Here is a 54,133-nt window from a genome sequence, read left to right on the forward strand (position 1 = left end):
TTCCTGAACCGAGCTCCCTTGCCCTTGCAGCACTTCAACCTGTCGCAGCTTCAGCACGATGTCCTCGGGCTTCTCTCGTTTGCCTGCCATCTCGTCGTCATCCTGAAAACGGGATATTCCTATCCCAAAAGGTGGACCACTTCAGTGGGGGCACCCCAGTGCGGATCTGGCGCGGGCGGATCAATCCTCCAAGTTGCCCACCGCCCGCGCATCATCCACCGAGATCAACACGCTCGCGCTCTATGCCGCGGCGGAGTCGCTCAAGGCGACACCGATGCATCAGAGGTCCGAACAATTCTCAGACCTCGGCGGGCGCATCACAGCGCCCATGTCAGATGCATGGGTCCACGACGAGGCCCTCTGGCAGGTCGATCTGATGGGCATTCAATGCGCCGGCACATCCCGCCAAAGCGCCCTGAGCGACTGGATCAAGACCGCCTCTGCGCGCGTGCCCCGCCGGACCAGCGATGGCCGCCCAGATTGCCCCCACAACGGCCAATCGCCCGCACCGACTTTGGTGCAAGGTGGCCTCAATGGCTAAAGCACTGCGCCGCGCGGTTGCCGCATAGAGCGGCGCTTAGATCGCCGCCCAATGCAAGACACTGAAGCGAGAGAGATTTTATGCCCTTTCAGCAGCTATTCGTAAAGGAAGCGGATATAGCCAAAATGCTGGGCCATGACGTCAAATGGCTGCGCTCGAACAGTGAAACACTCGAACGCCAGTACGGCTTTCCCAAGATTGATCCCGCGATAGGCATGCGCCACCGCGAGGCCGTTGAGGAATGGGCGCGAGAACGCAACGCTAGATCTGCGGCAGCGCGCTCCGGGCGGTTGATGGAAACCAACCATACGGAGAACCACGATGCGTTTTAGAGACTCGCTCTGGGACGACAGCGAACCGGACTATGCCCCGTTCCTGAAGTACCTGAAAGACCGGGACAGCTACCTATGGCGTCCCAGCAAGAAGTATCTCGAAGCAGGATACAATATCAAAACATATAAGCTCGGCGGATCAAAAGGCGACGGGCTTGACCTGGAGCGCGCCGCTCACTGCCGCGCCCTCACTCGCGAGATGCTTGAATGGTTTGACGGCGAAGCTAAAGGCCGCAAGGCAGGCACATGGGGGTGGCTGATTGGCCGTTACCTGTCAGACGAGTTCAGCTCCTTCCATGACGTCTTGCCCCAAACACAGGACAAGTATCGGCAGATGCTGGGATATATCGAGCAGGCAATTGGCAATGTGCTGATCGAGGAGACTGACTATGAGCGGATCATGCGGTGGAAGAAAGCCATGCATGACAAGGGGCGCTCCACCCACTACGTCAAGAAATGGTTCACTCACTGGCGCTTGATCGTCTCCCACGGGATCAAGATCGGTGTAGATCACTGCACCAAGGTGAAAGCGATCCGCGAGGAGGTGCGCATCCAGAACCCCGCCCGCCGATCACGTTACGCCACCCGCGAGCAGATCGAGGCCATCGTGGCCGAGGCCGACCGCATGGGCCGCCCCCACCTCGCACTTGCCATATTGATGCGGTTCGAGTTCATCCTGCGCGGTGTCGACGTGCATGGGCAATGGGTCAAGGCCGACAACCGGCAGGGCGGCATTCGCGACGGCGGGCAGATTTGGGTCGACGGCGTGACGTGGGATATGTTCGATCAGGACGTCACGTCGTTCACCAAGGTTATCAGCAAGACCCGCAAGAGCTTGACCGAACCTTACACCTTCAGCCTGAAGCACACCCCCGAGATCCGGGAGCGCCTGCTTTTGATCCCGCAGGATCAGCGTACCGGCCCGGTAATCACCATGCCAAACGGAAAGCCACCCAAGAATGGCGTCCTGTCCCGCGGATTCAAGGAGGCCCTGCGCGCGGTGAACAAGGCACGTGTCGAAGCTGACCTAGATCCCTTCCCTGATGATCTGCAGATCCGTGACACCCGGTCTGGCGGCATCACCGAAGCAAAGTCTCTGGTGGACCCCACGACCCTGCAGCACGCGGCCCAGCACACTCAAGGCACCACCACCGCGATCTACACCCGTGACCGGTCTGGAGCCGCAAACAACGTGATTCAGGTACGCTCCAAAAGGGGGTGAGAACAGAACGAGTAACAACACGAGTAACAGACGAGTAACGACCGTTTTTCAAGGCAGATCGTTAAGTGGAAAAAATCTTTTATCTTCAGATTGGTACGGGCGGCGGGACTCGAACCCGCACGGCTAAAGCCTGGGGATTTTAAGTTATAGTTGAACGGTTTTAAATCAAACCTCTAGCCGATTTCACTCACACGGACATACCGAAAACAAAGCAAGAATGTGTGAGTCGCGATTTCTATACCGACGCCCACCATGTGGCGCTAACCGCTCTGCTTGGTATGAAAATCATATGCCCCTAAGTTCACTTGCTCTGGGCTTGTGACCCAGACAAAGTTATGGCCTTCGAGCGGGACGAAATCCCGTGCGCCTATTGCCGCGAGAGCGGTGCCCGAACAATGCAGGATGTTTCCCGCGCGTGGCGGAATGCGACTATCACCCTCAACGGCGCGAGAGACGGCAACGGCCTCCCGCTCGACGATTAGTTGCAGTAACCTGCCCGCTTAATCCTTGATCGCGCTGCCGGCGTTTCGAGGTCACGATATCGGCCACCCGAGTACCGCCTGCAGTCCAGAGCGTGACCAGCTCCAATCAACGCGGCGCCGATATCCTCACCATCCGCCAAGCACACCCCTACCCACCGATCATGGGTTCGCTCTCCGTTGAGGTCGCAGGTGATCGATTTCCCGCGCAGGTAGTTGACCATCCAACGTTTGGCGCCCTTCCCCGCAGCTGTCCGCAGCTCAGGAGCATCGACCCCATTGAGGCGCACTGGAGTGCCGTCGACGATAATGGTGTCAGCATCTCGTACATGCAGCGAGGCCGAGAGCGCGGAGGTGGTGCAAAAAATGATCGCAAGAGTGGCGATGGTGCGCAAGATGGCCTCCTATTTGGATTTCCGTAGCCAACGGATCAACGCTGCGGCATCTGGCCCTGCACTCACGCCATACACAACACCAATAGTCGTGAAGATACCTGCCCCGGCAACGCCGCCAAATATACCTCCTACGATGCCTGTTCCTGCCCCGACGAGGAATCCAACGAGGCCAAAACCTAACGCGCCAAGAATTCTATTCTTCATGTCCGCTCCCATGATGAGAAAAGCTCATTGAAGTAAGCTTTCAACCCGCCAAACGATTGCTAATGTCCTGCATCAGTTCTCGAACACCTCGCGCCTCTTGCTGCGCAACATATATCGTGTTCTGATGAAAATAAGCCTTCTCGTGAACTAGTTCTCTGCGGATATCTCTGAAGTGAGCGAGACGCACTTTCAAGCCTTCATCTAAGGCATCAAGAAGCTCAAGTTTGTCCTCATAAGAGCACTTGTCGTATTTGCCAGCCTTTGTCTTGCTAAAGCGCTCAACGATTTCAAGATGCAGCCTCGCGTCCAACCATATTCCCGCGAACACGATATGAACCAAAGCGGCCTTAAAAGATTTCCTCTGAGGATCATATAACTTTATGTAACCATCCCCATCAGGGCGCGGTATGCACCCCGCCTCTTCCAATTCCTTCATCTCGCGAAACGCATTTTCCGCGATTTCGGAATATACAGAGATATTCGATGCTAAGAACGTCACCCCGCCTCCTTCATTAAGCAATGGTGCCAGGTTTTTATCTATGAAATCCAATTAACGCTTCCGGCACTCGGCGCAACGAACTTCACAGTATTGCGCTCAGCCTCGAATAAATTGAGCGCTGCAGTGGCGAACCAAGCCGCTTCCGCCGCATGTTGAGCGGGGAATTTCTCTCCAATACCGCAAAACATGACGGCTTGAACCTTGGTTGCAAAATGCTCGGCGTTCAAACTTGCGTCTTGTTGGACGAGAAGGTCGTCACCATCATACACAGCGTGATGACAGCTTTTGGCAAAGACCAGGGCAAATCGGCGGAACATGTACCATTCATAGAATTCCGCGCCCTCCTCAAGTGACGTAGAATTTAACACCCCATCTAAAAAACCCGGTCCGCTGCAAATGTCGTCGAAGGACAGAGCAATGGTCGCGCCCATTTCAAGCGATAGATCAGGCCGCTTCCCCGCATGAGAAAATGGAACTTTGTTAAGTAGGTACTTGGATGGATCATCCCAATCGACGTTTTTGCTGTTACCAAACCCATCATCCAAAGCCTCTAACACAAGCGCCTTTCCACCTGCATAGAACGTCCCTTGGGCATCGCAATACGCCGAGAATCCAACGATACCACCCAGCCGTGTAGAATCTACTTCAGGCAAATAGGAGAGTTGGCCTCCAATATTCGGTATGTAAACCTGTACTACTCTGTCCACGCTAATAAGAGGCGCAATCGGCAGGGTGATTTCAAACGGTGTAGCATTTCTCATCGAACCACTCATCAATCAGACCGTGCTGCCAGCATACAGCGTAATAAAACACTGCTTCGAAAGCCGTCTTCTCCAAAGTCTTCATAAATCTCAAAGTATTCATCTTGCCGAATATAGAAGTCGCGAACATACGTTTTCGCGGCAGCCAAGTGAAAGTCGGTCTGGTTGAGGGGGGAAGTTTTTGCAAACTGAATCGCAACCGGGAGCGAAGCTCCGGTTTCGAACCGCATGAGTGCGGCGATGGAAGTAACCCGCGCAAAGTGATCACACGCAGCTTCTTGGGACCGGTAACCCTCCCCTTGCGCGTGAGCGCCCCCGAATGAGCACACCAGCCCCACTAGAAACAGTAGCTTTACACCGTTCTTCAAAATACCTGCTCCTTCTCGTGAGGTGCACATGGTTTATTAGACACCCGCCTCTTGCAGTTTCGGCTGTCTTGCTTCGAAGTCAACGGGTGAAAACATGCCGGTGTTGGCCTGCTTGCGCTTTGGGGTGTGGAACAGCTCCATGTAATCGAACACTTCTTGCCTAGCGGCATCGCGCGTCAGATACGGGCGTTACCAGAATGCGTGTTTCGTGGAGATGGTGGGTGGCAGCGAGCGATTGCAAGCCTTATGACTGCTCCGCGCTTAAGGTCGTACGATAGCCGTCACGATCTAAGGAATGAACTGCTCGGCTGATCAACCACTCCCCATCGATATAGGATCGAAACCCACTCGCTTGCAGCCTGGCCTCTGCGACCGCATCGGGGTTGCCCGGCATGGTGAGCGACAGCGTTCGCCCAGCGCGGCCCAAACGTTTCAGCTCTGCGTCTGCGGATCGCTGGGCACTGGCCTTGTCTGGAAAACGCCGCTTCAATCGCGAGATCGGTTCGCCGGCACCCGCCTCGACCTCGACCGGCTTGCCTTCCTTGAGATCCTGCGTCGTGGCAATCACGCGCCCGACCCTTTCGCGCAGGCTGTTTCGGTAACGCCAATCGGTGACCGCTTTCTTGTGGATCTCGACAACCGGCATGGGCTGCCCGGATGCCGTGACGCTCTCGCCACGTCGGGTAAAGATCAGCCGCCCATTGCCGGGCTTTGCTATCGCGTCGAAGTCGCGCGCGATCCTCGAAAGGAGATTGATATCGCTCTCGTCGATTTGATCGACGTGCGGCAAGGCCTCAGGACGCAGACTGTCCGACACCATGGCGTCAAGCCCGTGCTCGCCCGCGATCTTGTCCACCATTGCGCCGATGGTGGTGCCCTCTGGCCAGCTGCGCTTTTTCTGGTCGGTCAGTGCGGTTTTGCCGCTGGTCGTTTCTCCGTTCACGGAGGCGGTGCCCGTGATTGTCACGGCGTCAGGTGGGCCGGAGACTTCGACCGTGTCAGCGATGAACAGGCCCATGTAAGAAAGGCTGAATGGGAAGCCCAACCAGATCTTGATTTCAGCCCCCGCGCGGGGCTCCTGGATCTTTGCAAGATAGCCGGTGTCGCTCAACGTAATCTGCACACTATCAGACTGCACCCCTGCCCCATCTGTGACGCGCAGGCTGACCAGGCGCGGTGCCAGCACGTTGCTAATGTCCTGCCCATCGACGGTAATCCGAAACAATGGCCGGAAATCGATCAATCCCATAGGCGCAGACTCTCCGCTGTTTTTGGTTCTTCGATCACCGGAAGGAGAACCCGCGTACCAACCGGCAAGATCGGCCCAAGCGCCGCGATACCCCGGTTCGCCTCGATCACGATCTCAACCGCGCCGCGGATTCCGGCGTCGTAGTGCCGCCAAACGATCTCGTCGAGGGTTTCCCCCTCTTTAGAAAGGTAGAAGACTGCGGAGCCCACCGTCATACCTCCGAATGCTGATCCCAAATTCCTGCCGCAGGGGCGCGCCTTGCGGCCCAAAGGTACGTTGCCCCTCGCGCACGCTCTCCACCACCCATACGCCCAAGGTGCGGCCTGTGCCTGCCACCAGAGGCAGGGGGATACCGATTGAGGCTTGGCGGCGCATCTTGTCGAGCTGGTCGAGCCCGCCCTTGTGGTGGGGATAGATCACGCCGCGCAGCGAAATCGTGTCCGCGCCAAAGCCGGTGAACTGCAAAGCGTCATGCGCGCCGACGCGTTCTTGCGCGGCCCAGCGATATTCGGTCGACCGCTCGAGGTTCTGATATGCGGCATTGTCGACGCTGAACTGATAAGCGCCCAGCTGCATCATTGTCTCAGCCATCATGTGCCCCCATATTGGCCGTAGTCATGCGGCTGGTCGTAGAGCGCTCCGGCCTGCGCATAGCGCCCGCGCCGTTCCAGTTCATCGATCAGGTTCTGCGGGTTCATCTGGCCCGCATGAATTTGCGCGTGAATGATGACCGGCGCGGGCTGTGCAGGTTGTGCGGCTTGTTGCATGGCAAGTGCCTGCCCGCTCTCCGCTTGCACCTGGACGCGTTGCACCACTGGCGCGACGGTTTGCTGCGCACCCGCAATCGCCTTCTGCAATCCAGCCCCCAATGCATCAAGGACAGGCCCCGCACGGTCCGAAAGCCGCGCCAAACGCTCCGTGGCATTGGCATGGGCCACATAACCGCCCTTTGACGTCCAGATCGTTTCTGGCCCCTGCTCTCCGACCTCCCGAAACCCGCGCCCGATGGTGCCGCCCAGGTAAGAGCCCGAGATTTTCTGCGGCGCTGCTTTCCCGCTACGGGGATTCTGTCGCGGCGAGGTGGTTTCACCGACCTGCGCTGTAGGGCGCTGATCGCCCTGCGGCGATTGCTCTGGACCTCCGACTCCGAATAGGTCGCGCACACCAGTGCTGATGCTGTCTCCGATGCCTTTGACGCCCTCGACAGCACCAGCGCCTTTGTCGCGCAGCCAGGTCAGGCCATCGAGAACCGGCTGCAACTTCCCCATCAGCAGATCAAACTTTTCGACCAGCCAATCGACAACGGCACCGACGGCTTTCTTGACCTCCTGCCATGCGCTCGAGATCCCGCCGGTTGCCCCCAACGCCTCGATAACCGGGCCGATTGTCCCATCATAGCCAGATTGCAGCGCCTTGCCGATCTTGCCAATGGCACCGCCCACGGACTCGCGTGCGGCGTCCCAAGCTTTCGTGATCCCACTGGTAATACCAAGCTTGTCGGTCACAGGCTTAATCACGTTTTCCCATGTGCCGCGGAACACGCTGCCGATGCCGTCGAAAATGTTGGACAAGATCGCTTTGCTACCGGCCCAAACCTCACCGACACCAGCGGCGACGGCATCCATATCACCACGCCAGACACCGGAAACATACTGACCAAAGCCGCCAAAGATCGTTTTGACGGCATCCCAATGCCGCGAGAAAAAGCCGCTCAGCCTATCCCAAGCTGCGGTGATGTGACTGGTGATACCGAGCTTATCGGTGATCGGCTTGATGCCCCGCTCCCAAGCAAACTTGAACACGCTCCCGATTCCGTCGAGCGTGGTGGATAGCAGCGCCTTGCCGCCTTCCCAGGCATCGACAAGCCCTGCGGCGGCGGCATCCATATCGCCGCGCCAGATGCCGGAGACGAACTGGCCAAAGCCGCCAAAGGTGGTTTTCACCCCATCCCAGAGACGCCCGAACCACGGCCCGACGGACTCCCAATTTTCATGGATCAGATAGGCTGCGCCGGCGATCCCGGCGACAGCAAGGCCGATGGGGTTCATGAGCAAGGCTCGCCCGACAGCACGAATACCCGTCTTGACCAGTGCAAGCCCGCCCGCGAACAGTTTCATTGCGCCCGCGCCAGCCGTGCCCCATGGTAGCAAAGCCGCCATGGACACCCCAAGACGTCCAACGGCCCAACCGAAGTTAAGCACGCTCGCGATGGTACGCCCTGCGAGGACCGCGCCAACCACGATGCCGAAGTTCTTCCAGCCCCCGACCATTTCCGCCGTTTTGGAGAGAACGCCCCCGACCGTTCTGGACACCTCGCCCATGCCCTCGGCGACCTGGCCGATCACTGGCAAAGCCGCCTCGAGCCTGGTCGCCGCGGTATCGGCGAACGCCGCCACGTCCTCACGATTGGCCACCGCCCAATCGCTGAACCGCTGCATCGACCGGGTGACGACCGGCATCAGTTCCGCGCCGAAGGTGTTTTTCAGACCCTTGACGGTCAGCTGTGCGTTGAGCTGCGCGTCGGCGAACTTCTCGGCATCGCGTGCGGCTTCCTCGCTTAGCACATAGCCGGTTCGCCGCGCATCCTCGCGCAGCTGCGTCAGAGCGTCGGACCCGTTGCCCAGCATGTTCACCATGCCGATGCCAGAACGGCTGAACAGGGCGGCGGCAATGGCCGCGCGTTCTGCTGGTGCCTCGATCCCTTGCAGTTTGTCTGCGATTGCACTCATGGCGCGCTCTGGCCCCATGGCGATCAGATCGTTTGCGCTCAGCCCGATCTGATCCAGCGCCTTTTTCGCGGCACCGGTGCCCTGCGCGGCCTCGCCCAGGCGCTTCTGCATCGCGGTCAGTGAACTATCGAATGTCGCAGTCGAGATCCCCGACCGTTCCGCCGCATATCGGAACTCTTGCAGCGCCTCGATCCCGATGCCCAGCTTGCCGGCCGTTTTGGCCACCTGGTCACCATAGGCCGCGGTCGAGCTGGTGAGCGTAAACACACCAGCCCCGGCTACCGCGAGGCCCACGCCCACCTGACGGCCCAGGCGCCCGATGCGATGTGTCATTGTGCTGAATGTGTCGCCGACGCGGGCGCTGTCACGCATGGCGCGTTCCCAGCGCCGTTGCTTGCGCACCAGATCCTCGAGCGTCCGCTCGAGCGCCTCATATTCGCGATCAAGATGCGCGACCGACTGCCCCTGTTTGATCAGGGATGACCGCTCACGCGACAGTTCTTTTTGCCGCGCCTTCACATCGCGGATGCTTTGCCCGACCTTGTCAAAGCCGGATCGGACAAAGCCGATGCCTTTGCGGAAGGAGTTTTCGACAACTCCGCCGATGGTGACCGTAGCATTAAGGCGCTGATTTGCCATGGATGTTCCTCAGACCTTCAAGCCACCAGTTCATGCGGCTGACGCTCATCGCGGAGATCTCGGCACAGGACCAGCCCGTTTCCCGCGCGATCAGCAGCGCGCCAAGGCGCGCTGCCTCAGGCGTCACCCATTGAAAAAATCCAGCGCCTCTTGCAGGCGGGTATAATCCCGCATCTTGGCAGAGCGGATTTCGTCCGGCGAAAGACCGGCGAGGTTCGCCAGCAGATTCACCTCATGCCCGGCATTGTCGCCTTTCGCGCTTTGGCGGGCGGCCATATTGTCGCCGACAGTCGGCTCGCGCAGGGTGATTTCCGTGCGCTTTTCACCGCCTACCATGATGCCCTTTGCAAGGGTGACCGTGATCGACTCCTCGTCGCCGTCGACGTTGTGTTTGCAATAGTCTGGGAGTGCAGGGTTTTGCATGGTTTCTCCTTAGATACCCAACGCGGCGCGCTGTTCTGCCAGCTGGTCGACGCCGTCGATGATCCGTTTCATATTGATGACGTCGATATCGCAGACCACGCGGCCCCCGATGGTCTCCTTGAAGGCCTCAAGCGTCATGTTGAACGTCAGGGTGGCCGACTGGCCCGGTGACCAGGTGCCCCGATCCCCCACGATGATCTTGCCGCGCATGTTGTGGATCGCCGGTGTGACCGTGCCATCCTCGCTTTCCAGCGCGCCGCGCGCGGTCACCTGGATCAAACGCCCCGGCGCCACGCCCCAGAGCGCAAGCACGTCGGCGCTGTAATTGCGCAGGACGAACGACGTGGTCATTTTCTCCTGGCCCATGTCGATATCGATGGGGCCATTCATGCCGCCTGCGCGATATTCCTCGGCAGCGATGGACGGGTTCGCGGGGGTATAGTCGCCCAGCTCGCCCGCGAACCCCCGACCGTCAACGAACAGATTGAAGTTTTTCAGGATGTTGCGGATCATGCCAGCGCCTCCGAAATGTAGTCATTCACAAGATGCGAGCGGAACGTCACCCGCTCAGCCGGATAAACGGGCGTGAAGTCGAAGTTGAACCAGACCTGCCCGTTCTGGATGCTCGCGGCGTTGTTGAGATCCGGGTCAGCCCAGCACTCGCCACCCAGCAACGCACCCTGCGCAACCAGGTTTGCGATGAAACCATTCACGCCCTCGACGACGTCCTCGAGGTAGGTCTTTGTAATGCCGCGATCCACCGCCCACAGATGCGCGCGCTGGATGCTCTCGTTCAGAACGTCGGCGGTGCGGCGCACGCACAGGAATTGCCATTTCGGGTCAGACGTCGGAACGCGGTTCCCCCAGAGGCGGTAGCCGTCTTGGCGGATGATAGTTGCAACGTCGTTTTCGTTGAGCAGGTTGGCCCGGCTCGAAATATCGCCCAGCTTGAAATCGACCGGGCGCGAGGTGCCGATGATGCCGAAAATCCCTTTGTTCGACGGGGACACCCAGAACCCTTCGTCGTTGTCGGTGCGCGCAATCACGCCCGCGACGCGTGCAGATGCGGGCTGGTCGACAATATCGCCGGCAGCGTTCAGCACCTTCACCCAGGGGTCGACAACGTAGATGCGGGACGACGTGCCCCAATCGCCGGCATAAAGCTGCGCGGCGGCATCGGTTGTGTTGGGGCCATCGGCGATGACAACGGCAGCCATGCGGTCAGCGAGCCCCTCAAGCTCTGCGACCACGGGGTTCGCGAAATAGGTGCCGGGGTTGCCCTCGTCTTCGGGCCGCTGATGCGTCCAGCCCGGCGCGCAGAGGATGCGCGGCGCATGTCCGACGACACTTTCGGCGCCGACCAGCGCGTGAACGCCCTCGAGCTGCCCGGTGTTCGCATTCACGCCGCCGATGATATTTGCGAGCGTTTCGCCCTCGTCCGCACCCTCTTCGACGCGGACACAGATCACGACAGCGCCCGCCTGATCCATGATCCCATCGAGCGCGCCGGGCAACGTGCCGCCCCCGGTGCCGTCCCCGGTCGTGTCCAGACGTGCCGCCTCGCGACGACTCCCGGCGATCAGAACCGGAGTGTCGAAGGGAAAGGCATCAGCGTCCGCGTCCGGCGCGGTACCTACAATGCCAATGACGCCGGTGCTGATGGTGCGGATCGGGCGCGGACCCGAGTCGATCTCAAGCACTTCGACGCCGTGGAGAAAACCAGCCATTTTGCCCTCGCTGCTAATTGGGTGTTGCAGCGATCATCAACCAAAACAAAGCCCGCGCCCTCTGGCGGATTTCCTGAGGACGCGGGCCGATCTGAAATTGCGGTGTCAGAACCGTTCGATAAGCGGCGGGATTTCAGGCGGCAGCGCAGGCCACGCCGCGTCGCTCATGAAATCCGCGTCGGGATCAGCAGCCAAAGCCTCAAATGCCGCGCGCATGTCAGCCACCCAAGCAAGCGCCAGATGCACGCCATCCAGCACCGTTTTGTCATCATCGGTGCGGTCAGATTCTGCCTTTGCAGAAGTGAGTGCAGCAGCGGTTGCCATGTTCATTTGCGCTTCGGCAGATGCCGCATCATAGATACGGCGGCGGCATTCCGCGCTGACCGCGCCACGGTGCGCATTCAGATTTGCGCCAGCAATGACATTTGCAGGCACGCCAGAACGAACGGCATCCGCCTCGGTCCACCCCTCGTAGCGGCGACCGTCATATTCAAAATCTAGTTTCATCCTCGTCCTCCTTAATTTGCCAGAACGGTGCCGGACACAATTGTGCCGGTGTCATTCAAGGTGGCACCGTTTGCGAAGGTCATGTTGGTGCGCGACACGATTGCAACGCCGCTCGTAGCGTCTGCGATCATTGTCATGTTGCCGTCGACAGCCGTGTCAGACACGAGCATCTGCACCTGCACTCCGTTCGCACAAGTCGCAACACACGCCCCATCCAAACCAGTGACCATGCAATCATCAAGTCGTGCTTTGAGCTTGTGACCATAACCGCAACAAAAGGCAGATTTTTCACTGGTTTGCCAGTTTGTTGCCGTGGGAGGCAACCCATCCAGCATCAGGTCCACATCCCGGATCTGCACTTCGGCATCATAGAGGGCGAACAGTCGATTGCGCGCGGCGTTGCCGTTCGATTTGATGAATGTCGGAAAATGCAATGTCGCACGATTTGCCGCATCACTCTGAAAAATCACATATTTATGGTGCAGGAATACGCGCTCGTCTGTCAGGGAGCAGACCTGACCTGCTGGCAGCGTTACAAAAACGGTTGATCCGCGTGGCGCGTCACTCATCAGGGTTGCAAGGGACGAATAGACGCCGTCGCGCTCATTTGTGGGGTTTGCCTCGGTGGGGTCCCAAGTCGCTTGGAACTGAAACTGCTCGGCGATGAAGCTGCTCATATCCAACAGAACATCATCAACCTTTCCATCAATGGCGTCTCGCACCCCCTCAAAGTAAGATTTCAGATCGGTCGCTGCTGCAATCAGAGCGCTAATTTGTTCGGCACTTGTGGACATTATCTATCTCCTTCACGCCCAGAATGAATTTCGAATGACATCCGCTTGGCGGAGCTGTTCAAGTTGCAGGTGTGCGATTGCAGTCCCGGTGGTGACAGCGAGGTCAAACACCACGTCATCCGGTGCGTTGACGATGACCAGGCCATCCTGCACCCGGGTGAAGCTCAGCACATGGTCGACCAGATAGGTGATCGCTCCGGTCTGGCGTGCCTCCACATCGTTGCCAGCCCAGATTGCGATCAGGTCGCCGTCGGCATCAAAGAACCCCATTTCACGAACGAAAAAGGAAGGGGTCTCCGGCCCGAACTCTGCTTTCACGCGCCAAGCATTGTTCCCGACCATGTGGCGTGTCTCGATGGGTTGCCGCGCCAGCTCGCGCTGCAAGCTGGTCTGGCCAAAGCCTGGGCCATAGTTGCCACCGTTGCCGTCACCCAACGCAATGTGGGTGATTGCGACCTGTGTGCCAGAACCCGCGGCGGCAGTGAGCTTTGCCTCGGCGATATCGGTAAGAAGCGTGGTGGGCATTACGCTACGGCCCTCCTTTGAACGTCGTGAAGCTGTTGACTGATAAGGAAAACGCGTGCGCCTGTTCGAGCGGCGACCGCCAAAGACACCCGCTGCGAACGCGGTCGAGGATCTAACTCCAGAGCTGTAACAGTTCGCACCCTTGGCGCTGTCCGCATGACCAGCTCGGCGCTCGCCGTTGCTGGGCGCGGCTCTGGGTCAGTGTCCAGTCGGTGCGAGTATGCAGGGCGAGAACCGCTGCGGATCTCGCATTCGGACCTGAACCCCTCTCCGATCCTCAAGTCGAAGTGCGACCGCGCAGGCTTTACATGCTCGATCAGGTTCGTGATCCGCGCAAACAGATCGCTGTCGATCTGATATCCGGCATCAAAGATATCTTCGCCAAATGCATCAATGCGGAAGGTATGCGGATCGCCCCCGTATTCAAACCATTCGCTAAGGTCGACATTGAAGCCCAAGGCCCCCAAGGCGCGCTCGACGGCCTGCCTTGTGCCCTTGTGCTGATGAACCTCAAAGCTGCGGCGAATGACCTCGCGTTGCGTTTCCTGGGGCCATTCCGCATCCCAGACGTCGACCGAAAATGCAAAGGCCAACCAGGGCAACAGCTCGACCGGGCAACTCTCCGGGTCCCAGATCGCGCGGAGAAGCACCGGCGGCACCTGCGCCGGTCCCGTCACCGCCTCGAGGGCGCGCTCTGGTGGCGTTGCGTTGTGAGGGAGAAGGCTGTCAGACATTCTGCCCCCCGACGGTTATGTCTATCCCGGTGCAGTGGCTTGCCTGGGTGTCATCAGCGACAAGGTCCGCCACCGGCGAAATCAGCGAGACGTTTTGAACGCCTGGTTGATGCAATGCGGCATACAGCCCCGACAGGGTAACGTCCCGCCCCAGCCTGTGCTGTTCGATGACAAAGGCCTCTGTCGCGGCCTGTGCTGCGGCCAGCACGATCGCGCTGTCTGGCCCCGGGTAGACCGTGAGAACGGCCTCGACCGCATAGGGAAGGATCTGCCCAGATTGAACCGTTACAAGATCCGTCAAAGGACGAACATCATCGGCGTTTACAGCCGCCTCGACGGCGGCGATCAAATCGGCGGAGGGTGTCCCATCACCCTGGCGCGACAGGACAGTGACCAGAACCTCGCCGGGAACGGGACTCAACACACTCGCGTCGGCGACGTCCGGGTCAGCCCCCAGCGCGTGAAACACGTAGGCACCAACAGGCCCTGCGGTGCTCAACCCCTCAAAGGCCAACAGCATGCGACGACGAAAGTCCTCGTCGCTTTCCATGGTCGGCAACACCGGCGGCAGCGCATTCGGATCGCCGGCGTCCAGCACCAGGCGCGCCACGTTGTACCGCGCCGCGATGTGATCGAGATCGGCGCCCTGCGCGTAAGCTGGCATGACAGCCCGCGCAGCGTCGTTGTGTTGCTGCACCGCAAGCATCCGATAATAGGCGGCGATTTCGAGGATCTTGTAAGCCGGGTCGCTCTCGACCAAGGCGTCAAAAGCGGAATCCTTCGCGCGAAGCTCGGCGAGCATAGCCGAAAGCGTGGCCTCATAGTCCACCAGCTCCAACACATCAGGCGGCGGCAACAGAGACAGGTTGATCGCGGTGAAACCTGCCCCCATCACGTCACCTCGAGCCCATCAAGGTTGATTGCCTCGCCGGTTGGCAAATACCGCCCCACCAGATCAATCACCACGTTGCCGGGCTCAGAAACCCCGACGTTGACGCTCTCAAGAGAGAGGCGCGGCTCCCAAGTATCAAGGGCCTCGTACGTCGCTGCCACCATGTCGAGGCGTGTCGCCGCATTCATCGGCGCATCGACGAGACGATATAGTCGGCTGCCGTAGTCGCGCCGCATGACCCGCGTCCCGATGGGGGTGGTAAGGATATCGCGCACAGACTGGCGCAAATGCGTCAGTCCAGAAATGTACTTACCCGTGGTTGCGTCGATGCCAATCATGAGGCGATCTTTACCGAGATCCGCCTCACCCGCCTCTGGCGGTTTTCCGTTATTGCTGTCGATGCCGTAAACCGACACATGTTGGCATCGAACGGCATCACAGTTAGGCAGGCAATATCAGCATGTTCAGTAAATACACAGCGTGCTGAAAGCAGGCCTTTGGTTTGGGTAAGCCCGAAGTCGGTTAAACCGGAAAGTTCTGCCGCGCGACCGTCTTATAGTTATGACCGCCACTAGCCCCAAACTCGGCACTGGTGCTTGGCGCAGCATCCGCCGGATGCGCAGGGATTGCGGAATACGCTAAATCTCTTTGTTGGAGTTTTTTGGAGTCTGGTGGATGTTATCACGAATAAGCATCTGCTCAGAGCCCACTGAGTTCCACGTCAACTATTCGTAGTAAATTTCTTGGGACTGAAAAATTGGCAGAAAAGGGGCCAAGTTTGGTAGCAGGCTTACTCTTGTACTTAAATTCAAGTCGCCCCTCTTGTTGCGGTTTGAATTTCGGGTCTTTCAAGAAGGTCAAATTCCTAACTGGTTCTTCAAAATCCAAATTTGCGGATCTTGATATATATTTTACAGGCGAGAAACTAACCTCATCCGCAAATACATCAGTAAACTTGAGTGCGCCAATAACCCCAGTGTTCAGTAAACACCTGATATACTCTTCAAGGTCGAGAATTTCTACGCAAGCGTCATATCTATATTCTTCCGGCGCATCATAGCACATAGCGCATGCTGCACTATGAAATGGTGGGAGGGAAACACATAAAATATGGGATTCAACGGGTTTGTATTCAATGTGGAACCCGTCCATCTTCAGCCCTTTCGCAGCACCTTCATCTATACGCATGGCCCCTGTTTGATTTATCCGTCGGACAAAGTTAGATCTCTCAAAATCCGCCATTGAACTAAAATCTTTCGGCCCCATACGATTCGTTCCGGTGCCCTCCCCTTTATCAGCAATCCATTCAGCTTCTTCCATTTCCCGAAACTGCTTCATCGTGCCAATACGAACTTTTCCACTCAAAAAACCTGATACATACTTTTTCTTCATAAATTTATAGCAACGAACCCTCTGGTTGTTCATTTTAAAACCTCATTATTTAAAGCCAAAATATACTGTGATTTTTTACTATACTCCAACCTACCGAACACTATGGGTACAGAAAACCCTAAAATTCAAATACCAGAGGTAGCCCGTTAGGCATCCGAAGTCGGTTTCGCTCCGCACACTTTGAATGCGCCTATCATCAAATTTTGCACACGCAGCGAAAGTTCGATCCAACGGGCACCAGTGCGGCATGAATGACGACGGACGAATATGTAACGTATCACCCCCCTGCGAAAACGTCACCTGAACCGCTCGCCACAGATGAACCGCAGCCAATAGGATCGCCGACCCGACCGATTTCCTTGCCTTCAACGTACACCGCCCCCGATCCTGCTGCCAGACTGCCTCCATGGCAAACATTCAGCGGGTTGCAATGCACGGCCCAAGCGTCGCCCTGGCGGTGAACGGGCTTGCCGTTGACGAACACTGTGCCGCTACCTCCGGTGCTGGGACGGGGCGGGAAATCCCCGTGTCCGGTACAGCTATCTCCTTTTCGGGTCACTGCTGGCATTAGTTTAAATCAATCTTGGGGGCTTTGATACGGATTCCGCTCGCGTCGATCTCGATAGATGACGGGCCGACCTGGATCTTAAACAGGCCAGCGCTTGCGGCTGGACCCGCATTGCCATTGCTGAAAGCAGATCCGATTATGATACCCTGCGCAGTATCGCCCGACTCTGACAGAACGATTACCTGTTCACCTGCGCTTGGGGGCGCCCAGACGCTGATCGCAGCCGCTCGAGGGGCAAGCCAGGGCAACCAGCCGCTTTCACTTTCGCCGCCGAAACTGACCTTCGCTCGCGCCGCGCCCGGGTCCAATGCGGTCACGACACCGAAACGCACAATCCCCTCGCGCGCCTGTTCGCTCCTGGCAGCTCCATAGCTCATGGCGCGGCCTCTAAGCTGTCGGAATAGTCGGCCTCATTTCCCGGGCCAATATCCGGCGACCAGCCGACTTTGACCACCTGCGGAACAACGCCCTCGCCCGTCCAGACACTCTCGCCCAAGTCGATCTGTTGATCCCACTCGACCGCCCAGACCTCGAACTTGTCAAATTCAGGGTCGAAGGCATCCGGGCCGATATAGGTCACCTGCGCGGGGCTCACAGCCTGGCCCCACCGCTGCTGATGCACTTTCGCTCCCAATGCAGCGGCAAGTTTGCGCACCTCTCGTTTCACGTCTTCCGCTTTGGAGCCAAGGATTACCCTCGCGACCCATTTGGAAACGAAAGGCGCTTGACCGGTGCCGGGGTCTGCATCCGGATCGCCTTCCATATCGATCAATTCGATCAGAACCGCCGGAACGGATAGCGTTCTGCGATCTTCTTGATAGTCGCCGACGGTCGCGAGAGTCGGAAACCATGCTCCAATTTGCGCGATAATCGCGTCGTGCATCACATCAAGGTCAACAGTTCGGGTCATTTTTTGCCCACTCCGTAAATCGTCCGGGCGCGCACCTCGGCCCGGAAATAGTGGAAAAATACCTCTTCGATGCCATCGAAAACCTCGTCCTCGATGTAGGTCTCTGCTACGTCGTCGATTGGCATTCTGGCCTCTTTGACAGGATAGGCGCGCGATCCGGCACGATGCTTGACCGTTGGTCGGCCCTTGGCGTTCCGACCGATGAAACCGCCCTCAAAATCCTGACCTGCGAAGCTCGCGCCGGTCGCAGTCTTTACAGCCCGACCTTTGAAAGCCGAAACGCGCATATCGTTCAGCCCAAACCACATGCGCACGCTTCCCATGCCGGAATTTCGAGCGAACCGAAAACCAGCCAGGCGGCGGCGCAGCTCTGCGGCAGTGCGCAAGTGAAGTTTGGAGCGCAAACCCTTGCGAGACCGCGCTTTCATGGACTGCGCGGTGCGCCGCAACGCGCGGGAATAAGCTGCGCGCATATCCTTTTCGCTGGCGTCAAACTCGGCAGCGATCCGGTGCAATGCGCTCTGATCGAAGTCAAAGGCAAGCATAAGTCTAATCCGGCACCAGACGCAGCACCGCCAGGCCTGTGCCGTCGGGTTGCGGATAGGTCGCGAGGTAGTAGGCACGACCGGCCACCTCGACGGCATCATGCGGGGCTAAATCCGTGACGTCCAACTCGTTGCAAGTCAGGCGCGGCTCGGAACTGTCAGCCTCATATTCGCCCAGCTGGGCATTGAAATAGGGCTCGTCAAAGATGCCTCGCACCAGACGCGAAACGCCCCCCTGTGGCGTGACGCTCGCCTCGAGGGCAAAATCATCAACTGACAGGAAGGCGTCGGGATTATCCCAGCTCGGCGTTGGCATTAGGCGGGCGCTTTGGCCGCTGCTGCCGTGCCGGCATTGGCTGCGCCGGTCTCTGCGGCCTTCTTGCTGGCTGGTTTCGCCTTCGGCTCGTCGATCTTGCCGCGCTTTTTCAAGCCATACGCTTCACTGTCGGTCAGCTCAACGGTGTCGTCGGGCTTCTTGATCCCCTTATCCCAGACAAACGCGCTGGTGACGGTATAGGTTTTCTTCTGGGGCTTCTTCTGTTCAGCCATGTGTTCAGATCCTTGTTTCGGGTTTGGAGCTGCGGCCCGACCGGACCGCAGCTAAACTAGGTTGAGGGTTAGGTGGCGTCGGTGCCGTAGCAGAGGCCCGCCGGGTGGCGATGCACAAAGTCGACGTCCTGCATGGCAACAATGCGCAGGCGGCCTCGGCGGCTGTGCGTCTTGTCGTCGATGTTGAGATCCAGACCGCCCCACATACCGACGATGACGTTGCTGAAATCACCGTGAAAGACATCGCCGTCGGCAATCTGGTTTGTCACTTCGCCACGATATCCGTTGACGGTGTTGTCGCTCTCCCAGATCGGCGCACCATTGGTACCGCTGAATTTCTGGGTGGATTTGAAGTGACCGCGCATCTTGGCGTTCTGCACATAGGCCATGCTGTTCACATCGGCATTGGCAGCAGAGATATCGCTTTCCATCTGGATCACCTCGGCCCAGGTCGGCATTGCCGATCCACCGCCCGACGCTGCGCCGCCAAAGTCAACGACATTGACGCCATTAGCATTTGCGATCCCCAACGGCTCATCGTTGGTCCCAGACCCATAGAAGCCTGCCAGATCAATAGTGGTAGCAAGAGCCTGCGCCAGATCGCTCCGAACAAGCGCCTCCATATCAATGCTGGCCTGCTGCCGCATCCGGCGCGTCAGCTCTGAATACGCCGCGACCGTCTTCGGCGACAGTTGACGCTGACCAAGCGAAAGCAGATCCTCCGTGGCCTCGGCATCCTCGGTAAGCCAATACCCGGTCGCGCCGCTTTCCTGCGTCGGAATATCGGGGTTGCCCACAAGCCCCATCATAGGGGTTGCGAGCCGCAGCATCGTTGTGCGGTTGCGAAGCATCTGAATAAAGCTCTGCGCAAGCAACGGGTTTGCAATGGCGTTTCCGCCGGTATCTGCTGCGGTTGCGCCACCGGAACCGGTGTTGAGCGGGGCGCGCATCAGCACGTCCATCGGAACCATGATGCCATGAGCATCACGCCCTTGCGCTTCGGCAGCGGCGTCGGAAACCTCGAACTCGAACGCTGCGGCCTCCTGCGCGCTGCGGTCAGACGGGTTCGCCAAGGCGCGAATGGCGCGCATAAACGAAAACTGCTCTGTTTCGCTGTCGGTCAGGCCGATGCCGGAACGTTCGGACAGCTGGCGGTCCTGTGTGCTGCGCTGGTGCAGGTGGTCCAGCAACCGTTCGCGCATGTCGGACACGCCATTGCGCCCGGCGATCATTTCGTTTGCGAGCTCTGGCGCACCGTATTCGCGCCCCAACTCGGTCAGCTCGCGCACGCGGGCCGCTTCCTGTTCCTGGGCGCGCTGCACAATCGCAGTTTCCGCCGCGCCTGCGCGCTCGAGCACCTCGATCACTTCGATGATCTGATCGTTTTCGTCGACCTTTGCCCGGACAAGATTGCCCTCGGCGTCGCGGGTGATGATGGTATTCATCTGTGTTTCCCTTTGTCCTGTATCGTTGGGCTCGGCCACCGCGCCCGCATTCTCTCCGCCAGTTTGCCGGGCTTCTGCACCGCCTGCCTCTGGCGGATTTTCCATTCCCCGACCGATGCCGACGGTCGGATCAGCTGGCACCGGTACGACCGAAATCTCGAACGGCTCCCAGCGCGTGACCGTGACAAGGTTCGGCTGACCTTCCCGAATTTCCTCGCTGATCGTGATCACCCGATAGCCAACCGAGACGTGCTGCCGGATGCCGTCGACGATGTCTTGAAAGATCTCGCTGGCGCGTGTGCTCTTGCCGAACCGCACAACAGCGCGCCCGACGCCGTCGGAATCGACGCGCGCACTTTGCACAACGCCGACCTGATCGTCCCAATTGTGCCCGACCAATACCGCCCCGCCATCGAGCAGACGGTCGAGAACCACCGCCTCGGCGTCATGGGAAAGCACCTCATCACCAAACCAGCGCCGCACCGGCGTCGTGCTTGAGAACGCAAGTTCGACCGTGCGCGCCTCGACGTTGATCTCGCGCACCTCACCCATGCGGCGCATGGCACCGCCTTCGCCCCGCGCGTTGATTTGCTCGGCAGTGACTTCCCGGGTCAAAGACCGCCCGACAACGTCACTCGCCTTTGTCGGGGTCTGGGTCGGCGTCTGGATCGGTTTCTCCGGTGCCGGTTTTGGCTGGCTGTCCACTGCCCTGCCCTCCTTTTGATTTTGCTGTGATCAAGGCCTCGATCACGATTTCGGGGATCTTCGCCTCACGCATCGCCGCGATATCTGCGGCAATCTCGGCATAGACTTCGCGCGGGTCGCGCCCGCGCTCGCGGATCACCTGGCCGCGCGACTTGAACAGATTGTCGACGGCGTCGGTGTCGGCCTTCACGTCTTTTGCGGGATCAATCCACTGCCAGCGGCGCGCTTGGAACGTCACCGCGAGGAATTTCGACCGCTTGCCCGCCGGAAGCGGTGAGCCGTTTTGCAGCGTGATTTTCTGTTGCAACAGCGCATGGGCGAGCCAGCGCTCATATATCGGCAGGGCAAAGGCCTCGATCAGGCTCTCTTGCAGCTCCATCCATTGATCGCGCTCACTCAGAACGCCATGCCGGATGCTCGACAGGTTCACCCCCTCGAGGTCGTTGGCAAGATCGTTGTAGGCAACGCCCAGACCGGTCGCGACACCGCGCAGCATGTGTTTGGAGAACACCTGCATTTCACCGTTCGGATACCCGGTTTCCACCCGTTTCAGGCGGGCGCCCGCTGGCAACTGGTGGTAAACGCCGCTTTCGCTCTCCAGCTCGATATCGACAAGACTGCCGTCTTCGTTCTGAATTTCTTCGTCATCGACGTCCGGGCCCATGCCCTCGTCCCACTCGATTACGCCAACCTTATTTGCGCCTTCCCGGGCATTGTTCAGGGCGCTTTTCTCAAACTCGCCCAGTTGACGCATCCGCAGCAACGCCGTCGCCATCCAGGGCAAGCCACGTTTCTGGCCTACAAAATCCTCTTCAAACCAGTGAATGATTTCATCGGCGGGCACGCGTAGAAACGCCCGGCCGGAATAGTGATAGTCTGCCTGCGACTGATCCAGCGTCGTGAAGTAATAGGCCACCGGTCGGCCCATCTTGGTATATTCGATGCCGGCACGGATAAACCCGCCGCCCGGGCGCCGATCTTCGTCGAAATCCACCGGGCACAGAACCGGATCGAGGACCTGCAACGCAAAGCCCCACGGGCCTGCATCAGCCCCATAGACCATGCGCACCATGAACTCGCCGTCGGTGCAAAGCCCGTTGACGATTGTTTTCTGGATCTGGCGGAAGGTGCGGCGCCCCTTCACATCGCAATTCATGGCTTGGCACCAGGTGCGCCAGGCGGTTTCGATTGCCTTGTTTGCCCCGGCATCTAGGGCACCGCCCAAATCCGAAGCCTGCGCCTGTAGCACAAGCCCCTTCTGCCCGATCAGGTTGCGCCGGGCGCTGGCCTTGAATGCCTTGGCATAATCGTTGTTCGCCGACTGCTCGCGTGACCGCGCCACCAGCACGCGCCAGTTGCGGCGAATGATTTGATCCGCCGGCATTGGCGTATTGGTCCAACCGCTTGTCATGCGGTCGGTCTCTGCGGCGGCGAACATGCGTTGGCCACGTCGCCGCGGCACCGTCAGCATCGGAGGCGGCTTGCGCTCCGGTTCCGGCGCAACAGGGTCTTCTCGTCTGAACAGCCGCCCGATCATGTCAAACGCACCTTGATCATGCGCCCGAAACCACCATATCGCCGCGTCTTCTTGGCTGCCAGCTCTGCGCGATACTGGTGGCGCAACTTCAACAACTCCGACAACGGTGTGCGTTGCAGGGATCGGTTGTTGATGGTGTAGCTCTGCTGGTCGATAGTCGCGCGGTTTTCGATCACCGCCTCGATAGCATCCAGCACCTTGCGCACGTGGTCGCGACCGTCAAAGCCCTGCGCCTGCGCGGCGATATCCTGGCCGATCATAACCTCGCCCTGCGCGATCTGCCGCACATCGCTGCCGTCGGTCGCACGGATCACATAAGCATAGCGCCCCGGTGCCCATTCCTTTGTCACCGTGGCCGCCGCTTCAAACGCATGGGCTGACCCGGTCGCGATGCTGTCCAGGTCAATTGCCCCCGGCCCCCGCAAGAACAGGGTCAAACCCCATTCTGGTGCCGGATAATGCGGCTGCTCGACGACGGCCCGAAAAGTCAGCCCAGCCCCGATTTCGTTTGGAATGTCGCCCACGCTTCGCCCCGCCTAGTGCCTGCGGCGGCGCTTCTTCGCTGCCCAGCCGCGCTTTTTGACAGGTTGCCGAGTTTTAGGCTCTGGTTCCTCTGGCGGATTTCCTTCTGCCGTAGCCTCTGGCGGCGCGACCGGATCGGCGGCGGTGTCTTCGATCTCCGCCTCGATCTCATGGTCCTGCGGATGCAGGGCCTCGACCAGACGTTTCACGTTCGGGCGCAAAATCCGCAGCGCGGCATAGGCATAGACGCGACAATCAAAGGCTTCGTTGCGCGGGCGCACATTGTGCCATTCCCGCACGGCGAACCCCTTCACATAGCGGGTGCGCAGAGCCTCAGCGGTGAACATGTCGAACCACGCCGGATCGCGATGTTCTGGAAAATGGCAGTGACCCGGCCCCGGATCTTTGATCCGCGCCCGCTGGGCAACTACAGCTTTCGCCTCATCAACCCCGACAGAGTGCAGATAGACCGGACGCGTTCCGCGCTGCTTTATTTTCGACGGCGCGGTCACGATAGGACGGCCCCAGCCGCCAACACCCTTGATAGCCCAGACCTTGCGGCCCAGCCGCTTGCGCGCGTAGTCATAGGCCGCTTGCGTGCGCCCGCCCTCACCGCCGGTATCGAGGCACGCCGCAGAGATCCGCAACTCGGCGCCGCTCTCATGTTGCCATGTTTCCGACAGCAGAGCGTCCAGTTCGTCCCATACATCCTGTTGCAGAGGATCGCCCCAGAGCGTCTTGTAATCGACAGACCAGGATTCCTCTCCCAGCCCCCAGGCGACGATTTCCACCTCGAGCCGGTCATTCTGCATGTCGATCCCGGCTGTGAGTACGCCTGCCCCCATCGGCACTGGTGCCGCGAATTTCGTGGCACGAGCCATCAAGACCGACGCCTCGAGCTTGTCGCCCTCTTCTTCCCATGTCTGGGCCAGGGATACGTTCACAAAGGTTTGCAGATCCCCCGCCGCCCTTTTGTCGAGGAAGGATTGCACAATATCCTCGAGCCGCCGAAAGCAGGAATACAGCTCAGACAGATGATAGGACGCATGACCGCGAAACGGCTTCGTCGCAATCCAGCCACCGCCCTCGCGCTCGGCGTTGCGGATAGCCGCGCAGCGCTCGCCGTCGCTCCACACCGTACCGCAACCGTCGGCAGCGCACAGATAGCCGGCTGTTTCGGCGAGGTGCACACCATCGGCATCTTTGGACCAGGTCACCTGCGACCAGTCCAGTTTTTGCAGGTGGCCGCAATGCGGGCAGCACACATAGAAATACCGCTGGTCGCCCTGATCAAACGCCTTTTCGATCCAGCTGCCGCCCTTGATCGTCGGCGTGCTGATTTCCAGCAAGAGCCGCTGATCGCCAAAGGTCGCCGCCCGCTGCCACAACAGGCCGACCGGGTGACCCTCATTGGTCCGGTCATAGCCGTCCGTCTCGTCGCAGACGATAAACGGCGCCGACCGGCCCCGCATGGTCTTGGGCGAACCTGACCAGCTGAACATGAGGAACCCGCCGGGGTAGCTCTTCATTCGCTGATTGTTGACGCCATGCCGCGCCCGGGGCTTGGCGAGCACCTCGGCCAAGCCGTCGTTTTCCTCGACCAGCGGGTTAAATTTGGTCTCGAGCCACGTCGTCAAGTCGCCCTGGCTGGGCTGCATCATCATTTGAGAAACGGGATTGAAGCCGATCCGGAACGCCTGTGCGGCAAGCGCGGTCTGCGTCTTGCCAACCTGCGCGCCCCACATGAGCGAGATCCGATTGCAGCGCGGATCTGCCGTCATGTCGATGACTTCGCGCTGATACGGCGCGTTGTCGAACCGCATCGGCCCCGGCACCGCATTGCCGATGGGAATTTTGATATTCTGTTCGGCCCACTCCGACGGCTTTAGGTCAGGTGGCGGGCGTAGAAACGCCCGGGCGCGCCGGGTGCTGCGGACAAGCGCCCGCGCGTTGGAGAAATCAGCCCGGGCGTTCACTCACTGTTCGCCCCCTCGTCGCCTTCCTCGTTGTCTTCGACCTCAAGATCGGTTTCGTGGATCAGGTCGGAATCCGACAGAACCAAGAGGATCTGATCCACCTCATCGATCAGCACCTCTTTCATTTTGGTCTCGTCGCTCTCGCCGATCAGGCGCCGCGCGGCACGGCTGGGCAGCACATTGCGGAATCCCGCCCGCACTTCGCCAAATGCCTTTGTCATGGCGCGGTCGAATTGCTCGACGGGCACCAGCTCATTGCGCGCCTTCGATAGATCAAGCTCGGCTTGTTCGGTCTCGGCTCTCAGCTTGCGCAGGATCAATTCGTCTTTCGTGACCGGGCCAGCCTCAACAGCCTGTGCGCGAATATCGTCGTCGCGCCAGTTCCTCACCTCGGCAGTGTTGAATTGCCAGGCGCGCCCGCGCGCGCCACGCTGCATCACTGGGCAGCCACGGCGCACCCAATCGTCAATCGTCGGCAGCGACACGCCGTTGATATTGGCGAGGTCCGCCCGGTTTACGACCTGCCCTTTGGATTTCTTATTCTTGTCAGACACTTGAGGCCCTTTCGATAAATTTCGGCCAAACCTCGGCACTGATGCCGACTTTATGTCTCAAAGCGATTTTGTAGTTCTCTCTCAATCGCTTGCGCGATCTATATAATAAACAACCCCATCGCCCGGCGGCACGCACACATAAATTTCGGCGCGTGCGGATACCCACAGACGTCACCACCCGGGGAAGGACCCGCGAAAGGGTCTGGCGATCAGGGCGAACAACCCGGCGCCGATCTGTCCTGGCGTCGGCAACAGCCAGCCCAGCAGGGTCACAAGCAAGAACCACGGCGGCGGATCTTCGCGAACAATGATGGTCTGGACGCTCTCGGTTCTGACGCGGGTGTCACCTGCGCTCTGCTCGACTGTCCGTGCGTTGGTGCCCTCGATCCGTTGATCCGTGACGGTTGTGCGCCCGAGGGTCTGGGCATTGGTGCGCCCGGCCTGGACGTTCGCGGCAATGCTGGGCCCGCCGCCGATTGCCCCGCCCACGACCCCGGCAACCTTGGAGCAAGAGCCCAGAGCCGCGCAAATCAGCAGAAGGGACAGCCAGCGCATCAGGTCAGCCCCTTGAGGCAAAGCGCTTGTTTGCTGTCGGCGCGGCGATTGGCGAGCCCGCGAACGCGCTGGCCACCCGCAATCACCCAGCGGCGCAACTCATCACACGCGGCACGATACCGGCCCGCATTGGCAAGCCGCATCATTGTGGAGCGGCAGACCGACGGAGCACCGACGTTATAGGCCAATTCCAGCATGGAGGCTTGAACGCCTGGCGGGATGTTCGGGTTTGTCATGCAAGGCCGGATCTCGTCATAAAAGGCGCGAACGTCACGCTCGAGTCGGTCGACACAATCGGCCATGGTCGCTGTGTCGCCCATCTGGACGCCATGCGTATCGCCGAAGCAGATCGTCGGCACGCCCACAATATCTCGGTAAGCCTCAAGCCTAACGCCTTCCCATTTAGCGACGAATGGGGTTGCGAGGGCAACGACCAGCGCAGCGGCTCCAAGCCCTGCCGCTGCCCGTGATTGGATTGCACCGCTTGTGTCCCGCCGGAACTCTGCCAACATGTCCGACAGCCCCGCCTGCGCCACCAGACGCGCCGGAATTGCAAGCGCGTTGACCACCAACGTCCCCGCCGCAAATATGACCGGATCGACACCCAACAGGTCCGGCGAAACCAGCGACAGAAACACAGGCACCGCCGACAGAAGACAGGCGAGGACAATCAATCTGATTGACCACGCACTTATCGCGGTTTGTTTCCAGTTTTGAATGAGTTGCATGGCAAAGCTCCTTTCGCCCCAGATCGGGGCATTGCCCCGGTTACCTGCGGTGAAGGATGTCGCGGATCTCGCGCACGTCCGTTCTGACGTCGGCGAGCGCCTCGCGGTCTTCGTCACGCTGCCGGTCGCGGTCCTCCAGCGACCTTTGCAGCATTTCGATTTGCTTCTGATTGGTGAAGATGCGGCGCACCAACCAGATACTGCCGGACGCCACGCCGGTGATCCCGGTCACCGCAAGCCCGGTGGATGCCTGTTCAATGCGTTCGATAAGCGACATGCGCGCGACCCTCTGCCCGTTTTGGACAAGATCTCGCGTTTAGGACGCCGTTTCCTCTGGCGGTTTTACCTTGGCTGTTAGATGACTTTTCCTAATTAAATCTTGGCCCCGTAACAACTCGCTCCCGTGGCCTTATCGCGCGGTCATTAAATGCGTTGCGAGTCGGCGCCTTCAATTCAATGATAAAGTTTTATTCTGAAAACACGCTTCGACACTGAGTACATTCACAGTAGATAGGGAAAGATCGCCTGCCGTAGGTTTCAAAGGGGGCGGCGCCCGCCTCAAATCTGCAAGAGTCGTATAACCGTGGAAGCGAGCCAGAGGCAGCGAGCTTAGGCATACTGGAATGATTAAAGCCCGCTAGGTCATTTATCCCTTTTCAGCTTATGAGGCTCTTCTTCGTTACATGAAAGAAAAACGTGCTTACCTTCTCTTGGATCAACGTAATCTTCTTTCCTAACTACACCTATTTGGAGACTATCGGTCAGAGCAGGAAATTCTTGAAATATGAATATGCGAGTTGATAGAAGGATATCACTCCCCACCCAACACATGTCAGGGCGACTTTCTTCAAAGCTATACCGATTGTGTGCAAAAGCACTGGCACTCGCTTTTAATTGAGTGTGAAAATCCGATGGAACACCTCGCAACCTTTGTTGCTCTCTAAACTCTTTCTGAAATCTGGGCGCATTATCGTAGATGTATTCGATAGATGCCCTGTCAGCGCCTGACAGGTTGTCGAATAGTGTTTTCAGATTGTGACCGGTAGGGAATACACCTTGTTCACGAGCTGCGTGTACGCCCTTCAAGAACAGTTCTAGTGAAAAGGCTTCTAGCATGAAGCATGCGCGATGGTATCGAAGTACATGAGGAAGTTCATAAAATTCAGTACTCTGACCACAAGAGCGAAAAAAACTTACCCGAGCATCAGATAAGCAACGTGAACCTCGAAAATAGTCTTCGGCTGAAGCGATTAAATCAATCGGTTTTGCTTGTGCCGTTCGGTTAGGTGGCATTACAATTCCTTTCTGCAAAATCTATAATTTCTAGCGTAAAGGACTTGGTGCAGCTAGAGCAAGATATTATATGTCGTCTGCAATTATGCATACTGACCTCGACCCCATGTTCCCTTCAGCTTTGGGCTGAGCATGGTGCTCGCCACCCTTTTCTCCATCCGCCGATTGCGAGCGCCACCGTCATCGCGTGACTGCGATCCAGTACCAAACTGAACAAACGCAGCAACCCAAGTCTGCCTGCTGCGCTGAATAACACCACGGCCTAGCTGTTAATCGACTTGAAAACGCCTCCGAACACACCGCCTATGAAATCACCAAATTTGGCGTGATCCCAAGTGCCGCTCTGCGCTTCCTTCAGCGCACTTCGCATCGGGACCAAATCTCCACCAATGTTGATTTGCCTCCCAAGCAAGTACATACCTTTTGCGGAAAGATGGCATCCGACCCAACGCGTAATGCCTTGATATCTATCAACTCGGATAATTTCTTCTTTTATCAACCAATTCATGGAATTGATGAACAGACCAAGTTCCTCTTTGTCGCTGGTGAGATCGTTTCCATTTACGGAAATTGGCTCAATGCCATGAGGCTCGAGCAGTTCCAGGATCTTCCCGATCATCGCCGATTGCGCTTTATAAGGATCTGACAAGATACTACTCCTCTTTGGATCTTCTAAATGACACGATCTGCGCTGCAAAAACCATCCCCGCTATCCACTTGGACAGGCAAGCCAGACCCAACTCGATCCAACACAGGGGAACGCCACTTGTTATTTCGCCGGAGCGAGGCACTGAGGATCTCGCTCGGTGACAAAGACGCGCATGCTAGGCGTTGGAGAGTCCCAAGAACTTCACTTTCACTCAGGCTCCCAGGAAGCACACCTACCCGGCTCTTAGAGATTCCATCCCCATATTTCACCACCCATTCTACCATCAGGGCTCGCTCCTGTTTTTAGGCATTCTCATCGTGCAAGCCCCCTCTTCCATTTTCAACTTTAAAGGGCACTGGGAGAGCATACCAAACCCCTGAGTAGCAGAGGATCTGCCCGCGAAAGCCGAGATAAATGTATGCGCACAAAAAGAGAACTCCGACCAAAGGCTTCCACGAAGCTCATCAGCGAGGTCGAAAACACACACCAAAGAAGCGCCTGGGTCGGCGGTATTCAAGGCGATCCCCCGGGCAAGCATTACCTTAGCTGCGTACATCGGTCCCATTTGCTGCTCCATACTGGAGTGGTTGATCCTCGAGCGTAACCGGACCGCGCCCCATTTCACAGTAGATGCGAACTGGCCTGCGTCGGACAGGCGTAGCAACTTCTCGCCCAAGTCGATGCAGAAACCGCCCACGTCTCGCCCTTCCAGTCCCAGCCAGCGCAGGTGCTACGGCCACGCCCAAATAGGGGATATCCAGGTCGGCGGCACGTTGCATTACAACACAAAAGTCCACAAAAAAAGCAACGCCAGTATGAAGAATTATATTGCAGTGATCTCATTAACCAAGCTTTTTGCGCCAATACGAGGCCTGATCCAGCAACGTCTGCGCGGTCTTGATCTCGATTCCCATCTCCCTCGCGACCTCAGACACAGATGCACCGGCATCCCACTGGCGCAACGCATGATCAGCCATGTACGCCTTGCGCAGCCCGTGACAGCTCGGCAGCTCGAGGATGCAGTTCGCGTGGCTGTGGCTTAGCTTTAGCGCGGCTTCAATGCCGATCATGGATGCGATCCGGTGATCCTCAGGGATGCTTCCCGGGACATAGAGCTGGCGCCGCCATTTGCGCGCGCCCGTTGACCGCGTACCTTCCACCAGGCGCACCGCATTTCGGCGCCCGATAACCTCGGCGATCTCCTGCACGCTGTCGGGTAGCGGCACGCTTCGGCCGCGGCCGGCGGCAAAATCTGCCAGAGGATACCGGACAACGGCAGGCAAATCGGGCTGATACACCGCGGGAACAGATGCAGAAGGTTTCCTCTGCCCAGCGCGTTGCGCCTGATCAAGTAATTTGCGCAGGTTCGCCACTTCGTGTTTCAGATCCTCGACAGTGCCCATAGCTCAACCCTTTGCCCGTGTGACAAGGATCTCCATGCCCTGCGCGGCCAAGATCGCTTTCTTGAGCTTGAACACGTCGGTTTCATGGCCTTTGCGATCCTCGATCACGGTCAAGCCGAGGCGGTTGTCGACATAAACAAAGTCTGCGCGATAGATGCGCTGCTTTGCTCCGCTGTCGGTCATGATCGGACCGTCACGTCCGGTCAGGCCAATATCGACTTGGCGACGCAGGCCGCAGATCTCGCCCGCCTCCTGTAGCAGTTTCAATTCCTGCCAGCGTTGGGCCTCTGTCTTGCTGTCGTGCGTTACGCCGTCTGCCGTTGTGGTCCGTTTGGTGCCGCGCACCCGGCGCTTATCTTCCCCTATCGAGGGGAGTTGGGCCTCCCTGTATTCCTCTGCTGTCATGCGTTCCGTCATTGCGATGCCTTTCTCTTCTTGGCCTCTGCCTCCATTCGCTCTCGAAGGTCCTGCTCGAAGAACTGTGCGAGCGAGATCGTCTGAACCCAACCACCTGTTTTGCCCGTGTCGGTACTGCGCGACCGGCGCGGCAAGCCCATGGCTCCGGCACGTGATCCAATCGCGGAGCGGTGCGAGTATCCGAAATGCTGCGCCATTTCTGTCGAGTTGACCCCGGCGAGCCACATCCGGCGAAACGTCTCGTTGTCACAGAGCTGTTTGCGCACTTTCGCGCGGCTGGGCAGACCAAGTGTGCGCGCCTTGGAGCTAAGCGCCTGTCGCGTCACGCCCAGCGCCCGGGCGATGCGTTCTGTGGGGATATCCTCGCGAGCCCAGAGCGGTGCAAGCGTTTCACGGGTGATAATCTTGAGGGGCTGTGCGGTCATGACGTTCACCCCATGCCTAGGCATTCTTTGTACAGATCGAGTACCGCCTCTTCTTCGGCGATATCGGTTTCGTCGCGCATGCGCAGGGCGATCAGCTTGCGCAGCACCTTGACGTCGTATCCACGCCCCTTGGCCTCTGCCATGACCTCTTTCTGTTGCTCTGCAATGGCCTTCTTCTCTTCGTCCAGGCGCTCGAACCGTTCGACAAACTGGCGCAGCTCTGTCGCATTGGCGCGATAGGCGTTGTCCTCGGCATTCTCCCTGACGGTGCGGTCTTCTGCAGTCTCCCTCATGTGGGTGGCCTTCTGCCCTGCAACCTGGTCAGCAGCCATGGCGAACAGACGCGCCGGAACCTCGGTGGCGACGATCTCACGGCGTCCGACGTGATCAGATGCGGTCACTACGCCCAGCGCCTCGAGCGCCTCTATCAGGCGGGATGCTTTGTTGTACCCAATGGCCAGAGACCGCTGCACATGTGTCGTGCTGGCCTTTTGGTCCTCTATGATGATTTGAGCCGCTTTCGCCAGGAGCGCGAAATCAACCGGGGTCTTTTGTAGTTCCTTGTATGCGTCAGCCACGGCGTTTCCTTTCCTGCTCTGCTTTCAGGAGCTGACCGGCGAACTTGAGCGCGCTTGCCATGTCTCCGGCATGTGGGTGTTGTTGTGGTTTCCGGCTCAACCAGTTCTGCGTTCGATAGGCCGCATAGATCTCGTCGAGCGTGTTGAGCCGCGTCTTGCGCTCGACGGTAGACACCGGGCCTTTGCAGGGTTGCGGTGCACGGATCATGCAATCACCGGCCACAAGGTCGACCGTGACAACCACAGCGCCGAAACGGTGCCCGTGTGTGGCAGGATCAGCGTGCACGCTCATTGCGCCACCTCGAGCATTGCCCGTGCGTCTGCATCGGAGATCCCAAGCCCAGCGCGGCGGCACTCTTCGGCGGTCACTGTACGGGCGGCGAGGCACTTGGTGACCGTGTCGCGGCTGATCTTTCCGAACATGAAATGTCCCGAACCAGCACTGCCAACCTCACGGATCGTCTTGCCCCACTGCTCGGCGAACGCTGCCGCCTCAGCGCTGGGCGTGGATTTCTGGGCCGGGATGTAAGCCCGCCAGAAATCATCCGCGAAGAAACGCTCGCTGCGCCGGATGTACCTCGGATCATTGCCCTGCTGCTCGGCGGCATAGGCGCGGGCAGCGTCGAGGATCTGGTCAGATGTGGCACCGTTGGTCAGGGCCTTGCTGATCGCCTTGTGAGTTGCCTGCGCTGTCCCCAGCTTGGGAAACACGCGCTCGAACTCTCTCAACAAATCATCAGAACAATCATCCAGCGTGGGCGCGGGTTCAGCCGCGCAACTTGTTTGTTTTTCTTTTTGTTTGTTGTTCTTTCTTATGGGGCCGGTTTTTCCGGCGGGCGGGGTCAACCGGCGGGCGGGTTTTTCCGGCTCACGGTGAGAGGGTTTGACCGGCTGCGCACCGGTAGCCGGTTTTTCCGGCTCACGGTAAATACCGCTTTCCCCCGCATCTTGTGGCTCGCTGCCCCCTGCTGACACTTCATCTGGTGCCTGCGGTTCGTCGAACACTTCCCAGATATAGCCTTCCAAGCGCCCGTTTTCGCCGTTCTTGGCATGAACGCGCAGATAGCCTGCCTCGATCACCTCACGGCGGATGCGCTGCCACTTGTCTTTTTTACAGCCCAGGATGCGCTGACATTCGGACACGTAGAACGTCCAGCTATCGCTGCATGACATGATGTAGCAAAGCAGGAGCCGCGCCTCTGGCGAGATCTCCACATCGCGGATCAGAGCGTTCGGGATTGTCGAGAATGCGGTACGGCGGCGAATGCTGACCGATGCCTCTTTCCTGGTCGTCATGACCGCCCCCTGACCTGCGCCCAGATCTGTTCCCAAAACCGAAGGGTGAACACGCGATGATCCCCCGCCGACTGAGGTTTCGGCGGATCTCTCAGGATACCGTGCGTGATCTCTTTCGCGCGCTTGGTTGCGGCGTGCTCGAGGCGAGTGTCGCGCCGCTCCTTTGCAGTCTTTACGGCTGCGCAGGCCTGCTCTCTGGGATTCATGCTCATGCCCTCCCTATGAATTCGGTGCGCCTGTGGTCCTCTGCTGTGAACAGATGCCAGGCGCAGTTGTCTTTTCCGGTGTGTTTGCTGCCCTCGATCCATTTGACCCGCCCGACCGAGACGATCTTGCGGCAATGGCGCAGGTACGGGCGCGCCTGCTGGGTGTGGCTCCAATCCGCATCGAACAGCAGCCACGTCGGGCTGATCTGAACGCAACGCATGATCAGCGGATGCAGGATCTCGCGCGACCACGGCGGGTTGGTAATGATGAAATCCAGCGGGCGCAGCGGGCGTTGCAGCGGTTGCCAACACAGGGCGTCTCCCTGCCGTACGTCCCCGCGCCCTGGATTGATATCGACGGCCTCAGCGCACGTCCCACCGATCCGGCGAAGGTGGTCAACCAGCTTGCCGTTGCCGGCGCAGGGCTCGGCGAACCGAAACCGGGCGGGCAGATGACGTTTAAGGATCGGGACCGCTTCCCAAGGCGTGCGATACAGATCGTTCTTGCGGCGCTTGAAGGAGCTGCGCTTACCCATGGGTGGCACCTCCTGAGAATAGCTGACGGTGACGGGGTGGCCCGCCTCTGGCGCCCGCCCACGCCCCGGTGAACGTGCTTGTCAGGCTCCAATTGACCCTCGGGCCGCGCCGGGTCCTGACGTCAGCACGTTCTTGGTGTTCCGCTGTCCCGTGATGTTCAGCGGGGAAGTATCCCGGCGCGTGTTCGTTGCGCGGTGGGGCTGCAACCCCACCGCGCGCATTCATCCCGCCAACCAGATAGGAGATAGCAGGATGAAAACTGACCATGGACAGATGCAATCTATCCGATAGTCTGTTGATGCGGGCCGCACCTCGCACGCGCGACCCGCTACACCCCTTACTTCCAGAACAAGCAAGGAGCGCATCAGTTATGTTCGAAGACAAAAACGCCGCGTCCGATGAGGGCACCGAAAAACGAGGCTGGGGAACCGAGCAGCCCAAAAAATCGGGAGGCGACAAACCTGAAGGAGACTGAAATTGCAGTCCGATCCCGAGAATTTTGAGTTCAACGCCCTCCGAAACGCTCTTTATCACACGGCAATGCGTAGGACGTTTGAGACCTGGTCCAGATGGCTGAACTTCCTGGTCGTTGTCTTGGGTGCGGCGACGATTTCCGACCTCCTGACGCCTTACGGTATTGAAGCAATCCATCTTGGCGCAGCAACCGCAATCATCGGCGCGCTGCAACTCACGTTCGATTTTGGCGGTCGCGCCAGGCTCCACCAAGTTTTGCAGAGAGACTACTATAAGGCTTTGGCCGACTTTCAGTCGATTGAAGCTCCGACGCCCGCTGACGTTGCAGCAGCGAAAGCAGCACTTTCCACGACAATGGCGGATGAACCTCCAACCATGCGGGCGGTTGACACCAAGGCCTACAACGACGCGCTTGCAGCAACCGGCTATTTTCCGAAAGATCAGCGGCTTCGATTGCCTTGGTGGCAGCTGCCACTGAAGAACCTCATCAGTTTTGATGGGTACGACTACAAAAAAGTCGGCGAGATCGAACAATAGCGTAGCGAGGCGACAAAATCGCCAAGAAAGGACTCCTGAGATGAACTCAACTGCTCGCCAGCAATCTTCTGATCGCGACACATACAAAGATGGCTGGGGGACTAGCCAACCGCAAAAGCCTACCAAAGATGGAGGGAAACCCAACGGCAACTGAAGCCTCACGCCGCCACCTCCGCCGCCTGCCCGAAGAACTCCGGCGCGCCGGGGTCGGTCAGCATGACGAGCAAAGCGATATGGCTGGTTGGGGCTGTGACGGCACCCCACCAGTTCAACGCGGTCTGAAACGACACGTCACAGAACAGCGCAACCTCGCGCGGGCTGTGGAACCGGGCGCGGAAATAGCTCGACCATAGGTCAGGCGCGCTGACCTTTAGGGCGTGCGGGTCAAACTGATTTGACCAAGACTTTTTCCCAGCGCCACGCGCATCATCCCCGCATGGCACATCATTGTTCACAATCAGAGTTAGACGCGGGCGGCTCATGCGGCCACCTCTGGTGCGTCCGCAGGTGCGGGATTGTCGGCCATGTAGCGGCGGATCTTGTCCACGGTGTGAAGCGTTGGGCTGGACTGCCCCGCCTTCCACGCTTTCCACTGGCGCCAATTGGCGCCGATAGCTTGACGCAAGATGTGCTGCGGGCTTCGGCCAACAGCAACCGCATAGGCTGTGATCTCTTCGAGAAACTGTTCCATGCCCCCTTGTGGGGTTTATTTACCCCGCAGGTCAAGGGTGTATTTACGCCATGCACAATGCAGCACAATGGGGTAATTTACCCCTTATGCAAAAAACGTTCAGAGACGCATTCCTTGCGGCCATCAAATCCTCCGGCAAATCGATGCGCCAAGTCGCGCAAGACGCAGGTGTGTCTTACGAGCAGCTCAAAAACCTCGCCCAAGGCAAAAGCAAATCTACCAATGTAGATGATGCAGTTCGCATTGCTGCTTCTTTCGGCACAAACCTAGAGAGCTTTCTTGAAGGGCAAATGATCTCAACCGAGCACCCCACCATTGCTATAGCAGGCAAGGTTGGAGCTGGGGCTCAGGTTCCCGTATTCGATGCCTATCCGAAGGGCGCCGGCCCGCAGGTCGAATGCCCGCCCGGCCTCACCCCTCACAATATTGTGGCAGTCGAGGTTGAAGGCGATAGCATGGAGCCGGTCTATTCCGCTGGTGATCTGCTGTTTTATCGTCGCAACGGCCATGACAGCGTGCCTAGTGACATCATCGGACATCGCTGCGTCTGCGAGGACCTGGACGGTATGGGTTGGGTAAAGCAGGTAAAGGCGGGTGATGAGCCGGGACAGTTCCATTTGATTTCACTAAATCCCGGCGCCAACAACATGTGGAACGTGCAACTACGGTGGGCAGCGCGCGTCCAGTTGCATTGGCCAGCTGATCTTGCCAAAAAGATCTAACGCTTCGTCAGTGCATTAAGAGGCGCAGCAGTGAGGCACAGAAAATGGCATTTGAAAAAACATAGGTGCCGGCGAGATTGATGACCTGACCAGCTCATGAAGTTGGGCGAAAGAGATCGTCGTTAGCGGCCCCAAGCCAAGTGGTCGAAGTGGACGGTACATCGCCTCCTCACATCGGGATGATGGTTCCCATTTTAGTTCCGCCTTTCGCTGTCACATCACGCCAAGCCTAGATCCTTTAGATAAACAAATCGACTCCCCCCTCACCAAGCCAAAGCGTGTGTTGGAGGCGGGAGTAGGATTAGTTCGAAAAACAGAGATATTCAGAAAACCAACAAACTAAGACCGGGAATACAAATCCTGCATCTTTTTTGCCGAGGCCAGAACAGCTTCCAAATTGTATATCTTTATCGCGAGTTGTTTTTGAAAGGAACTCGCAGTACTAGTTTGAACTGCATCAAATAGTTTTTTGTACACCCGACTTACAAAGGCGTGCGCCTTTGGGTCATTCAATCCTCTCAAAATTGGAGAGTTATCGGGGTCTAGACTTCCCTTGATGGATTCAAGCATAGAGATGACTCGATCATCAGCGTTTGGCCCTGCGGCGCTAGTCTCATTTTGAGTTGGTGCGGTTTTAATCATTTGCCTGTAGGGCAAACCACACTGTCGCTTCGTGTAAGCATAAATCTCTCGCTTTGGTTGACTCGCTTCAGCCAAGCCCCTTGGGCGACCTAGGAAATAGGAGGTCACCGGGCCAGACATTGCCAACAGAATAGATCTCACATTCGAGCCCAATTCAACGGATGTAATCCTCTTGTTTGAGAAATGTGAGTAGGTTAGGTGCCGCATGAGATCTACCTCAGCCCGACCATCAACTTGACCGATGTACTTTCTGAAAAGCGAAATCTCTTCATCAAGGTATTGGACCTGATTGAATGGGTGCTTCGTTTTTGAAAGGATATTAGGAAATTGCGAAGATAGTAAGCCACGAAGGATGCCATCCTGCCCTGGCTTTGGGTCAGGCAATGCATTGCTTGTAAGCCCTGTGAAATATTCAACTGTAAGTTTTTGAAAATAAGGATCTCCGATGTATGCATCGGTCAAGCTCAGATTTTTCATGAACGCCCGCTGCTGTCTTTGCTCCCTATTATCAGTGTGAGCGATCCTCTTTGCAGCAGCAGAGTAGTAGCCGACTTCCTGAGTTTCTTGAAGTATCTCCATGTGAATATTGGCGAGCGCATCAAAATTCTGGCCACTGAAAACTATTGTATTATCTAGTTTCATGCCGAGAAATGAAAGGTGAGGAGCTGAAAAAGAAGTGATATCAGAATCCATCAAGCTGAGGATTTTTTGCAGAGCATCATTCTTTTCGTAAATGGTGTTATCCACTAACGTCACGGACTCCTCCAATGAGGCAGCAACAGGAAGTGCCCGGTCTGGTCCGTTCGACGAAGAGTGCATCATCGTGTAGAGCTTGGTGCCCTCCTTTCCGAGTTTTTCTCGAAGCCCCAGATAAATCGCTAAGCTGTCTACACCGCCGGAGAACATCACAGCAGCCTTTTGATCTGGATTGCGTTCAAAAAAGCCGGCAACGCTTTGCATGGTTTCATCCATCGCTTGGTTGAACGATGCTGGTCTCTCTCGTGCATCATTTAGGAAGCTACGAAAAGTGTGAACTCGACTACTATCGGCTACGATGAAAGATCCGGGAGGAACCCTTTGAACATCTTTGAACATTGTGGTCAGAGGCAATTGATTGAAGTTGCTCCTAGGAGCGTAGTCCAAGTAAAAGCTCAGACCACAAGGGTCCATTTGCGGCTCGCTTGGGAGCCTAGAAAGTACCTTAGCGAGGTCAGTACCAGCTGAGATCAATCCATCGCCGTGGTAGAGGTAACCTCCAGAATAAGACGGCGATGTCACTACTCGCAAAACATCGCCATCCGTCGAAATAAGGACATAGTTCCCGACAGAAGTCCTCGCCTCTGATGCAAGGAAGTCGTCCATCGACCATGTATACAACCGTTCAACAAGCTCCTTGGGGCTAGCGTGCATGGGCTCACCGAACACGGTCCATCCACCTTCACGAGGAGCACTTGTTCGCAGGCTAGATCGATCACTCCATACCAGGAAATTGTGAATAGAGTGCATGACTTGTCTCCGGCTGTAAGTTTCACCCGTCGCGTATGCTTTCTTCAAAGCACAAAAGCAAGGTTTCAACGTGGCGACAGGGGTGAACTACCTCCCAGTGTCCAGCTCGCCTGAGTAAATTCGAACCCTGCCAAAGCCTCCAATGGGGTTATTTTACCCTATTATGCTTGACGGGGTATAATTACCCCATTACTGTGACTTCATCAACCGATGGAGGATTGAATGCAAGACATTACCCAGACCGCCCGGCAGATCGCCGGTTCTCCCGAGGATCACCTCGACGAACTTCACCTGTTCACATCCGCATGGGCCACGATGAAGGCTGCGCGCGGCCAAGGGTTCAACCCTGCCCGCCTGCGCCCTCAACATCTGATTGATCGCCCAGCGCCCACGCCCGAACCGACCGATATGGTTCTGGATCGTGTCGGGCAGAAGATCCGTACGATCATGGATGAACGGGGTATCCTGCCGCACCGCCGCCATGCGGCGTAACGCCCGGCGCACCCGAAACGCCCCTCCGTTCTTCGCGGTCAGCGCGGCGCATATCGGACAACCCCCACGGGCACCTCCCGCCCCAACATGAACACCACGCGGCAAGGATTTGAGGATTGGCTTTGCCGCGCATTCCAGAGGTTTCGCACCCGTCTTGCGGTGCGGATCGGGCGCGGGCGGTTCAATCCTCCAAATTGCACGCCGCCCGCGCATTTTCCCGAGAGACAGCATGACACCTTACATCGCCGCTCAGACGCTCAACGCAACGCCCCTACTCGACCGCGCCCGCACGTTTCGTGATCTTGGCGGCAACATCTGGCGCCCTGATCATGACCCGTGGGTTTACGAGGAAATGCTCTGGATGGTGGAGTTGCTCGGCATCCGCGTCGACGCTCCCACTAAGGGCCAGGCGATTTCGCTTTGGATCAAGACGGCCAAAGACCGCGTCACCAAGCGCGCGACCGACGGTCGCCCAGATTGCCCCTTTAACGGCCAATGCCCAGTGCCGGACACGACCCCCGTCGAGGCCTGAAACCTGTCTCCGACCAACTGACGGGGAGTTCTGCCTCCCCGTCCCTTTCTCACACCTTATGGCTTTGGCCTTAGCGCCCGGGGCTGTCTCCGCCACTCACGCAAACAAAAGCGCCCCGGGCAAAATTACAAAGGTGATCCACATGGCAAAGATCCTGATCGGTTGTGAAACCAGCGGCATCGCCCGGCGCGCCTTTGAGGCCCGTGGCCACGATGTATGGTCTTGCGATATTGAAGCGGCAGAGGATGGCTCGAACCGACATATCCGCTGCGACATTCGCGACGGCATCCTTGACGAGGGCTGGGACCTTTTGACCGTGATGCACCCGCCCTGCACGCGCCTTTGCCGCTCTGGTCGCCGCTGGATGAGCGGCCCCGGCAAGTGGACACCGCCCCGTCAGCTCCCCAAGGGAAAGACTTGGCAAGATATGCGCACCGAGTTCGAAGAGGGCGTCAGCATCTTCACAGCTTGTTGGCGCGCTCCCATTGATCGGGTCGCTATCGAAAACCCGGTGATGAACGACCTTGCCAAAGATCGGATGCCCGCCGACTTGCCAGCACCGCACCTTGTGCAGCCGTTCTGGTTCGGCGAGCCGACCTACAAGGCAACGGGATGGTATCTGCGGGGTCTCTCCCCCTTGGTTGCTACTGACCACCTTGTGGAGCCTGAGCGGGGCTCAGAGGCTTGGAAGGAGTGGAGCCGCATCCACCGCCTGCCGCCCAGCGCTGAGCGCGCGCGCCTCAGAAGCCGCTCCTTTCCCGGAATGATGCATGCCGCCGCCCATCAATGGGGCGATGAGGCATCCACACAACACGCCGCAGCCGCGGCTTGAACCGGTCGAAGTCTATGCGATCCGCGTCAACTGAAACGCCTAAGGAGATTTGCCTATGGTAAGCTTTGCACCTGCCGCCCTGCGTGAGGCCAATGCCGCTGCATATCTTGATCTTTCGGTCTCGAAATTCCGCGACCTGGTCAGCAACGGGGCATTGCCGAAACCCGTGCGGCTCGCGGACGGTGTCGAACGCTGGAAGTCTGATGAACTTCTTGCAATCTTAGACGGCACTGCCGCAAGACCTAGCGAGGACTTCGAGCTTTGAAACGGCCCAACAAGCCACGTATCGTCAAACCCGGATTAGTATGGAAGTGGGATACCCGACACTCGATCTGGGTGCCATATTATCGGGTATCACTGACGGAAAACGGCACACGAAAGCAGCGCACGATCAAGTTGAACTGGCAGGGGGATTCAGAGCGTCTCGACTGGCTCTATTGGCAGTGCCGCTCAGGCAAGCACGAAAAACAGACCGCACCGGCCAAATTCACTTGGCGGCAGCTTATCACCGCCTGGCGGGAAGATCCGCGCGTTCAGGGCCGGTTGGCGGATGGGACAAAACGTAGCTATGCGAGAACCATGGAAGCCATTCTTGAGAAGAACGGCAACAAGGATGTGCGCCGCACCACCAGGCAGGCGATCCGTACCGCTCATTCGAAAATGTCGGACACGCCGCGCAAAGCTGACAAGTATCTCCAAACCGTTAGCCTGCTGTGGAACTATGGTGCCGAGAAACTCGATTGGCCATTAGGCGCAAACCCGGCCAAGGGCATCGAACACTTTGGCAAACAGAGCGAATATGAGCCTTGGCCGGAATGGATGGTCGACAAGCTCAAGGATGCGCCGGAGCATGTGCGCACTGCGGCTGAGCTGATCCTCGGGACAGGTCAGCGGCCCAATGCGGCCATTCACATGAAGTTCGCCCATTTCGACGGCGAGTGGATGAGCGTGCTTGATGAGAAGAATGATGAGCGGATCGAGGTCTTTTGCCCGCCAACCTTGCGAGAATTCATCTCGCGCGCCCCGCGCCACGGCGCCTATGTCCTTGCCAAGAACCTAACTGAGCCCCGTGGCTACTGGTCTATCTCCGCAGCTTTTCGCACATGGCGAGATGGCCTCGGCCCCGAGGCGAAGAAGTACGTTCTGCATGGCCTCCGCAAACTCTCGATCATCCGCCTTGCCGAAGCCGGGTGTAGCGATGCCGAAATTCAGGCGGTGACGAACCAGAGCGCTGAGATGGTAGCCTACTATCGATCAAGGGCAAGCCGCAAAGCTCTCTCCCGTGCCGCGCAGGAGCGTCGCAAGTGACTCTCGCGCCGCTGAACAGATCAAAAACAAAACAGGTCTGTGTGAGTCAGGTGTGTGAGCCCGAGAAAATCAGGGTCACAAACCCTGTGCAAACACCGACGATACATTCTTTAAAAACAAATTGGTACGGGCGGCGGGACTCGAACCCGCACGGCTAAAGCCTGGGGATTTTAAGTCCCCTGTGTCTACCATTCCACCACGCCCGCGCGGCTGGACCTTCGGCGTCAAGCTCTACCGTTGCGTGCGGGCGGGTTCAATCGGAATTTCAGGGGTTTGCGATCCGGTCGCAGTCCAGTCCCGGCGCTAGAGCTCGACCGCATCGTCCTCCAGCGGGCCACCCGGGCCCAGAAGATGCCGTTCGGGAAGCCATGGGTTGAGGTCCAGCGCCTTTTGCAGCGCAACTCTGGCCTCGTCGACACGGGACAATCCCAGAAGCGACAGCGCCCGACCGCTCAGCGCCGCAACATGCTGTGGCGACAACGCCAGGGCACGGTTCAGATCCTTCAGGGCGGCGGCAAAATCGCGGCGCAGATAATGCACAAAGGCGCGTTGGTTGTAGCCCTCGGCATAATCCGGACAGTACGCGATCAAGCGATCAAAATCCGACAACGCCCCGAGAAAGTCATAGGCGGAGCGCCGAGTCATACCGCGATCCAGGATCTCTTGCGCGCGGGCGTCCGGCGCATCCGCCCAGTATTCCCACAGTTGATTGCCGATCCGTTGCGCCTCACCTTCACTCTCGGCCGCCTGCACATCCGCCAGCAACGCCGAAATCGCGGACGCATGATCCGGTGCCTCGGGACAGCCCTGCGCGGCCACACCAGACGGAACGGCAAGGCCAACGGCAGCGGAGAACACGAAACGCAAAAACATGTCTATAATGGTGGCACATATTCCGCCGCCGACAAGTTCACATTTGCGCGTGCTACATCGGCCCGAGGCCCGCGTCGTCCTTCACCGCCTGCATCGACATATAGGTCGAGGTGGAGGAAACATGCGGCAAGGAGGAGATCTTTTCGCCCAGCACCGCGCGGAAATCCGACATCGAACGGCAGCGGACTTTCAGCAGATAGTCAAAATGCGAGGCCAGCATATGCACTTCTTCGATCTCTGCCACCTGCACCACCGCGGCGTTGAAGGACGCCAGCGCCGCCTCTCGCGTGTCGGTCAGTTTCACCTCGACAAAGGCGACGTGGTCGAGCCCGAGACGGATCGGATCGATCATAGCGCGATAGCCCTGGATGATGCCTTCGGCCTCCAGCCGTTTCAGCCGCGCCTGGGTGGGCGACTTCGACAGGCCGATGGCCCGGGCAAGATCGGACACGGAACTGCGGCCATTGTGGCTCAGCTCACGCAGAATCGCCTGGTCGAAGCGATCCAGACCGGGGAAGCGCGATTGCATCAAAAACCCTCCGCAAATAAGCGCATTTGGCCTGTACTATCGCGACAATCGGGACAAATGACCAGTAAGAACGCGATACAAGGGTCAAAATCTCTGACGAGGGGGATCAGACATGACACGTGACACTCTTTTGCGCGACCGGATCGATGCCGGCACCTATGCGGATCAGGCTCAGATGCGCGATGCGCTGGTGGCGCAGGCCGCGCTTTCGGAGGCGGATCGCACAGCCATCTGCGCCTCCGCCACACAATTGGTGACGGATATCCGCGGCCATTCCTCGCCTGGGCTGATGGAGGTCTTCCTAGCCGAATACGGCCTGTCGACCGACGAAGGCATTGCGCTGATGTGTCTGGCCGAGGCGCTGCTGCGGGTGCCGGATGCGGACACCATCGACGCTCTGATCGAAGACAAGATCGCGCCCTCCGACTGGGGCAAGCACATGGGCAAATCGACCTCCTCGCTGGTCAATGCCTCCACCTGGGCCCTGATGCTGACCGGCCGGGTGCTCGACGAGGAAAAAAGCCCCGTCGGCGCCCTGCGCGGTGCCATCAAACGTCTGGGCGAGCCGGTAATCCGCACCGCCGTGGGCCGCGCGATGCGCGAAATGGGCCGCCAGTTCGTGCTGGGCGAGACCATCGAAAGCGCCATGAAACGCGCCTCCAACATGGAAGCCAAAGGCTATACCTATTCCTATGACATGCTGGGCGAGGCCGCGCGCACCGAGGCGGATGCGTCGCGCTATCACCTTGCCTATTCCCGCGCCATCTCGGCCATTGCCAGCGCCTGCACCAGCAGCGACATCCGCGAAAACCCCGGCATTTCGGTGAAACTCTCGGCGCTGCACCCGCGCTACGAGATCGCCAAGGAGACCTCGGTCAAGCAACAGCTGGTGCCGCGCCTCAAGGCCCTGGCATTGCTGGCCAAGGCCGCAAAAATGGGCCTCAACATCGACGCCGAAGAGGCCGACCGCCTGTCGATCTCGCTCGAGGTGATCGAGGAGGTGATCTCCGATCCCGCGCTTCATGGCTGGGACGGCTTTGGCGTGGTGGTGCAGGCCTATGGCCCGCGCACCGGGCTGGCGATCGACGCCCTCTACGAGATGGCGGAGAAATACGACCGCCGCTTTATGGTGCGTCTGGTGAAGGGCGCCTATTGGGACACCGAGATCAAGCGCGCGCAGGTCGAGGGCATGGATGGTTTCCCGGTCTTCACCTCCAAGGCGCTCACGGATGTGTCCTACATCGCCAACGCGCGCAAACTCCTGTCGCGCACCGATCGGATCTATCCGCAGTTCGCCACCCACAACGCCCACACCGTCAGCGCCATTTTGCATATGGCCGAGGACGGTCAGGCCTATGAGTTCCAGCGCCTGCATGGCATGGGCGAGACCCTGCACCAGATGGTGATGGACAAGAACAACACCCGCTGCCGCATCTATGCGCCGGTTGGGGCGCACCGCGATCTGCTGGCCTATCTGGTCCGGCGTCTGCTGGAGAACGGCGCCAACTCCTCCTTCGTGAACCAGATCGTCGACGAAGACGTGCCGCCCAGCGATGTTGCAGCGGATCCCTTCCTGCAGATCGACGACCTGAGCACCGACATCCCCACCGGCCCCAACCTGTTCCAGCCGGAGCGTATAAATTCCAAGGGCTTCGACCTGCGCCACGCGCCAACCCTTGCGGCCATTGACGCGGCGCGCGCGCCCTTCCGCAGCGCCACATGGGACGCGGTGCCGCTGATCGCGGGCGAGGCGATGCCGGAAACCCGTGTTGCCGTCACCAACCCCAGCGATCTGAGCGAGATCGGCTCCGTGGCGCAATCGAGCGCCGAGGATGTGGAACTGGCCCTGGCCTCCGCCTCCACCTGGGACGCCCCGGCAGAGGTGCGCGCCGCCGCACTCAACAAGGCCGCTGACCTCTATGAGGCCAACTATGGCGAGCTGTTTGCCCTTCTTGCGCGCGAGGCTGGCAAGACGCAGATGGACGCGGTGGCAGAGCTGCGCGAGGCGGTGGATTTCCTGCGCTACTATGCCGCCCGCATCCCCGACGCCGCCCCGGCCGGGATCTTCACCTGCATTTCGCCGTGGAACTTCCCGTTGGCAATCTTCACCGGTCAGGTCTCGGCTGCGCTGGCGACCGGCAATGCGGTGCTGGCCAAACCCGCCGATCAGACCCCGCTGGTGGCCTTCCGCGCAGTCGAGCTGATGCATGAGGCCGGCGTGCCGCGCGAGGTGCTGCAATTCCTGCCCGGACGCGGCTCCAAGGTCGGCGCCGCCATCACCGGCGATGCGCGTGTGGGTGGCGTCGCCTTCACCGGCTCCACCGCCACCGCCCTGCGCATCCGCGCCGCCATGGCCGAACACTGCGCCCCCGGCACGCCGCTGATTGCGGAGACCGGCGGCTTGAACGCGATGATCGTGGACTCGACTGCGCTGCCTGAACAGGCCGTTCAGGCGGTGATCGAAAGCGCGTTTCAGTCCGCAGGCCAGCGCTGCTCCGCCCTGCGTTGTCTCTATCTGCAAGAGGACGTGGCCGAGGATGTGCTGACCATGCTCAAAGGTGCGATGGAGGTGCTGGATCTTGGCGATCCCTGGGATCTGTCGATCGACAGCGGCCCGGTGATCGACGAAGGCTCGCGCGCCAAGATCCTCGCTCATATCGACCAGGCCCGCAGCGAAGGTCGGGTGCTGAAGGAGATGCAGGCGCCGCAGGGCGGCACCTTCGTCGGCCCGACGCTGATCCAGATCGACGGCATCAGCGACCTGCAGGAGGAGATCTTTGGCCCGGTGCTGCATGTGGCGACCTTCAAGTCGCGCCAGCTGGACGATGTGATCGACGCCATCAACGCCACCGGCTACGGGCTGACCTTCGGGTTGCAGACCCGCATCGATGACCGGGTGCAGCATGTGTGCGACCGTATCCACGCGGGCAACATCTATGTGAACCGCAACCAGATCGGCGCCATCGTTGGCAGCCAGCCCTTTGGCGGCGAGGGGCTTTCCGGCACCGGCCCCAAGGCGGGTGGTCCCCACTACCTGGCGCGGTTCTGCGCAGCGGATCGCCGCCAGAGCGATCAGAGCTGGGAGCAAACCATGGCCGAGATCCCCGGTCAGAGCGGCCAAGCCCGGCATCCGGAGACCACCTCCCTGCCCGGCCCAACCGGCGAATCGAACCGGCTGACGGTGTCGGCACGCCCGCCACTGTTGTGCATGGGCCCGGGCCAGGACGCGGTGGCGGAACAGGCCAAACTGGTCGCGGATCTGGGCGGGACCGCGATCAAGGCAAGCGGCCTCGTGGACCTGCACCGCCTGCAACATATCGGCGGTATCTCCGGCGTGGTGTGGTGGGGCGATGACGCCACGGGACGCGAGATCGAGCAAACCCTTGCCAAGCGTGACGGTCCCATCGTGCCGTTGATCCCCGGCGCACCGGATCGCGCCCGCGTGCTGGCAGAGCGTCATGTCTGTGTCGACACGACGGCTGCGGGGGGCAACGCTGCCCTGCTGGGCGGCAACGCCTGAACCGCACCATTGCCCGGCGCCCCCGACGAGTGACCGAGCAGAGGTTTTGCGCTGCGCTTTTCGCATCGCGGAGGGGCGGCGGCCGCGCCTGCGGCGCGGCCGCCGCCCGGCCCAACGCATCCGGAGGTGGCTTTGCCGCATCCGGATGGGGCGGGAGCGCCCCCGTCCTGTGTGTTTCAGTCACGCGGCAGCTCCGTTTCGGCGCGTCGCGGTCACCTATCGCTTGACCTTCCCCGGCGCAGAGCCCAGCTTCGGCTCATGTTTCCCCTGCGCGACCACAATCCCTCCGGCCGAACCCCTTATGTCGTCTATCTTCTGATGGCCGCCAATATTCTCGGCTATCTCTGGTATTCCACCAGCTTTCCCGGTGATCGTGGGCTGGCGATGTTCTACGGGGCCTTTGCCGCCGTCCCGCGCGAGATCATGTCCGGCGAGGCGCCGCTGACACTGCTGACCTCCATGTTCATCCACGGCGGCGTGATGCATCTGGCGGGCAACATGCTGTTCCTGTGGATCTTTGGCGACAATATGGAAGACGAGATGGGCCATCTGCCATTCCTGCTCTTCTACCTCGTCTCGGGCGTGGGGGCGACGCTGGCCCATGTCGTTTCGGCACCGATGTCCCCGGTGCCTCTGGTGGGCGCATCGGGCGCGATTGCCGGTGTCATGGGCGGCTATCTGCTGCTGTTCCCCAAGGCGCGGGTGGACATCCTGATCATCCTGATCGTGTTCTTCCGCATCATCCCGGTGCCCGCCTTCGTCATGCTGGGTCTCTGGCTCGGGATGCAGTTCCTCGGCGGTCTCAACGCGGATCCAAACCTCGGCGGTGTGGCCTATTGGGCCCACGCGGGTGGCTTCCTGATCGGCCTCGCGCTCACCCTGCCCCTGTGGCTCAAGCGGGGCGGTCCCCGGTTCTGGACCCGAACCGCCGGCCATCCGCCCCACCCGGAGACCCGTTATAGCGTGACCCGCGTCCCGCGCGTGCCGCGGCCCCCTCCGGCGCGCAGACCCGGCCCCTGGGGCAAATGAGCGCCGCGGTTGCCGCGCCATACGACCTCCGTCGGATCCAAGATCGCGGTGCGCGCACGGGGCTGGTGCCTGCCCTTCCGCAATAGGTCTCCGCCCAGGGTTGACGGGCACGCCTTTGTACCAGGCCAACGCAGGACGCAAGACCATCCGCGCAATCTGTGCTATGCTGCCTGAACGACACCGACAAAGCCGAGGCAGCGACAGGCCGGGGACCCCACGCAACGGAGGGAGACCCAGCCTATGATTATGCGTATTTTCCAGGTCGTCACACACCCCGGCAAAGAAGCCGAATTTGCCGAGTTCTTTCACCACACCGCGATCCCGATGATGAAGGCCACCCGAGGGGTCGTCTCCGTCTTTCCCGGCACGGCGCGCCATGACAGCCCGCGGGACTTCAGCCTGGTGATGGTCTGGGAAAGCCTCGATGCGCTCAAGGCGTTTGTCGGCGAGGAGTATGACAGCCCTCACATCGACCCCGCAGAAGCCGACTTGGTACAGTTTCGCACCATCAAACACTATGAATTTGTCGCCACGTGACAGGATCCCATCGACGGGTGACTACAATAGAAAACACCCCGGACCGCAGAGGCAGGCCGGGGCGTATCATGTTTTCGGATCGACCAGGGACGACAGACACCCGGGGCGGATCAACCCGCCCGTCGCGGGTCTCAGCCGCGGATCACCTTGGTGAAATTCTCAAAGATCGGCTCATTCGAACAAATCACCTCACCGCTGTCGAGGATCGTCTTCTCGGGGTCGAGCGCTTCGCAGAGGCCGCCGGCCTCCTTGACGATGATGATGCCCGCAGCCAGATCCCAGCTGTTCAAACGGCGTTCCCAGAACCCTTCGTAGCGCCCCGCAGCCACATAGGCCATGTCGAGCGCCGCCGCGCCCCAGCGCCGCACACCGGCACAGGCGGGCATCAGGCGCGCCAGATCCTGGAGCGTCTCGGGCAGGTCGGCGCGACCGGCAAACGGCAGGCCGGTGGCAAAGATCGACTCGATCATCCGGTGACGTGCAGACACCCGGATGCGGGTCTCGTTCATCCAGGCGCCGGCGCCTTTTTCTGCAAAGAACATCTCGTCCTTGGCGGCATCATAGACCACGCCCGCGACGATCTTGCCCTTGTGTTCCAGCGCGATCGAAATCGCCCAATGCGGCAGGCCGTGCAGAAAGTTGGTGGTGCCATCCAGCGGATCGACAATCCAGCGCCGGGTCGGATCTTCACCGGGGATCTCACCGCCCTCTTCGGCCAGCCAACCATAGGTCGGACGCGCGCCCATCAGCTCGTCCTTGAGGATCTTCTCGGCGGCGATATCGGCGCGGCTCACAAAATCTCCGGCCCCTTTGGTCGAGACTTGCAGGTTCTCGACCTCGCGGAAATCCTTCACCAGGGAGCGGCCAGCCTTGCGGGCGGCCTTGATCATGACGTTGAGATTTGCGCTACCAATCATTGTACGAGGTGTCCTTGCGGGGGGAGATGTCGGTCAAAGGCTGCCCATACACGTCCCGCGCCCAAATGCCAAGGGCGAAACCGGCCTGCGCGGGTGTTCGGGTAAACTGTGGGTCTGCAGACGGGCGCAGGGCCAATGACGCGGCACACTTGCCCGGGCCGTGGCTTGGTCACATACGATGTGACCTGCCCGCGTTCGGCACCCTCCGGGACGCACAACAATTGCCCCATCGATGCAGTAAAAAAGCGCGCCAATTGCAGGGAGATGCCCGCGTGCTGCCCCGTCCCGCGCAGCGTGACGGGCCGAGTGACACTGAACGGTTTCCGATCCTGACGGATCGGACCAACGCGGGCCGGGCCTTGCGGCCCGGCCCGCGAGGCCACCTCAGACACACGAGACCGCCCAAGACTCAAACGTCGATAAAGGCGCCCGCGCCGCGCCAGCGGCGCGCGGCCCAAGGGGGTAAGGGGTCTGGCAAAGCCAGGGCCTGCGACCCGCGCGGGAGCCCGCCGCCCGCTGCAAGCGCATGACCGTGTGGACGCAATGCCTCGCCGCCCCGACAGAAAGCCCCCCTTGTCAGCCATCGCCTTGCCAGCGCACCACAAAGACCTGTTACCGCTGTTGCAGCTTGCGTGCCTCGACCCGCGCCAGGCGGATCAGGTCCTGCATATAGGGCTTGCCCTCATCCTCGCTGCGGATCGCCGCATAGAGCCTGCGAGTGATCCCCTGCGACGTCAGCGGTCGGGTCACATAATCGGAAGAGTATTTCACCTCCCGCACCACCCAGTCGGGCAGCACGGATACGCCGCGATTCGACGCCACCAGCAGCAGGATCACGGCGGTCAGCTCCACCTTGCGGATGCTGGCCGGCTCCACCCCCGCGGGGATCAGCAGCTGGCTGAACACATCCAGACGGGTGCGTTCCACCGGATAGGTGATCAGCACCTGGCCCCGGAAATCCTCCGCCTCGATATGGGGTTTCGCCGCCAGCGGATGCTGCGCCGAGGCGACAAAGACGGGGTTGTAATCAAACAGTTCGATAAAGGTGATCCCCGTCATTTCCTCCGGATCGGAGGACACCACCAGATCCACCTCTTCGCGCATCAGCGCGGGCATCGCCTCGAACGCAAGCCCCGGGCGGATGTCCACATCCACATCGCCCCAGCTCTTGCGGAACCCTTCCAGCACCGGAAACAGCCACTCGAAACAGGCGTGACACTCGATCGCGATATGCAGCCGCCCCGCCTCCCCATCGCGAAGCGCGGTGAACTCCGCCTGGGCCGCCTCCACCTGCGGCAGGATCTGCTCTGCCAGACGCAGCAGACGCATGCCCGCCGCCGACAGCTTCATCGGCTTGGATCGGCGTTGGAACAACTCCACCCCCGCCTGCTCTTCCAGCCCCTTGATCTGGTGACTGAGCGCGCTTTGGGTGATGTTGAGCTGATCGGCGGCCCGCGCCAGACCGCCTGCCTCATGGATCGCCTTGATGGTGCGAAGATGCCGGAACTCGATGTGCATCCTACGATGATCCTCATGTTGTTCTTGAGAAATATGAATTTGATTCATTGATAGCCCTCATGTGACAAGGGGTCAAATACGGTGCGACCGTTTCGGCAACGAATGCGACACCTGACACCACAGATGGGGCACATCGCGGCCCAAACGCCCTGCGCACAGCGCTCCGAGGAGACCAAGACAGTGACACAATCCAACACCACCCCCGAGATTTCCTTCGAGTTCTTTCCGCCCAAGAATCTGGAAGCCTCCTTTCGCCTTTGGGATACGGTTCAATCCCTGGCGCCGCTGGCGCCGCGCTTTGTCTCCGTCACCTACGGGGCCGGTGGCACCACCCGTGAACTGACCCGCGATGCGGTGACCACGTTGCACAAGAATTCCGGCCTCAAGGTCGCCGCGCATCTGACCTGCGTCTCGGCGACCCGGGCCGAGACGCTGGCCATCGCGGATCAATATGCCGAGGCCGGGATCACCGACATCGTGGCGCTGCGGGGCGACCCGCCCAAGGATCAGGGCCGCTTTGCCCCGACGCCGGAGGGGTTTGCCTCCTCCGTGGAGCTGATCGAGGCGCTGGCCGCCAAGGGCACCTTTAACCTGCGGGTGGGCGCCTATCCTGAAAGCCACCCGGAGGCCGCCAGTCAGCAGGCCAATGTCGACTGGCTGAAACGCAAGCTGGACGCAGGTGCCGATGAGGCGCTGACCCAGTTCTTCTTCGAGGCGGAGAGCTTCTTCCGCTTTCGCGACACCTGCGCCAAGGCGGGGATCGACACGGATCGCATCACCCCCGGTATTCTGCCGATCGAGAACTGGTCCGGTGTGCGCCGCTTTGCCGAGGCCTGCGGCACCCATGTGCCGGACTGGCTGGATGCGGCCTTTGAAAAGGCCCAGCGCGACGATCGCTGCGATCTGCTGGCGACCGCCCTGTGCACCGAACTCTGCACGGAGTTGCTGGACGGCGGCGTGAAGAAACTGCATTTCTATACGCTGAACCGGCCGGAACTGACGCGCGATGTCTGCCATGCGCTGGGGGTGACATCGAAAGTCCGCCTCCAGAACGTCGCCTAACCCCGGCGGCGAAACGCAGACTGCATCCACGAGGCCCGGACATGGCCCCACCAGAACAGGCGTCCCGCGCCATCGTGATCGAGGCGGGGCTGCGGCCCGAGCACCGGGCCCTTGCGGCAGAGGGCTATTGGCAGGCCTTTGCGCGCAAGCTGTGCTATCCGCTGGGGCCGAAGCACAAGGCCATCGCCTTCTTTGACCGGGTGATCCAGCCGGATCATGCGATCAGTGCGCTGTCGCCCAACGGTGACTTTCTCGGCGCGGCCGGCTTCAAATCCCCCGCCGGCAGTTTCATCGGCGGCAGCTTCCGGGATCTGGCGGCGGTCTACGGGACGCTCGGTGCGGCCTGGCGCGGCGGGCTTGTCAGCTGCCTGGAACGCGACTGCGAGGCAGGCACCTTGCTGATGGACGGGATTTTTGTCGCGCCGGAGGCCCGGGGCTGCGGGGTTGGTACTGCCTTGCTGCACGCGATCCTGCGCCACGCAGAAGCAACCGGACTGACGCGGGTCCGGCTGGATGTGATCGACACCAACCCGCGTGCCCGCGCGCTGTATGAACGCGAGGGGTTTATTGCGCAGCGCGAACAGGCGCTTGGCCTTCTTGCGCCGGTCTTTGGCTTTTCCAGCGCCACTGAAATGGTCAGGGCGCTGCCCCGATAGCATCACGCCCCGGGCACAACCGCCTGTCCCGCAGCGCTAATGCGGGCGGTGGCGCATGAACAGACTCAGCAGGTTGGCAGAGCGGCGCCCCCGGTCCGCGCCATGCACACTGGGATGGATTCTCTCGCTCGGATCCTGCCCCACCTTGCGGCGGCTGCGCATGAGAAAGATCTTGCCCCAGCCCGACCAGGTGCCCACCGAGGGCGCATCCGGATCCACCGGAAAGCGCATGCGCCAGTCGCGCGGCAGCGGCAGACCGCACATCTCCGCCCGTTCCAGCATCCAGACCAGAGATATATTGGCCAGCGGGCGGGCCTCTTCGAACCCTCCCAGCTGGCCACCAACATCGCCATGCGCGCCCCGGAACCAGACCTGTTCCAGCTGGCCGGTATAGTCCGGTGTGCTCTCCCACAGGACCGGCGTGTAGACCTCTCGGGTCTCATCCAGGGCCAGAGCCTGGAACCCCGCTTTCACATGCGAGCCCAGACGGTGGTCATGAAACGCATGGCGCACCTCGGCCCAGCGCCACAGGATCGGCAACCGCAGGCCCAGCGCCTTGACCGTATCCCAGACGCCGACCATCTCCACATCGACCGCGTCATGGCAATGCGCCCGCATGAAGGCGGCGCGCACCTCGCTGCCGCTGCCCAGCTGATAATGACGATAGGCGGTGCGAATGTGGCGCACGGTGGCGTGTTCGGTCTTCAGCAGGCCGACCGCCCCCAGCATGCCCGCCAGCGAGCGCACCGCATAGGCGCCGCGGGAATAGCCGATCAGAAAGATCTTGTCCCCGGGGCGATAGCGCGAGGCCAGATAGCCATAGGCGCGGCGGATCTTGCGGTTGATGCCGCGCCCCACCATGACATCGGCGGTCTTGTTCCAGCCGGTCCATTGCACCCCGGCCTCGTAGTAGACCGACACCTGCGGTCCCATTTCCTTGCACAGACGGTAGGCGGTGCCGGCGTGGGTTTCCTGGCCGGGCTCCAGCGTCGACATGGTGCCGTCAAGGATGATGACATGACACAGCGGGCCGCGGGTCGCGGTTTCCGAGGATTGTGCGGACAGCAGGCGCGGCCGCCCGAACAATCCCAGAACTGATTTACTCAGCCGCTTGAGGAACATCCCTGATCAACTCCCATAGTTTGACCGGCGTGAACGGCATGTCCACCTGCCGGATGCCCTGATCCCAGAGCGCATCCTGAACCGCATTGGCCACCGCTGCCAGCGCGCCGACGGTGCCCGCCTCGCCACAGCCCTTCATGCCCATCGGGTTCTGGGTCGAGGGCACCGGTTCGGACGTAAAGCCGACCCAGGGCATATCCTCGGCCCGGGGCATGGCGTAGTCCATGAACGTTGCCGTGAGCAATTGGCCATCGGCGTCATAGACCACATGTTCGAGCATCGCCTGCCCGAGCCCCTGTGCGACCCCGCCATGAACCTGACCTTCGGCGAGCATCGGGTTGATCAGATTACCAAAGTCATCGACCACCGTATAGCGGTCCACACGCGATTGTCCGGTCGCTGTGTCAATCACGACCTCCGCGAGGTGGGCCCCATTGGGGAAAGACCGCCCCGGCAAAGACGCCTCCGCCTGATGGCGCAGCAGATCCGTGCGGCCCCTGTCGCGCGCAAGATCCGCCGCCTCCAGCACCGTCGGCGTGAGGTTCGATCCCGGTGCGCGGAAGGTCTCGCCGTCAAAGTCGACAGCCTCCTCGTCGACGCCCATTTCCTCGGCCAGGAAAGGGGTGAAGGCCGCGACCATCTTGTCGACCGTGGCCAGGGTTGCATTGGCCTGCGTGGTGACGGAGCGAGAGCCGCCGGTGCCGCCGCCCTTGGCAATGCGGTCACTGTCGCCCTGGATGACCTTGATCGCGCTGACGGGGATGCCGGTCTGGTCCGCAAGGAACGAGGCAAAGACAGTCTCGTGCCCTTGTCCGTTGCTTTGC

At 59.7% G+C, this 54,133-nt stretch carries 67 protein-coding genes, 1 tRNA gene and 1 pseudogene (1 of these 69 cut by a window edge); 15 read left to right on the forward strand and 54 right to left on the reverse strand.

Features of this window, described 5'->3' with window-relative positions:
• The first annotated feature begins 193 nt into the window (after positions 1–193).
• From MHM88_RS05645 to MHM88_RS05655, 3 genes are all read left to right on the forward strand, one after another.
• Positions 194–541, forward strand: coding sequence for a hypothetical protein (locus tag MHM88_RS05645; RefSeq protein ID WP_239361198.1), 348 nt, complete (start codon positions 194–196; stop codon positions 539–541).
• Positions 542–621: 80 nt separating this feature from the next.
• Positions 622–873, forward strand: a complete 252-nt coding sequence (locus MHM88_RS05650; protein WP_239361200.1) for a hypothetical protein — start codon at positions 622–624, stop codon at positions 871–873.
• A complete protein-coding gene (locus MHM88_RS05655; RefSeq protein WP_239361203.1) occupies positions 863–2,095 on the forward strand; it encodes a hypothetical protein in 1,233 nt (410 codons plus the stop codon). Before MHM88_RS05650 ends, MHM88_RS05655 begins: the two co-directional genes overlap by 11 nt.
• 478 nt (positions 2,096–2,573) lie before the next feature.
• Here MHM88_RS05655 and MHM88_RS05660 read toward each other — a convergent pair whose 3' ends face one another.
• The 44 genes and pseudogenes from MHM88_RS05660 to MHM88_RS05880 all read right to left on the reverse strand — a co-directional run bounded on the left by MHM88_RS05660 (position 2,574) and on the right by MHM88_RS05880 (position 33,809).
• On the reverse strand, positions 2,574–2,969 hold the full coding sequence (locus MHM88_RS05660; protein ID WP_239361214.1) for a thermonuclease family protein: 396 nt from the start codon (positions 2,967–2,969) through the stop codon (positions 2,574–2,576).
• Between the two features lie 9 nt (positions 2,970–2,978).
• Positions 2,979–3,173 (reverse strand): hypothetical protein, encoded by a 195-nt coding sequence (locus MHM88_RS05665; RefSeq protein ID WP_239361217.1) that lies wholly within the window; start codon positions 3,171–3,173, stop codon positions 2,979–2,981.
• A gap of 40 nt (positions 3,174–3,213) precedes the next feature.
• On the reverse strand, positions 3,214–3,723 hold the full coding sequence (locus MHM88_RS05670) for a hypothetical protein (protein WP_239361219.1): 510 nt from the start codon (positions 3,721–3,723) through the stop codon (positions 3,214–3,216).
• Positions 3,711–4,433, reverse strand: coding sequence for a hypothetical protein (locus tag MHM88_RS05675; protein ID WP_239361221.1), 723 nt, complete (start codon positions 4,431–4,433; stop codon positions 3,711–3,713). The genes MHM88_RS05670 and MHM88_RS05675 overlap by 13 nt, the downstream gene beginning before the upstream one ends.
• Positions 4,434–4,444: 11 nt before the next feature.
• The gene (locus tag MHM88_RS05680) at positions 4,445–4,801 is read right to left on the reverse strand and encodes a hypothetical protein (protein WP_239361223.1); all 357 of its coding nucleotides are present in this window, start codon (positions 4,799–4,801) and stop codon (positions 4,445–4,447) included.
• A gap of 244 nt (positions 4,802–5,045) precedes the next feature.
• Complete coding sequence (locus tag MHM88_RS05690; RefSeq protein WP_239361235.1) at positions 5,046–6,050, reverse strand: contractile injection system protein, VgrG/Pvc8 family; 1,005 nt, start codon at positions 6,048–6,050, stop codon at positions 5,046–5,048.
• A complete protein-coding gene (locus MHM88_RS05695; RefSeq protein ID WP_239361238.1) occupies positions 6,041–6,265 on the reverse strand; it encodes a tail protein X in 225 nt (74 codons plus the stop codon). Before MHM88_RS05695 ends, MHM88_RS05690 begins: the two co-directional genes overlap by 10 nt.
• A complete protein-coding gene (locus MHM88_RS05700) occupies positions 6,231–6,641 on the reverse strand; it encodes a phage tail protein (RefSeq protein WP_239361240.1) in 411 nt (136 codons plus the stop codon). Before MHM88_RS05700 ends, MHM88_RS05695 begins: the two co-directional genes overlap by 35 nt.
• Entirely contained in the window at positions 6,641–9,418 is a 2,778-nt protein-coding gene (locus MHM88_RS05705) for a phage tail tape measure protein (RefSeq protein ID WP_239361242.1), read from the reverse strand. Before MHM88_RS05705 ends, MHM88_RS05700 begins: the two co-directional genes overlap by 1 nt.
• Positions 9,399–9,545: a hypothetical protein gene (locus tag MHM88_RS05710; protein WP_239361254.1), complete on the reverse strand. Its 147-nt coding sequence runs from the start codon at positions 9,543–9,545 to the stop codon at positions 9,399–9,401. Before MHM88_RS05710 ends, MHM88_RS05705 begins: the two co-directional genes overlap by 20 nt.
• Positions 9,542–9,841 carry a phage tail assembly protein gene (locus tag MHM88_RS05715; RefSeq protein ID WP_239361257.1) on the reverse strand — a complete coding sequence of 100 codons (300 nt, stop codon included), beginning with the start codon at positions 9,839–9,841 and terminating at the stop codon, positions 9,542–9,544. The genes MHM88_RS05710 and MHM88_RS05715 overlap by 4 nt, the downstream gene beginning before the upstream one ends.
• A gap of 9 nt (positions 9,842–9,850) precedes the next feature.
• On the reverse strand, positions 9,851–10,354 hold the full coding sequence (locus MHM88_RS05720) for a phage major tail tube protein (protein ID WP_065329454.1): 504 nt from the start codon (positions 10,352–10,354) through the stop codon (positions 9,851–9,853).
• Positions 10,351–11,568, reverse strand: a complete 1,218-nt coding sequence (locus tag MHM88_RS05725) for a phage tail sheath C-terminal domain-containing protein (RefSeq protein ID WP_239361265.1) — start codon at positions 11,566–11,568, stop codon at positions 10,351–10,353. Before MHM88_RS05725 ends, MHM88_RS05720 begins: the two co-directional genes overlap by 4 nt.
• A gap of 105 nt (positions 11,569–11,673) precedes the next feature.
• Positions 11,674–12,075, reverse strand: a complete 402-nt coding sequence (locus tag MHM88_RS05730; protein WP_239361278.1) for a hypothetical protein — start codon at positions 12,073–12,075, stop codon at positions 11,674–11,676.
• 11 nt (positions 12,076–12,086) lie between these two features.
• Positions 12,087–12,869, reverse strand: a complete 783-nt coding sequence (locus MHM88_RS05735) for a hypothetical protein (protein WP_239361289.1) — start codon at positions 12,867–12,869, stop codon at positions 12,087–12,089.
• Positions 12,870–12,881: 12 nt separating this feature from the next.
• The gene (locus tag MHM88_RS05740) at positions 12,882–13,394 is read right to left on the reverse strand and encodes a phage tail protein (RefSeq protein ID WP_239361292.1); all 513 of its coding nucleotides are present in this window, start codon (positions 13,392–13,394) and stop codon (positions 12,882–12,884) included.
• Positions 13,394–14,128 (reverse strand): phage tail protein I, encoded by a 735-nt coding sequence (locus tag MHM88_RS05745; RefSeq protein WP_239361294.1) that lies wholly within the window; start codon positions 14,126–14,128, stop codon positions 13,394–13,396. The genes MHM88_RS05740 and MHM88_RS05745 overlap by 1 nt, the downstream gene beginning before the upstream one ends.
• Positions 14,121–15,020: a baseplate J/gp47 family protein gene (locus MHM88_RS05750; protein ID WP_255734462.1), complete on the reverse strand. Its 900-nt coding sequence runs from the start codon at positions 15,018–15,020 to the stop codon at positions 14,121–14,123. Before MHM88_RS05750 ends, MHM88_RS05745 begins: the two co-directional genes overlap by 8 nt.
• Positions 15,020–15,358 carry a GPW/gp25 family protein gene (locus MHM88_RS05755; RefSeq protein ID WP_239361312.1) on the reverse strand — a complete coding sequence of 113 codons (339 nt, stop codon included), beginning with the start codon at positions 15,356–15,358 and terminating at the stop codon, positions 15,020–15,022. Before MHM88_RS05755 ends, MHM88_RS05750 begins: the two co-directional genes overlap by 1 nt.
• Before the next feature lie 361 nt (positions 15,359–15,719).
• Complete coding sequence (locus MHM88_RS05760; RefSeq protein WP_239361314.1) at positions 15,720–16,445, reverse strand: hypothetical protein; 726 nt, start codon at positions 16,443–16,445, stop codon at positions 15,720–15,722.
• 244 nt (positions 16,446–16,689) lie between these two features.
• The gene (locus MHM88_RS05765) at positions 16,690–16,980 is read right to left on the reverse strand and encodes a PAAR domain-containing protein (RefSeq protein ID WP_239361316.1); all 291 of its coding nucleotides are present in this window, start codon (positions 16,978–16,980) and stop codon (positions 16,690–16,692) included.
• Positions 16,980–17,357, reverse strand: coding sequence for a phage baseplate assembly protein V (locus MHM88_RS05770; RefSeq protein ID WP_239361317.1), 378 nt, complete (start codon positions 17,355–17,357; stop codon positions 16,980–16,982). The genes MHM88_RS05765 and MHM88_RS05770 overlap by 1 nt, the downstream gene beginning before the upstream one ends.
• Positions 17,354–17,890 (reverse strand): hypothetical protein, encoded by a 537-nt coding sequence (locus MHM88_RS05775; protein ID WP_239361318.1) that lies wholly within the window; start codon positions 17,888–17,890, stop codon positions 17,354–17,356. The genes MHM88_RS05770 and MHM88_RS05775 overlap by 4 nt, the downstream gene beginning before the upstream one ends.
• Positions 17,887–18,405 (reverse strand): phage tail protein, encoded by a 519-nt coding sequence (locus MHM88_RS05780; RefSeq protein ID WP_239361319.1) that lies wholly within the window; start codon positions 18,403–18,405, stop codon positions 17,887–17,889. Before MHM88_RS05780 ends, MHM88_RS05775 begins: the two co-directional genes overlap by 4 nt.
• Before the next feature lie 34 nt (positions 18,406–18,439).
• A complete protein-coding gene (locus tag MHM88_RS05785) occupies positions 18,440–18,751 on the reverse strand; it encodes a head-tail joining protein (protein ID WP_239361320.1) in 312 nt (103 codons plus the stop codon).
• The gene (locus MHM88_RS05790) at positions 18,751–18,984 is read right to left on the reverse strand and encodes a hypothetical protein (RefSeq protein ID WP_239361321.1); all 234 of its coding nucleotides are present in this window, start codon (positions 18,982–18,984) and stop codon (positions 18,751–18,753) included. The genes MHM88_RS05785 and MHM88_RS05790 overlap by 1 nt, the downstream gene beginning before the upstream one ends.
• 68 nt (positions 18,985–19,052) lie before the next feature.
• Entirely contained in the window at positions 19,053–21,134 is a 2,082-nt protein-coding gene (locus MHM88_RS05795; protein ID WP_239361322.1) for a phage major capsid protein, read from the reverse strand.
• Positions 21,061–22,671 carry a phage portal protein gene (locus tag MHM88_RS05800; protein WP_239361324.1) on the reverse strand — a complete coding sequence of 537 codons (1,611 nt, stop codon included), beginning with the start codon at positions 22,669–22,671 and terminating at the stop codon, positions 21,061–21,063. Before MHM88_RS05800 ends, MHM88_RS05795 begins: the two co-directional genes overlap by 74 nt.
• Positions 22,668–23,195 carry a hypothetical protein gene (locus MHM88_RS05805; protein ID WP_239361326.1) on the reverse strand — a complete coding sequence of 176 codons (528 nt, stop codon included), beginning with the start codon at positions 23,193–23,195 and terminating at the stop codon, positions 22,668–22,670. The genes MHM88_RS05800 and MHM88_RS05805 overlap by 4 nt, the downstream gene beginning before the upstream one ends.
• A 12-nt stretch (positions 23,196–23,207) precedes the next feature.
• Positions 23,208–25,169, reverse strand: a complete 1,962-nt coding sequence (locus MHM88_RS05810; protein ID WP_239361328.1) for a phage terminase large subunit family protein — start codon at positions 25,167–25,169, stop codon at positions 23,208–23,210.
• Complete coding sequence (locus MHM88_RS05815; RefSeq protein WP_239361329.1) at positions 25,166–25,723, reverse strand: terminase small subunit; 558 nt, start codon at positions 25,721–25,723, stop codon at positions 25,166–25,168. The genes MHM88_RS05810 and MHM88_RS05815 overlap by 4 nt, the downstream gene beginning before the upstream one ends.
• A 171-nt stretch (positions 25,724–25,894) precedes the next feature.
• Positions 25,895–26,278, reverse strand: coding sequence for a bacteriophage spanin2 family protein (locus MHM88_RS05820; protein WP_239361331.1), 384 nt, complete (start codon positions 26,276–26,278; stop codon positions 25,895–25,897).
• Positions 26,278–27,006: a lysozyme gene (locus MHM88_RS05825; RefSeq protein ID WP_239361333.1), complete on the reverse strand. Its 729-nt coding sequence runs from the start codon at positions 27,004–27,006 to the stop codon at positions 26,278–26,280. Before MHM88_RS05825 ends, MHM88_RS05820 begins: the two co-directional genes overlap by 1 nt.
• 40 nt (positions 27,007–27,046) lie before the next feature.
• Entirely contained in the window at positions 27,047–27,283 is a 237-nt protein-coding gene (locus MHM88_RS05830) for a hypothetical protein (RefSeq protein ID WP_167642622.1), read from the reverse strand.
• Positions 27,284–27,648: 365 nt separating this feature from the next.
• Complete coding sequence (locus MHM88_RS05835; RefSeq protein WP_239361334.1) at positions 27,649–28,299, reverse strand: hypothetical protein; 651 nt, start codon at positions 28,297–28,299, stop codon at positions 27,649–27,651.
• Between the two features lie 262 nt (positions 28,300–28,561).
• Positions 28,562–28,948, reverse strand: a complete 387-nt coding sequence (locus tag MHM88_RS05840) for a hypothetical protein (protein WP_239361335.1) — start codon at positions 28,946–28,948, stop codon at positions 28,562–28,564.
• Positions 28,949–29,790: 842 nt separating this feature from the next.
• The gene (locus MHM88_RS05845; RefSeq protein WP_239361336.1) at positions 29,791–30,351 is read right to left on the reverse strand and encodes a hypothetical protein; all 561 of its coding nucleotides are present in this window, start codon (positions 30,349–30,351) and stop codon (positions 29,791–29,793) included.
• A 3-nt stretch (positions 30,352–30,354) separates the two neighbouring features.
• The gene (locus MHM88_RS05850; protein WP_239361337.1) at positions 30,355–30,756 is read right to left on the reverse strand and encodes a DUF1064 domain-containing protein; all 402 of its coding nucleotides are present in this window, start codon (positions 30,754–30,756) and stop codon (positions 30,355–30,357) included.
• 8 nt (positions 30,757–30,764) lie between these two features.
• Positions 30,765–31,193, reverse strand: coding sequence for a hypothetical protein (locus MHM88_RS05855; RefSeq protein WP_239361338.1), 429 nt, complete (start codon positions 31,191–31,193; stop codon positions 30,765–30,767).
• A gap of 5 nt (positions 31,194–31,198) precedes the next feature.
• Positions 31,199–31,486, reverse strand: a complete 288-nt coding sequence (locus MHM88_RS05860) for a DUF2312 domain-containing protein (RefSeq protein WP_239362497.1) — start codon at positions 31,484–31,486, stop codon at positions 31,199–31,201.
• 78 nt (positions 31,487–31,564) lie between these two features.
• A pseudogene (locus MHM88_RS23095) lies at positions 31,565–31,771 on the reverse strand (DNA translocase FtsK); the annotation flags it as partial.
• Positions 31,764–32,063 carry a hypothetical protein gene (locus MHM88_RS05870; RefSeq protein WP_239361342.1) on the reverse strand — a complete coding sequence of 100 codons (300 nt, stop codon included), beginning with the start codon at positions 32,061–32,063 and terminating at the stop codon, positions 31,764–31,766. The gene MHM88_RS05870 and the pseudogene MHM88_RS23095, both read right to left, overlap by 8 nt.
• Positions 32,060–33,067 carry a helix-turn-helix domain-containing protein gene (locus MHM88_RS05875; RefSeq protein WP_239361344.1) on the reverse strand — a complete coding sequence of 336 codons (1,008 nt, stop codon included), beginning with the start codon at positions 33,065–33,067 and terminating at the stop codon, positions 32,060–32,062. Before MHM88_RS05875 ends, MHM88_RS05870 begins: the two co-directional genes overlap by 4 nt.
• Before the next feature lie 208 nt (positions 33,068–33,275).
• A complete protein-coding gene (locus MHM88_RS05880) occupies positions 33,276–33,809 on the reverse strand; it encodes a class I SAM-dependent methyltransferase (protein WP_239361346.1) in 534 nt (177 codons plus the stop codon).
• A 478-nt stretch (positions 33,810–34,287) separates the two neighbouring features.
• Between MHM88_RS05880 and MHM88_RS05885 the strand changes: the two genes are divergently transcribed.
• Positions 34,288–34,821, forward strand: coding sequence for a hypothetical protein (locus MHM88_RS05885; RefSeq protein ID WP_239361350.1), 534 nt, complete (start codon positions 34,288–34,290; stop codon positions 34,819–34,821).
• Between the two features lie 158 nt (positions 34,822–34,979).
• Here the strand turns inward: MHM88_RS05885 and MHM88_RS05890 are convergent, their stop codons facing one another.
• Together MHM88_RS05890 and MHM88_RS05895 are read right to left on the reverse strand one after the other, a co-directional pair.
• Positions 34,980–35,303, reverse strand: coding sequence for a hypothetical protein (locus tag MHM88_RS05890; RefSeq protein WP_239361351.1), 324 nt, complete (start codon positions 35,301–35,303; stop codon positions 34,980–34,982).
• Positions 35,300–35,512, reverse strand: coding sequence for a hypothetical protein (locus MHM88_RS05895; RefSeq protein WP_239361352.1), 213 nt, complete (start codon positions 35,510–35,512; stop codon positions 35,300–35,302). The genes MHM88_RS05890 and MHM88_RS05895 overlap by 4 nt, the downstream gene beginning before the upstream one ends.
• Positions 35,513–35,562: 50 nt before the next feature.
• On the opposite strand from MHM88_RS05895, the gene MHM88_RS05900 reads away from it, so the two are divergent.
• The gene (locus tag MHM88_RS05900) at positions 35,563–36,234 is read left to right on the forward strand and encodes a S24 family peptidase (RefSeq protein WP_239361354.1); all 672 of its coding nucleotides are present in this window, start codon (positions 35,563–35,565) and stop codon (positions 36,232–36,234) included.
• Between the two features lie 339 nt (positions 36,235–36,573).
• On the opposite strand, the gene MHM88_RS05905 is transcribed toward MHM88_RS05900, so the two are convergent.
• Positions 36,574–38,382 (reverse strand): hypothetical protein, encoded by a 1,809-nt coding sequence (locus tag MHM88_RS05905; RefSeq protein ID WP_239361356.1) that lies wholly within the window; start codon positions 38,380–38,382, stop codon positions 36,574–36,576.
• Between the two features lie 222 nt (positions 38,383–38,604).
• Between MHM88_RS05905 and MHM88_RS05910 the strand changes: the two genes are divergently transcribed.
• From MHM88_RS05910 to MHM88_RS05930, 5 genes are all read left to right on the forward strand, one after another.
• The gene (locus MHM88_RS05910) at positions 38,605–38,874 is read left to right on the forward strand and encodes a hypothetical protein (protein WP_239361358.1); all 270 of its coding nucleotides are present in this window, start codon (positions 38,605–38,607) and stop codon (positions 38,872–38,874) included.
• Positions 38,875–39,103: 229 nt separating this feature from the next.
• Entirely contained in the window at positions 39,104–39,406 is a 303-nt protein-coding gene (locus MHM88_RS05915; RefSeq protein WP_239361360.1) for a hypothetical protein, read from the forward strand.
• 142 nt (positions 39,407–39,548) lie between these two features.
• Positions 39,549–40,238, forward strand: coding sequence for a hypothetical protein (locus MHM88_RS05920; RefSeq protein ID WP_239361362.1), 690 nt, complete (start codon positions 39,549–39,551; stop codon positions 40,236–40,238).
• Between the two features lie 55 nt (positions 40,239–40,293).
• The gene (locus MHM88_RS05925; RefSeq protein ID WP_239361364.1) at positions 40,294–40,503 is read left to right on the forward strand and encodes an AlpA family transcriptional regulator; all 210 of its coding nucleotides are present in this window, start codon (positions 40,294–40,296) and stop codon (positions 40,501–40,503) included.
• Positions 40,500–41,546: an integrase gene (locus MHM88_RS05930; RefSeq protein WP_239361366.1), complete on the forward strand. Its 1,047-nt coding sequence runs from the start codon at positions 40,500–40,502 to the stop codon at positions 41,544–41,546. The genes MHM88_RS05925 and MHM88_RS05930 overlap by 4 nt, the downstream gene beginning before the upstream one ends.
• 122 nt (positions 41,547–41,668) lie before the next feature.
• Here the strand turns inward: MHM88_RS05930 and MHM88_RS05935 are convergent.
• The 3 genes from MHM88_RS05935 to MHM88_RS05945 all read right to left on the reverse strand — a co-directional run bounded on the left by MHM88_RS05935 (position 41,669) and on the right by MHM88_RS05945 (position 42,948).
• Positions 41,669–41,752: transfer RNA gene (locus MHM88_RS05935), tRNA-Leu, on the reverse strand.
• A gap of 97 nt (positions 41,753–41,849) precedes the next feature.
• A complete protein-coding gene (locus tag MHM88_RS05940) occupies positions 41,850–42,419 on the reverse strand; it encodes a tetratricopeptide repeat protein (RefSeq protein WP_239361368.1) in 570 nt (189 codons plus the stop codon).
• Positions 42,420–42,471: 52 nt separating this feature from the next.
• Positions 42,472–42,948 carry an Lrp/AsnC family transcriptional regulator gene (locus tag MHM88_RS05945; protein WP_239361369.1) on the reverse strand — a complete coding sequence of 159 codons (477 nt, stop codon included), beginning with the start codon at positions 42,946–42,948 and terminating at the stop codon, positions 42,472–42,474.
• 112 nt (positions 42,949–43,060) lie between these two features.
• Here MHM88_RS05945 and putA point away from each other — a divergent pair, with 112 nt between their 5' ends.
• From putA to MHM88_RS05960, 3 genes are all read left to right on the forward strand, one after another.
• Positions 43,061–46,468, forward strand: coding sequence for a bifunctional proline dehydrogenase/L-glutamate gamma-semialdehyde dehydrogenase PutA (gene putA, locus MHM88_RS05950; RefSeq protein WP_239361370.1), 3,408 nt, complete (start codon positions 43,061–43,063; stop codon positions 46,466–46,468).
• Between the two features lie 258 nt (positions 46,469–46,726).
• Positions 46,727–47,497, forward strand: a complete 771-nt coding sequence (locus tag MHM88_RS05955) for a rhomboid family intramembrane serine protease (RefSeq protein WP_239361371.1) — start codon at positions 46,727–46,729, stop codon at positions 47,495–47,497.
• Between the two features lie 240 nt (positions 47,498–47,737).
• Complete coding sequence (locus tag MHM88_RS05960; protein ID WP_239321341.1) at positions 47,738–48,034, forward strand: antibiotic biosynthesis monooxygenase; 297 nt, start codon at positions 47,738–47,740, stop codon at positions 48,032–48,034.
• A gap of 131 nt (positions 48,035–48,165) precedes the next feature.
• Here the strand turns inward: MHM88_RS05960 and MHM88_RS05965 are convergent, their stop codons facing one another.
• Positions 48,166–48,951 carry an inositol monophosphatase family protein gene (locus tag MHM88_RS05965; protein ID WP_239361372.1) on the reverse strand — a complete coding sequence of 262 codons (786 nt, stop codon included), beginning with the start codon at positions 48,949–48,951 and terminating at the stop codon, positions 48,166–48,168.
• 612 nt (positions 48,952–49,563) lie between these two features.
• Complete coding sequence (locus MHM88_RS05970) at positions 49,564–50,469, reverse strand: LysR family transcriptional regulator (protein WP_239361373.1); 906 nt, start codon at positions 50,467–50,469, stop codon at positions 49,564–49,566.
• A gap of 180 nt (positions 50,470–50,649) precedes the next feature.
• On the opposite strand from MHM88_RS05970, the gene metF reads away from it, so the two are divergent.
• Together metF and MHM88_RS05980 are read left to right on the forward strand one after the other, a co-directional pair.
• Positions 50,650–51,531: a methylenetetrahydrofolate reductase [NAD(P)H] gene (metF, locus tag MHM88_RS05975; RefSeq protein ID WP_239361377.1), complete on the forward strand. Its 882-nt coding sequence runs from the start codon at positions 50,650–50,652 to the stop codon at positions 51,529–51,531.
• Positions 51,532–51,572: 41 nt separating this feature from the next.
• Positions 51,573–52,187 carry an N-acetyltransferase gene (locus tag MHM88_RS05980; RefSeq protein WP_239361378.1) on the forward strand — a complete coding sequence of 205 codons (615 nt, stop codon included), beginning with the start codon at positions 51,573–51,575 and terminating at the stop codon, positions 52,185–52,187.
• 36 nt (positions 52,188–52,223) lie between these two features.
• On the opposite strand, the gene MHM88_RS05985 is transcribed toward MHM88_RS05980, so the two are convergent.
• Together MHM88_RS05985 and MHM88_RS05990 are read right to left on the reverse strand one after the other, a co-directional pair.
• Entirely contained in the window at positions 52,224–53,309 is a 1,086-nt protein-coding gene (locus tag MHM88_RS05985; RefSeq protein WP_239361380.1) for a DUF2235 domain-containing protein, read from the reverse strand.
• On the reverse strand, positions 53,287–54,133 hold the final stretch of the coding sequence (locus tag MHM88_RS05990) for a xanthine dehydrogenase family protein molybdopterin-binding subunit (RefSeq protein WP_239361381.1). 1,463 nt of this gene lie beyond the right edge of the window; only the last 847 of its 2,310 coding nucleotides appear in the window; the start codon falls outside the window, past its right edge; its stop codon occupies positions 53,287–53,289. Before MHM88_RS05990 ends, MHM88_RS05985 begins: the two co-directional genes overlap by 23 nt.

Origin of the sequence: Epibacterium sp. MM17-32, from assembly GCF_022348205.1 — a bacterium.
Classification (GTDB): domain Bacteria; phylum Pseudomonadota; class Alphaproteobacteria; order Rhodobacterales; family Rhodobacteraceae; genus Epibacterium.

What these genes read in the sequence shown, in the direction of transcription:
- MHM88_RS05890 (WP_239361351.1), bottom strand. Translation starts at nt 35,303, where the DNA reads ATGAGCCGCCCGCGTCTAACTCTGATTGTGAACAATGATGTGCCATGC.
- MHM88_RS05760 (WP_239361314.1), bottom strand. Translation starts at nt 16,445, where the DNA reads ATGAACAACCAGAGGGTTCGTTGCTATAAATTTATGAAGAAAAAGTAT.
- MHM88_RS05915 (WP_239361360.1), top strand. Translation starts at nt 39,104, where the DNA reads ATGACACCTTACATCGCCGCTCAGACGCTCAACGCAACGCCCCTACTC.
- MHM88_RS05880 (WP_239361346.1), bottom strand. Translation starts at nt 33,809, where the DNA reads ATGGGTAAGCGCAGCTCCTTCAAGCGCCGCAAGAACGATCTGTATCGC.
- MHM88_RS05750 (WP_255734462.1), bottom strand. Translation starts at nt 15,020, where the DNA reads ATGGGGGCAGGTTTCACCGCGATCAACCTGTCTCTGTTGCCGCCGCCT.
- MHM88_RS05845 (WP_239361336.1), bottom strand. Translation starts at nt 30,351, where the DNA reads ATGGGCACTGTCGAGGATCTGAAACACGAAGTGGCGAACCTGCGCAAA.
- MHM88_RS05700 (WP_239361240.1), bottom strand. Translation starts at nt 6,641, where the DNA reads ATGGCTGAGACAATGATGCAGCTGGGCGCTTATCAGTTCAGCGTCGAC.
- MHM88_RS05690 (WP_239361235.1), bottom strand. Translation starts at nt 6,050, where the DNA reads ATGGGATTGATCGATTTCCGGCCATTGTTTCGGATTACCGTCGATGGG.
- MHM88_RS05905 (WP_239361356.1), bottom strand. Translation starts at nt 38,382, where the DNA reads ATGCACTCTATTCACAATTTCCTGGTATGGAGTGATCGATCTAGCCTG.
- MHM88_RS05850 (WP_239361337.1), bottom strand. Translation starts at nt 30,756, where the DNA reads ATGACAGCAGAGGAATACAGGGAGGCCCAACTCCCCTCGATAGGGGAA.
- MHM88_RS05695 (WP_239361238.1), bottom strand. Translation starts at nt 6,265, where the DNA reads ATGACGGTGGGCTCCGCAGTCTTCTACCTTTCTAAAGAGGGGGAAACC.
- MHM88_RS05870 (WP_239361342.1), bottom strand. Translation starts at nt 32,063, where the DNA reads ATGAGCGTGCACGCTGATCCTGCCACACACGGGCACCGTTTCGGCGCT.
- MHM88_RS05755 (WP_239361312.1), bottom strand. Translation starts at nt 15,358, where the DNA reads ATGATTGGCATCGACGCAACCACGGGTAAGTACATTTCTGGACTGACG.
- MHM88_RS05740 (WP_239361292.1), bottom strand. Translation starts at nt 13,394, where the DNA reads ATGCCCACCACGCTTCTTACCGATATCGCCGAGGCAAAGCTCACTGCC.
- MHM88_RS05860 (WP_239362497.1), bottom strand. Translation starts at nt 31,486, where the DNA reads ATGAGGGAGACTGCAGAAGACCGCACCGTCAGGGAGAATGCCGAGGAC.
- MHM88_RS05775 (WP_239361318.1), bottom strand. Translation starts at nt 17,890, where the DNA reads ATGACCCGAACTGTTGACCTTGATGTGATGCACGACGCGATTATCGCG.
- MHM88_RS05790 (WP_239361321.1), bottom strand. Translation starts at nt 18,984, where the DNA reads ATGGCTGAACAGAAGAAGCCCCAGAAGAAAACCTATACCGTCACCAGC.
- MHM88_RS05875 (WP_239361344.1), bottom strand. Translation starts at nt 33,067, where the DNA reads ATGACGACCAGGAAAGAGGCATCGGTCAGCATTCGCCGCCGTACCGCA.
- MHM88_RS05715 (WP_239361257.1), bottom strand. Translation starts at nt 9,841, where the DNA reads ATGCAAAACCCTGCACTCCCAGACTATTGCAAACACAACGTCGACGGC.
- MHM88_RS05650 (WP_239361200.1), top strand. Translation starts at nt 622, where the DNA reads ATGCCCTTTCAGCAGCTATTCGTAAAGGAAGCGGATATAGCCAAAATG.
- MHM88_RS05745 (WP_239361294.1), bottom strand. Translation starts at nt 14,128, where the DNA reads ATGTCTGACAGCCTTCTCCCTCACAACGCAACGCCACCAGAGCGCGCC.
- MHM88_RS05940 (WP_239361368.1), bottom strand. Translation starts at nt 42,419, where the DNA reads ATGTTTTTGCGTTTCGTGTTCTCCGCTGCCGTTGGCCTTGCCGTTCCG.
- MHM88_RS05675 (WP_239361221.1), bottom strand. Translation starts at nt 4,433, where the DNA reads ATGAGAAATGCTACACCGTTTGAAATCACCCTGCCGATTGCGCCTCTT.
- MHM88_RS05855 (WP_239361338.1), bottom strand. Translation starts at nt 31,193, where the DNA reads ATGACCGCACAGCCCCTCAAGATTATCACCCGTGAAACGCTTGCACCG.
- MHM88_RS05925 (WP_239361364.1), top strand. Translation starts at nt 40,294, where the DNA reads ATGGTAAGCTTTGCACCTGCCGCCCTGCGTGAGGCCAATGCCGCTGCA.
- MHM88_RS05765 (WP_239361316.1), bottom strand. Translation starts at nt 16,980, where the DNA reads ATGCCAGCAGTGACCCGAAAAGGAGATAGCTGTACCGGACACGGGGAT.
- MHM88_RS05960 (WP_239321341.1), top strand. Translation starts at nt 47,738, where the DNA reads ATGATTATGCGTATTTTCCAGGTCGTCACACACCCCGGCAAAGAAGCC.
- MHM88_RS05980 (WP_239361378.1), top strand. Translation starts at nt 51,573, where the DNA reads ATGGCCCCACCAGAACAGGCGTCCCGCGCCATCGTGATCGAGGCGGGG.
- MHM88_RS05720 (WP_065329454.1), bottom strand. Translation starts at nt 10,354, where the DNA reads ATGATCCGCAACATCCTGAAAAACTTCAATCTGTTCGTTGACGGTCGG.
- MHM88_RS05820 (WP_239361331.1), bottom strand. Translation starts at nt 26,278, where the DNA reads ATGCGCTGGCTGTCCCTTCTGCTGATTTGCGCGGCTCTGGGCTCTTGC.
- MHM88_RS05835 (WP_239361334.1), bottom strand. Translation starts at nt 28,299, where the DNA reads ATGCCACCTAACCGAACGGCACAAGCAAAACCGATTGATTTAATCGCT.
- MHM88_RS05895 (WP_239361352.1), bottom strand. Translation starts at nt 35,512, where the DNA reads ATGGAACAGTTTCTCGAAGAGATCACAGCCTATGCGGTTGCTGTTGGC.
- MHM88_RS05830 (WP_167642622.1), bottom strand. Translation starts at nt 27,283, where the DNA reads ATGTCGCTTATCGAACGCATTGAACAGGCATCCACCGGGCTTGCGGTG.
- MHM88_RS05655 (WP_239361203.1), top strand. Translation starts at nt 863, where the DNA reads ATGCGTTTTAGAGACTCGCTCTGGGACGACAGCGAACCGGACTATGCC.
- MHM88_RS05900 (WP_239361354.1), top strand. Translation starts at nt 35,563, where the DNA reads ATGCACAATGCAGCACAATGGGGTAATTTACCCCTTATGCAAAAAACG.
- MHM88_RS05770 (WP_239361317.1), bottom strand. Translation starts at nt 17,357, where the DNA reads ATGAGCTATGGAGCTGCCAGGAGCGAACAGGCGCGCGAGGGGATTGTG.
- MHM88_RS05955 (WP_239361371.1), top strand. Translation starts at nt 46,727, where the DNA reads ATGTTTCCCCTGCGCGACCACAATCCCTCCGGCCGAACCCCTTATGTC.
- MHM88_RS05705 (WP_239361242.1), bottom strand. Translation starts at nt 9,418, where the DNA reads ATGGCAAATCAGCGCCTTAATGCTACGGTCACCATCGGCGGAGTTGTC.
- MHM88_RS05730 (WP_239361278.1), bottom strand. Translation starts at nt 12,075, where the DNA reads ATGAAACTAGATTTTGAATATGACGGTCGCCGCTACGAGGGGTGGACC.
- MHM88_RS05735 (WP_239361289.1), bottom strand. Translation starts at nt 12,869, where the DNA reads ATGTCCACAAGTGCCGAACAAATTAGCGCTCTGATTGCAGCAGCGACC.
- putA (WP_239361370.1), top strand. Translation starts at nt 43,061, where the DNA reads ATGACACGTGACACTCTTTTGCGCGACCGGATCGATGCCGGCACCTAT.
- MHM88_RS05785 (WP_239361320.1), bottom strand. Translation starts at nt 18,751, where the DNA reads ATGCCAACGCCGAGCTGGGATAATCCCGACGCCTTCCTGTCAGTTGAT.
- MHM88_RS05800 (WP_239361324.1), bottom strand. Translation starts at nt 22,671, where the DNA reads ATGATCGGGCGGCTGTTCAGACGAGAAGACCCTGTTGCGCCGGAACCG.
- MHM88_RS05825 (WP_239361333.1), bottom strand. Translation starts at nt 27,006, where the DNA reads ATGCAACTCATTCAAAACTGGAAACAAACCGCGATAAGTGCGTGGTCA.
- MHM88_RS05920 (WP_239361362.1), top strand. Translation starts at nt 39,549, where the DNA reads ATGGCAAAGATCCTGATCGGTTGTGAAACCAGCGGCATCGCCCGGCGC.
- MHM88_RS05910 (WP_239361358.1), top strand. Translation starts at nt 38,605, where the DNA reads ATGCAAGACATTACCCAGACCGCCCGGCAGATCGCCGGTTCTCCCGAG.
- MHM88_RS05970 (WP_239361373.1), bottom strand. Translation starts at nt 50,469, where the DNA reads ATGCACATCGAGTTCCGGCATCTTCGCACCATCAAGGCGATCCATGAG.
- MHM88_RS05725 (WP_239361265.1), bottom strand. Translation starts at nt 11,568, where the DNA reads ATGGCTGGTTTTCTCCACGGCGTCGAAGTGCTTGAGATCGACTCGGGT.
- MHM88_RS05945 (WP_239361369.1), bottom strand. Translation starts at nt 42,948, where the DNA reads ATGCAATCGCGCTTCCCCGGTCTGGATCGCTTCGACCAGGCGATTCTG.
- MHM88_RS05665 (WP_239361217.1), bottom strand. Translation starts at nt 3,173, where the DNA reads ATGAAGAATAGAATTCTTGGCGCGTTAGGTTTTGGCCTCGTTGGATTC.
- MHM88_RS05965 (WP_239361372.1), bottom strand. Translation starts at nt 48,951, where the DNA reads ATGATTGGTAGCGCAAATCTCAACGTCATGATCAAGGCCGCCCGCAAG.
- MHM88_RS05985 (WP_239361380.1), bottom strand. Translation starts at nt 53,309, where the DNA reads ATGTTCCTCAAGCGGCTGAGTAAATCAGTTCTGGGATTGTTCGGGCGG.